The 56903-nt window shown below is 66.2% G+C and carries 51 protein-coding genes (2 of these 51 only partly in view); 34 read left to right on the forward strand and 17 right to left on the reverse strand.

All coding sequences use genetic code 11. The annotated features are described in order from the left end of the window. Window positions 1-513 carry the 5' portion of a glycosyl transferase gene (locus BMY53_RS09220; protein ID WP_092945760.1) on the reverse strand. The gene continues 300 nt to the left of window position 1, outside the view, so 513 of the gene's 813 nt are visible here — the first part of the coding sequence; it begins with the start codon at window positions 511-513; the stop codon falls past the left edge of the window. 200 nt (window positions 514-713) lie between these two features. On the opposite strand from BMY53_RS09220, the gene BMY53_RS09225 reads away from it, so the two are divergent. The 6 genes from BMY53_RS09225 (at window position 714) to BMY53_RS09250 (ending at window position 7918) form a co-directional block, all read left to right on the forward strand. Continuing rightward, complete coding sequence (locus tag BMY53_RS09225; protein WP_092945762.1) at window positions 714-1643, forward strand: TauD/TfdA dioxygenase family protein; 930 nt, start codon at window positions 714-716, stop codon at window positions 1641-1643. A 156-nt stretch (window positions 1644-1799) separates the two neighbouring features. Next, the gene (locus tag BMY53_RS09230) at window positions 1800-2798 is read left to right on the forward strand and encodes an ABC transporter substrate-binding protein (RefSeq protein WP_092945764.1); all 999 of its coding nucleotides are present in this window, start codon (window positions 1800-1802) and stop codon (window positions 2796-2798) included. Between the two features lie 12 nt (window positions 2799-2810). Beyond that, window positions 2811-3575 (forward strand): ABC transporter ATP-binding protein, encoded by a 765-nt coding sequence (locus BMY53_RS09235; RefSeq protein WP_092945766.1) that lies wholly within the window; start codon window positions 2811-2813, stop codon window positions 3573-3575. Further along, window positions 3572-4642: an ABC transporter permease gene (locus BMY53_RS09240; RefSeq protein WP_255370103.1), complete on the forward strand. Its 1071-nt coding sequence runs from the start codon at window positions 3572-3574 to the stop codon at window positions 4640-4642. The genes BMY53_RS09235 and BMY53_RS09240 overlap by 4 nt, the downstream gene beginning before the upstream one ends. 727 nt (window positions 4643-5369) lie before the next feature. Continuing rightward, window positions 5370-6719, forward strand: coding sequence for a pyridoxal-phosphate dependent enzyme (locus tag BMY53_RS09245; RefSeq protein WP_255370116.1), 1350 nt, complete (start codon window positions 5370-5372; stop codon window positions 6717-6719). Then, entirely contained in the window at window positions 6716-7918 is a 1203-nt protein-coding gene (locus BMY53_RS09250; protein ID WP_092945770.1) for a trans-sulfuration enzyme family protein, read from the forward strand. Before BMY53_RS09245 ends, BMY53_RS09250 begins: the two co-directional genes overlap by 4 nt. A gap of 52 nt (window positions 7919-7970) precedes the next feature. On the opposite strand, the gene BMY53_RS09255 is transcribed toward BMY53_RS09250, so the two are convergent. Beyond that, window positions 7971-8177 carry a hypothetical protein gene (locus BMY53_RS09255; protein WP_092945772.1) on the reverse strand — a complete coding sequence of 69 codons (207 nt, stop codon included), beginning with the start codon at window positions 8175-8177 and terminating at the stop codon, window positions 7971-7973. 289 nt (window positions 8178-8466) lie between these two features. Between BMY53_RS09255 and BMY53_RS09260 the strand changes: the two genes are divergently transcribed. Continuing rightward, window positions 8467-9411 (forward strand): LysR family transcriptional regulator, encoded by a 945-nt coding sequence (locus tag BMY53_RS09260; protein WP_092945774.1) that lies wholly within the window; start codon window positions 8467-8469, stop codon window positions 9409-9411. 108 nt (window positions 9412-9519) lie between these two features. After that, window positions 9520-10227 carry a Bax inhibitor-1/YccA family protein gene (locus BMY53_RS09265; RefSeq protein WP_092945776.1) on the forward strand — a complete coding sequence of 236 codons (708 nt, stop codon included), beginning with the start codon at window positions 9520-9522 and terminating at the stop codon, window positions 10225-10227. Between the two features lie 110 nt (window positions 10228-10337). Here BMY53_RS09265 and BMY53_RS09270 read toward each other — a convergent pair whose 3' ends face one another. Both BMY53_RS09270 and BMY53_RS09275 read right to left on the reverse strand, forming a co-directional pair. After that, the gene (locus BMY53_RS09270; protein WP_092945778.1) at window positions 10338-10979 is read right to left on the reverse strand and encodes a glutathione S-transferase family protein; all 642 of its coding nucleotides are present in this window, start codon (window positions 10977-10979) and stop codon (window positions 10338-10340) included. Window positions 10980-10995: 16 nt separating this feature from the next. Next, window positions 10996-12021: a Gfo/Idh/MocA family protein gene (locus BMY53_RS09275; RefSeq protein ID WP_092945780.1), complete on the reverse strand. Its 1026-nt coding sequence runs from the start codon at window positions 12019-12021 to the stop codon at window positions 10996-10998. 243 nt (window positions 12022-12264) lie between these two features. Between BMY53_RS09275 and BMY53_RS09280 the strand changes: the two genes are divergently transcribed. Beyond that, the gene (locus BMY53_RS09280) at window positions 12265-14445 is read left to right on the forward strand and encodes a M3 family metallopeptidase (RefSeq protein ID WP_092945782.1); all 2181 of its coding nucleotides are present in this window, start codon (window positions 12265-12267) and stop codon (window positions 14443-14445) included. A gap of 88 nt (window positions 14446-14533) precedes the next feature. Here the strand turns inward: BMY53_RS09280 and BMY53_RS09285 are convergent, their stop codons facing one another. Together BMY53_RS09285 and BMY53_RS09290 are read right to left on the reverse strand one after the other, a co-directional pair. Further along, window positions 14534-15085 carry a DUF2242 domain-containing protein gene (locus BMY53_RS09285; RefSeq protein ID WP_255370104.1) on the reverse strand — a complete coding sequence of 184 codons (552 nt, stop codon included), beginning with the start codon at window positions 15083-15085 and terminating at the stop codon, window positions 14534-14536. A gap of 228 nt (window positions 15086-15313) precedes the next feature. After that, window positions 15314-15721 (reverse strand): hypothetical protein, encoded by a 408-nt coding sequence (locus BMY53_RS09290; protein ID WP_143074006.1) that lies wholly within the window; start codon window positions 15719-15721, stop codon window positions 15314-15316. A 282-nt stretch (window positions 15722-16003) separates the two neighbouring features. On the opposite strand from BMY53_RS09290, the gene BMY53_RS09295 reads away from it, so the two are divergent. The 3 genes from BMY53_RS09295 (at window position 16004) to BMY53_RS09305 (ending at window position 17116) form a co-directional block, all read left to right on the forward strand. Beyond that, entirely contained in the window at window positions 16004-16201 is a 198-nt protein-coding gene (locus BMY53_RS09295) for a hypothetical protein (protein WP_143074007.1), read from the forward strand. 31 nt (window positions 16202-16232) lie between these two features. Further along, complete coding sequence (locus BMY53_RS09300; protein WP_092945974.1) at window positions 16233-16550, forward strand: BON domain-containing protein; 318 nt, start codon at window positions 16233-16235, stop codon at window positions 16548-16550. 131 nt (window positions 16551-16681) lie between these two features. Continuing rightward, complete coding sequence (locus tag BMY53_RS09305; RefSeq protein WP_092945787.1) at window positions 16682-17116, forward strand: response regulator; 435 nt, start codon at window positions 16682-16684, stop codon at window positions 17114-17116. Window positions 17117-17177: 61 nt separating this feature from the next. Here BMY53_RS09305 and BMY53_RS09310 read toward each other — a convergent pair whose 3' ends face one another. Then, window positions 17178-17810: a response regulator gene (locus BMY53_RS09310; RefSeq protein ID WP_092945789.1), complete on the reverse strand. Its 633-nt coding sequence runs from the start codon at window positions 17808-17810 to the stop codon at window positions 17178-17180. A 45-nt stretch (window positions 17811-17855) separates the two neighbouring features. On the opposite strand from BMY53_RS09310, the gene BMY53_RS09315 reads away from it, so the two are divergent. The 3 genes from BMY53_RS09315 to BMY53_RS09325 all read left to right on the forward strand — a co-directional run bounded on the left by BMY53_RS09315 (window position 17856) and on the right by BMY53_RS09325 (window position 22225). Next, the gene (locus BMY53_RS09315) at window positions 17856-19319 is read left to right on the forward strand and encodes a CHASE3 domain-containing protein (protein WP_092945791.1); all 1464 of its coding nucleotides are present in this window, start codon (window positions 17856-17858) and stop codon (window positions 19317-19319) included. A gap of 160 nt (window positions 19320-19479) precedes the next feature. After that, window positions 19480-19926: a BON domain-containing protein gene (locus tag BMY53_RS09320; RefSeq protein WP_092945793.1), complete on the forward strand. Its 447-nt coding sequence runs from the start codon at window positions 19480-19482 to the stop codon at window positions 19924-19926. Between the two features lie 145 nt (window positions 19927-20071). Beyond that, window positions 20072-22225, forward strand: a complete 2154-nt coding sequence (locus BMY53_RS09325) for a hypothetical protein (protein WP_092945795.1) — start codon at window positions 20072-20074, stop codon at window positions 22223-22225. Between the two features lie 102 nt (window positions 22226-22327). On the opposite strand, the gene BMY53_RS09330 is transcribed toward BMY53_RS09325, so the two are convergent. Continuing rightward, a complete protein-coding gene (locus BMY53_RS09330) occupies window positions 22328-22612 on the reverse strand; it encodes an H-NS histone family protein (protein ID WP_404947862.1) in 285 nt (94 codons plus the stop codon). A 319-nt stretch (window positions 22613-22931) separates the two neighbouring features. On the opposite strand from BMY53_RS09330, the gene BMY53_RS09335 reads away from it, so the two are divergent. Both BMY53_RS09335 and BMY53_RS09340 read left to right on the forward strand, forming a co-directional pair. Further along, on the forward strand, window positions 22932-23414 hold the full coding sequence (locus tag BMY53_RS09335; RefSeq protein ID WP_177200801.1) for an FCD domain-containing protein: 483 nt from the start codon (window positions 22932-22934) through the stop codon (window positions 23412-23414). Between the two features lie 130 nt (window positions 23415-23544). Next, window positions 23545-24249: a GntR family transcriptional regulator gene (locus BMY53_RS09340; RefSeq protein ID WP_143074008.1), complete on the forward strand. Its 705-nt coding sequence runs from the start codon at window positions 23545-23547 to the stop codon at window positions 24247-24249. Between the two features lie 8 nt (window positions 24250-24257). On the opposite strand, the gene BMY53_RS09345 is transcribed toward BMY53_RS09340, so the two are convergent. The 3 genes from BMY53_RS09345 to BMY53_RS09355 are packed head-to-tail and all read right to left on the reverse strand — an operon-like array spanning window position 24258 to window position 26746. Beyond that, on the reverse strand, window positions 24258-24443 hold the full coding sequence (locus BMY53_RS09345) for an oxidoreductase-like domain-containing protein (protein WP_092945803.1): 186 nt from the start codon (window positions 24441-24443) through the stop codon (window positions 24258-24260). A gap of 30 nt (window positions 24444-24473) precedes the next feature. Continuing rightward, window positions 24474-25511: an RNA 3'-terminal phosphate cyclase gene (rtcA, locus tag BMY53_RS09350; protein WP_092945805.1), complete on the reverse strand. Its 1038-nt coding sequence runs from the start codon at window positions 25509-25511 to the stop codon at window positions 24474-24476. Window positions 25512-25528: 17 nt separating this feature from the next. Further along, on the reverse strand, window positions 25529-26746 hold the full coding sequence (locus BMY53_RS09355; protein ID WP_092945807.1) for an RtcB family protein: 1218 nt from the start codon (window positions 26744-26746) through the stop codon (window positions 25529-25531). Window positions 26747-26947: 201 nt separating this feature from the next. On the opposite strand from BMY53_RS09355, the gene rtcR reads away from it, so the two are divergent. Both rtcR and BMY53_RS09365 read left to right on the forward strand, forming a co-directional pair. Continuing rightward, on the forward strand, window positions 26948-28549 hold the full coding sequence (gene rtcR / locus BMY53_RS09360) for an RNA repair transcriptional activator RtcR (RefSeq protein ID WP_092945809.1): 1602 nt from the start codon (window positions 26948-26950) through the stop codon (window positions 28547-28549). 192 nt (window positions 28550-28741) lie between these two features. Beyond that, window positions 28742-30010: a glycosyltransferase gene (locus tag BMY53_RS09365; protein WP_092945811.1), complete on the forward strand. Its 1269-nt coding sequence runs from the start codon at window positions 28742-28744 to the stop codon at window positions 30008-30010. A gap of 4 nt (window positions 30011-30014) precedes the next feature. On the opposite strand, the gene BMY53_RS09370 is transcribed toward BMY53_RS09365, so the two are convergent. Then, window positions 30015-30953 (reverse strand): DUF2145 domain-containing protein, encoded by a 939-nt coding sequence (locus BMY53_RS09370; RefSeq protein ID WP_255370105.1) that lies wholly within the window; start codon window positions 30951-30953, stop codon window positions 30015-30017. After that, window positions 30943-31413 carry a hypothetical protein gene (locus BMY53_RS09375; protein ID WP_092945815.1) on the reverse strand — a complete coding sequence of 157 codons (471 nt, stop codon included), beginning with the start codon at window positions 31411-31413 and terminating at the stop codon, window positions 30943-30945. The genes BMY53_RS09370 and BMY53_RS09375 overlap by 11 nt, the downstream gene beginning before the upstream one ends. Window positions 31414-31839: 426 nt before the next feature. On the opposite strand from BMY53_RS09375, the gene BMY53_RS09380 reads away from it, so the two are divergent. From BMY53_RS09380 to BMY53_RS09425, 10 genes are all read left to right on the forward strand, one after another. Next, complete coding sequence (locus BMY53_RS09380) at window positions 31840-33585, forward strand: M61 family metallopeptidase (RefSeq protein ID WP_143074009.1); 1746 nt, start codon at window positions 31840-31842, stop codon at window positions 33583-33585. Between the two features lie 10 nt (window positions 33586-33595). Continuing rightward, window positions 33596-34924, forward strand: coding sequence for an aminotransferase class V-fold PLP-dependent enzyme (locus BMY53_RS09385; RefSeq protein ID WP_092945819.1), 1329 nt, complete (start codon window positions 33596-33598; stop codon window positions 34922-34924). 239 nt (window positions 34925-35163) lie between these two features. Next, window positions 35164-37485, forward strand: coding sequence for a TonB-dependent receptor (locus BMY53_RS09390; RefSeq protein WP_092945821.1), 2322 nt, complete (start codon window positions 35164-35166; stop codon window positions 37483-37485). Window positions 37486-37613: 128 nt separating this feature from the next. Then, window positions 37614-38414, forward strand: coding sequence for a helix-turn-helix transcriptional regulator (locus BMY53_RS09395; protein ID WP_092945823.1), 801 nt, complete (start codon window positions 37614-37616; stop codon window positions 38412-38414). A gap of 155 nt (window positions 38415-38569) precedes the next feature. After that, window positions 38570-39055 (forward strand): RidA family protein, encoded by a 486-nt coding sequence (locus BMY53_RS09400; RefSeq protein ID WP_092945825.1) that lies wholly within the window; start codon window positions 38570-38572, stop codon window positions 39053-39055. Further along, entirely contained in the window at window positions 39048-40634 is a 1587-nt protein-coding gene (locus tag BMY53_RS09405) for a S10 family peptidase (protein ID WP_218151210.1), read from the forward strand. The genes BMY53_RS09400 and BMY53_RS09405 overlap by 8 nt, the downstream gene beginning before the upstream one ends. Before the next feature lie 9 nt (window positions 40635-40643). Further along, on the forward strand, window positions 40644-41885 hold the full coding sequence (locus tag BMY53_RS09410; RefSeq protein ID WP_092945827.1) for an aminotransferase class V-fold PLP-dependent enzyme: 1242 nt from the start codon (window positions 40644-40646) through the stop codon (window positions 41883-41885). A gap of 79 nt (window positions 41886-41964) precedes the next feature. Next, a complete protein-coding gene (locus tag BMY53_RS09415) occupies window positions 41965-43524 on the forward strand; it encodes a S10 family serine carboxypeptidase-like protein (RefSeq protein WP_177200802.1) in 1560 nt (519 codons plus the stop codon). Then, window positions 43524-45764, forward strand: a complete 2241-nt coding sequence (locus tag BMY53_RS09420) for an amidohydrolase family protein (protein ID WP_218151211.1) — start codon at window positions 43524-43526, stop codon at window positions 45762-45764. The genes BMY53_RS09415 and BMY53_RS09420 overlap by 1 nt, the downstream gene beginning before the upstream one ends. Continuing rightward, window positions 45748-47091 (forward strand): APC family permease, encoded by a 1344-nt coding sequence (locus BMY53_RS09425; protein ID WP_218151212.1) that lies wholly within the window; start codon window positions 45748-45750, stop codon window positions 47089-47091. Before BMY53_RS09420 ends, BMY53_RS09425 begins: the two co-directional genes overlap by 17 nt. Here BMY53_RS09425 and BMY53_RS09430 read toward each other — a convergent pair. Continuing rightward, window positions 47074-48000 carry a LysR family transcriptional regulator gene (locus BMY53_RS09430; RefSeq protein WP_092945833.1) on the reverse strand — a complete coding sequence of 309 codons (927 nt, stop codon included), beginning with the start codon at window positions 47998-48000 and terminating at the stop codon, window positions 47074-47076. The genes BMY53_RS09425 and BMY53_RS09430 overlap by 18 nt on opposite strands. A gap of 151 nt (window positions 48001-48151) precedes the next feature. On the opposite strand from BMY53_RS09430, the gene BMY53_RS09435 reads away from it, so the two are divergent. The 4 genes from BMY53_RS09435 to BMY53_RS09450 are packed head-to-tail and all read left to right on the forward strand — an operon-like array spanning window position 48152 to window position 53194. Beyond that, window positions 48152-49051 (forward strand): alpha/beta fold hydrolase, encoded by a 900-nt coding sequence (locus BMY53_RS09435; RefSeq protein ID WP_092945980.1) that lies wholly within the window; start codon window positions 48152-48154, stop codon window positions 49049-49051. Further along, window positions 49048-50472, forward strand: coding sequence for a 3-isopropylmalate dehydratase large subunit (gene leuC, locus BMY53_RS09440; RefSeq protein WP_092945835.1), 1425 nt, complete (start codon window positions 49048-49050; stop codon window positions 50470-50472). The genes BMY53_RS09435 and leuC overlap by 4 nt, the downstream gene beginning before the upstream one ends. Continuing rightward, complete coding sequence (gene leuD / locus BMY53_RS09445) at window positions 50465-51142, forward strand: 3-isopropylmalate dehydratase small subunit (RefSeq protein WP_092945837.1); 678 nt, start codon at window positions 50465-50467, stop codon at window positions 51140-51142. The genes leuC and leuD overlap by 8 nt, the downstream gene beginning before the upstream one ends. Window positions 51143-51202: 60 nt before the next feature. Then, window positions 51203-53194: an amidohydrolase family protein gene (locus tag BMY53_RS09450; RefSeq protein ID WP_092945839.1), complete on the forward strand. Its 1992-nt coding sequence runs from the start codon at window positions 51203-51205 to the stop codon at window positions 53192-53194. 2 nt (window positions 53195-53196) lie between these two features. Here the strand turns inward: BMY53_RS09450 and BMY53_RS09455 are convergent, their stop codons facing one another. Further along, window positions 53197-54069, reverse strand: a complete 873-nt coding sequence (locus tag BMY53_RS09455) for a LysR family transcriptional regulator (protein ID WP_092945841.1) — start codon at window positions 54067-54069, stop codon at window positions 53197-53199. 275 nt (window positions 54070-54344) lie between these two features. Here BMY53_RS09455 and BMY53_RS09460 point away from each other — a divergent pair, with 275 nt between their 5' ends. After that, window positions 54345-55196, forward strand: coding sequence for a DMT family transporter (locus BMY53_RS09460; protein WP_255370118.1), 852 nt, complete (start codon window positions 54345-54347; stop codon window positions 55194-55196). Window positions 55197-55241: 45 nt separating this feature from the next. On the opposite strand, the gene BMY53_RS09465 is transcribed toward BMY53_RS09460, so the two are convergent. Next, window positions 55242-56198, reverse strand: a complete 957-nt coding sequence (locus BMY53_RS09465) for a XamI family restriction endonuclease (protein WP_177200803.1) — start codon at window positions 56196-56198, stop codon at window positions 55242-55244. A gap of 16 nt (window positions 56199-56214) precedes the next feature. Next, window positions 56215-56903 carry the 3' portion of a class I SAM-dependent methyltransferase gene (locus tag BMY53_RS09470; RefSeq protein ID WP_255370106.1) on the reverse strand. 961 nt of this gene lie beyond the right edge of the window, so the window shows 689 of its 1650 coding nt (coding positions 962-1650); the start codon falls outside the window, past its right edge; its stop codon occupies window positions 56215-56217.

A 56903-nucleotide genomic window follows, 5' to 3' on the forward strand; every position in this document is an offset into this window, starting at 1 on the left:
GCCAGGCACCGAGGCCGTCACGAAATGCTGCTCAAAGCCATGGCGGTCAGCCACGCCCTGCGGGTCGGCACGGAACTGGGCAATGATGTGCGGGTACTTGCCCACCGGGAACCGGAAGACCGAAGTCTGGCCCAGCTTGCGCATCGGCTTGGCCCAGTTGCGAGCCAGCACCACATCATCCGGATCACCATGCGTGAAATAACCGTCGATGTTGTCCACCAGCACCGAGTCCAGGTCGATGAACAGCACCGGGCCCGACAGGCCGGTCGTGGGGCCCAGGTCCGAACCCCACATCACCAGCTTGCGCCACTTGCCCATGGACTTCTTGGGCCATTCACAACCCAGCTCCGGCAGGTCAAAGGCATCCACCTCCGGGCGGATGCCTTCCTTGTTGTCGGTGAGGCACACCAGGCGGAAGTCACCCGTGACGTGACGGCGCAGCATGCCGTAGAGCCGGTTCACATAGTCCGCCCCGTAGGCCGTGCCCCACTTCACACAGATGACTTGTTTCATTCCCCACCACTCCAGGACGGCTCGCCGTCTCGTCAAAACTTGCAGACTGTATAGAGATCCGAGGTCAGTCAGATCGTCTCTTCCCACCGCTTCATGCGAGGGCGACACCATATCAGAGTCAGCCTATAGACGATAAACATGCTTATTCATGCTGGCTTATTCGTTTGCGTTGGGAGGCGGGATTTCTAGAGTCGGCAGGCATGACTGCCATTGCCCTCCCCCCTTCCGCCCGGGCGTCCTCCCACAGCCCAGCCGCCCCGGCCGGCCCGAGTGACGCTTTCGAGATTCGCCCCTTCGACGCCGCGCTAGGCGCCGAGGTGCTGGGGCTGGATCTGAACCAACCGCTGGCGGACGATGATTTCGCCCGGCTGCACCGCGCCCATCTGGACCATCACGTGCTGGTGTTTCGTGACCAGCGCATCTCGCCAGTCGCCCATGTGAGCTTCAGCCGCCGCTGGGGGCCGCTGGAGGTGCATGTGCTGCGCAACTTCCAGCTGCCGGGCCATCCGGAGATCCTGCAGGTGTCCAACCTGCGCGATGAGGCTGGCCAGCCGCTGGGCCTGGGAGACGCGGGCGTCTTCTGGCATTCGGACCTCTCCTACAAGGAAAAACCCAGCCTCGGCTCCCTGCTGCATGCGCAGGAGCTGCCTGCCGAGGGTGGAGACACCCTGTTTGCCAACCAGCATCTGGCCTACGAGCAATTGCCCCAGGCGCTGAAGATCGCGATTGAGGGCCGCAAGGCCGAGCACAGCTACCTGGCCCGCTATGAAGAGCTGCGCCTGCGCAACCCCTGGCGGCCCCGGCTGAGCGACGCGCAGATCGCCGAGGTGAAACCCGCCGTGCACCCGGTGGTGCGCATCCATCCCGAGACCGGCCGCCGCGCCCTGTTCGTGAGCGAGCACTTCACGACCCGTATCGTGGGCCTGCCGGACGACGAGAGCCGGGATCTGCTGGCCCAGCTCTTCGACCACAGCACACGGCCGCGTCTGGTCTACCGCCACCGTTGGCAGCCGCATGACCTGGTGTTCTGGGACAACCGCTCGCTGCTGCATCTGGCCAGCGGCTGCCCGCCGACCCTGCGCCGCCACCTCCATCGCACCACGGTGGAAGGTGACGCCACGCTGGGCTGAGGCCCGGTCCATCTGGAGCGGTTCCTCCAGCCCATTCATCTGTCCATTCGTGCGGCCATTGATCCGGCGATTCGTGGTGCCGACTCGTCCAGTCCGTCTCTGCAGCACGCTTCCCCAGTTCGTCGTCCGTTTCCTTTCTCTCCAGAGAGCAACACCATGAAACGCATGATCGCCACGGCGCTGGCCGCCGCCTTGGGCCTGACGGCCCTGTCCGCCCGGGCCGAGGGCCAGCTTCGCATTGCCGAGCAGTTCGGCATCGTCTATTTGCTGCTCAACGTGGCGCAGGACCAGAAGCTGATCGAGAAGCATGGCAAGGCGGAAGGGGTGGATATCCGTGTGCAGACCGTGCAGCTCTCCGGCGGCCCTGCCATCAACGAGGCACTGTTGTCCGGCAGCATCGACGTGGCCGGTGCCGGCGTAGGCCCGCTGCTGACGCTGTGGGACCGCACCTATGGCAAGCAGAACGTGCGCGGCATCGCCTCGCTGGGCAACTTCCCCTACTACCTGACCAGCAGCAATCCGGCGGTCAAGACGATCGCGGACTTCGGCGACAAGGACCGCATCGCGCTGCCAGCGGTGGGGGTGTCGGTGCAGTCCCGCATCCTGCAACTGGCGGCGGCCCGACAGTGGGGCGACGCGCAGTTCAACCGGCTGGACCGCCTGCAGGTGGCCCTGCCCCATCCGGAGGCCACCGCCGCGCTGATCAAGGGCGGTACCGAGATCAACGCCCACTTCGGCAATCCGCCTTTCCAGGAGCAGGGCCTCGCCGGCAACCCGGCGGTGCATGTGGTGCTCAACAGCTACCAGGTGCTGGGCGGGCCGGCCTCGGCCACGGTGCTCTACACCACCGAGAAGTTCCGCAAGGAGAACCCGAAGACCTACAAGGCGTTTGTCGCCGCGCTGGCCGAGGCGGCCGCCTTCATCACCAAGAACCCGGAGCAGGCGGCAGACATCTATCAGCGCAATGAAGGGTCCAAGGTGCCGCGGGAGCTGTTGCTCAAGGTGATCAAGAACCCGGAAGTCCAGTTCAAGATCACGCCGGAGAACACCTTCGCGCTGGCGGCGTTCATGCACCGTGTGGGCGCGATCAAGAACAAGCCGTCGTCAGCGAAGGACTATTTCTTCGACGATCCGCACAATGCCTCGGGCAGCTGATCGGGACCCACGATGAGCGCCGCAGCGGAGTTCGTGTTGCAGGCACGCCTGCGTGTGGAAGGGCTCAGCCTGGAATACCGCAGCGAGGACCGGGTGGTCCGGGCCACGCACAGGGTGGATTTCGAGGTCTATCCGTCCGAGCGGTTTGTGCTGCTGGGCGCATCCGGTTGCGGCAAGTCCTCCCTGCTGAAGGCCGTGGGCGGCTTTCTGGCGCCGACCGAAGGACGCATCTTGCTGGAGGGCGAAGCCGTGCGTGGTCCGGGGCCGGACCGGGTCGCGGTGTTCCAGGAATTCGACCAGCTGCCGCCCTGGAAGACGGTGCTGGACAACGTGGCCTTCCCCTTGATCGCGTCCCGCAAGAAGAGCCGGTCCCAGGCGCGTGACCACGCGCGCGATTGGCTGGGCCGCGTCGGCCTGGCCGACTTCGCCCAGGCCTTTCCGCACCAGCTCTCGGGCGGCATGAAGCAGCGTGTGGCCATTGCCCGCGCGTTGGCCATGGCGCCCCGCATGCTGTTGATGGACGAGCCGTTCGCGGCACTGGACGCGCTCACCCGCCGCCGCATGCAGGATGAACTGCTGGCGCTGTGGGAGCAGGAGCGCTTCACGCTGCTGTTCGTCACGCATTCCATCGAGGAGGCCTTGAACCTGGGCCATCGCATCCTCGTGCTGTCGCCGCACCCGGGCCGTGTGCGGGCGGAATTCAATGCGCAGGGGCTCAGCGCCACCCAGCGCCAGGCGCTGGGCCAGCGCATCGAACAATTGCTGTTTGAGCGATGAACGCCACGACCCTGCCCACGGTCCGTGCCCTTGCGGGGACGCAGAGCCCGTACGCGCCGGATCCCATGGGTCCCGTTGACCTGATGGATCCGCTTGATTCGCTTGATTCGCCTGCTGTCCAGAAGACACGGGACGTTGCAGGCGGCACCGCTGCTGACGACGCTGCCGAAACCCACAAGCCCTGCAGCGTCGACGGATGCTCGCGGCAGGTCCACCCCGACATCCGGCCCGACCGGTTGCTGGCGCCACAGGCCTACGTAGCGCCAGCCTCGCCACCCGTGTCGCTCTGGCGTCGTGCGCTGGATTCCAACAGCTGGCGCCAGGCGACGCTGCTGGTGTTGTTGGCGGCGCTCTGGGAGGTGGCCGCACGTACGGCGGGCAACGACTTGCTGTTGCCTACCTTCAGCGCGGCCGCGCTGGCGCTGTGGCAAGGCCTCGCCAGCGGCGAGCTGCTGTTGCGCGCCGGGATTTCGCTCCAGCTGCTGCTGCAAGGTTATGCGCTCGGCGTGGTGCTGGCCCTGGGCCTGACCGCGCTGGCCACGGCCTCGCGCTGGGGCCGCGACTTGCTGGCCAGCCTGACGGCCATGTTCAACCCCTTGCCTGCCATCGCGCTGCTGCCCTTGGCGCTGCTGTGGTTCGGGTTGGGGGCACGCAGCCTGATCTTTGTGCTGGTCCACGCGGTGTTGTGGCCGCTGGCACTCGCCGCGTCAGCCGGTTTTGCCGCCGTGCCCGAGACCTTGCGCATGGCCGGCCGCAACTACGGGCTCACCGGTCCGCGCTACGTGCTGCAGATCCTGATGCCGGCGGCCTTGCCGTCGGTGCTGGCCGGCCTGCGAGTGAGCTGGGCCTTTGCCTGGCGCACCCTCATTGCCGCCGAGCTGTTCTTCGGGGCGTCCTCGGGCCAGGGCGGCCTGGGCTGGTACATCTTTCAGAACCGCAACGAGCTGATGACGGACCACGTGTTCGCCGGCCTGGCCCTGGTCATCCTCATCGGGTGGCTGGCCGAGCGGCTGGTGTTCAGCACGGTGGAGCGCTGGACGGTGCGGCGCTGGGGCATGCAGCGGTAACGCTGGCGCAGAACGCAGGCGCAGGAAGCGGGCACCGTCAGCAGGGAACGACAACGGATACCGGATACGGCGAGTAGGCAGCATGAGCAAGCACCAAAAGGAAACGCCCCGGCCGAGGCCGGGGCGCTTGCTCGCATCGGATGACAAGGTGATCAGTTCATCTGGGTCGTCTCCATCCTCCATCGTTGGGCATTGGCGGAAGAAACCCCGTGTCGCGTCGGTGGCGTGCCCGCCTTGGCACGAGACCGCTCGGGCAGACCCAGCATGGCGGCAGTCGTGGCAATGATGAGCTGTGCGCGGTCTGACAGTGCGTGGCGGGCCGGCGCTAAACGGTGAATCGACATGGATCACAGCTTAGAAAAGCCCACGCGCCTTGCGAAGGAAGGCTTGTTCATATGGATGTGAGCATTTCGTAGGGACAGGCGCCGATCCTGCCGGGAGACCGGCATGACGTTCCGGGTTATGCGGTGTCGGTATAAGCTCCTGCGGAAACCGTGTTTGGCCGCCACAGCGAAGGCTCGCTACCCTGCCCGGTTTTGCCCGCGCGCCGTGCTACCCGCCTGGTCGCGTAGAGGCTTGTTCCGAGATCCCACCAGGATCCACAAGGATTCAAGGAGACAGCATGAATGCATTAGCGACTGCCGTGTACGACCGCGCGGCAGACTCTTCCACCACCGGCCCTTCATCCGCGGACACCACCCGTGGCGACCACCTGCCGCGTCCCGCCGTGCTGGACCTCATCGGCAACACGCCGCTGGTGCCCGTGCGTCGCCTGGACACGGGGCCCTGCGAGCTCTTCCTGAAGCTGGAATCCCAGAATCCGGGCGGGTCCATCAAGGACCGCATCGGCCTGTCGATGATCGAGGCGGCCGAGCGTGACGGCTTGCTCGGGCCTGGCGGTACCGTGGTGGAAGCCACCGCCGGCAACACCGGCCTGGGCCTGGCGCTGGTGGCCCGTGCCAAGGGCTACCGCGTGGTGCTGGTCGTCCCGGACAAAATGTCCTCTGAAAAAGTGCTGCAGCTGCGCGCCCTGGGCGCCGAGGTGCACATGACCCGCTCCGATGTCGGCAAGGGCCACCCGGATTACTACCAGGACCGCGCCGCACGCCTGGTGATGGACATCCCCGGCGCCTGGTACGCCGACCAGTTCAACAACCCGGCCAACCCGCTGGCCCACGAAACCACCACCGGCCCCGAAATCTGGCAGCAGACCGGGCACCGGGTGGATGCGCTGGTGTGCGGTGTCGGCTCTGGCGGCACGCTGACCGGCCTGTCGCGCTTCTTCGCCAAGGTCCGCCCGGGCCTGGACCTGGTGCTGGCCGACCCGGTGGGCTCGGTGCTGAAGGACTATGTGGAAACCGGCACCTATGGGGACGCCGGCTCCTGGGCCGTGGAAGGCATCGGTGAAGACTTCATCCCCCCGATTGCCGACCTCAGCGGTGTGCGGCACGCCTACGCCGTGAGCGATACCGAGAGCTTTGCCACCGCGCGCGAGCTCTACCGCGCCGAAGGCATCCTGGCGGGCTCCTCCAGCGGCACGCTGCTGGCGGCCGCGCTGCGGTATTGCCGGGCCCAGACCACGCCCCGTCGCGTCGTGACCTTTGTGTGCGACACCGGCACGCGTTATCTCTCCAAGGTCTACAACGACCATTGGATGTTCGACCAGGGCCTGCTCAAGCGCGCCCACCAGGGCGACCTGCGTGACCTCATCTCCCGCCGTGCCGAGGATGGCGCGGTGGTCAGTGTGTCGCCGGAAGACACCCTGGCAACCGCCTTCTCCCGCATGCGCCAGGCCGATGTCTCCCAGCTGCCGGTGCTGCGGCAGGGCCAGCTGGTCGGCCTGCTGGATGAGTCGGACCTGCTGGCCCAGATGCACATGGATGCCCGCCACTTCCAGGACCCGGTGGAGAGCGCCATGAGCCATGATGTGCACACGCTGCCGCCCGGGGCGCCGCTGTCCGCGCTGATCGAGCAGCTGCGTGGTGGCCTCGTGGCGGTGATTGCCGACGACCAGCGCTTCTATGGCCTGGTCACCCGATTCGATTTGCTGAACCATTTGCGAAAGGGCTTGTCATGAGCCAGGACTCCCCTCACAAGCAGGACGGCCATGGGGCCGACCTGCGCTTCGACACACTGGCCATCCACGGCGGCCAACAGCCCGACCCGCTGACCGGCGCGGTGATGCCGCCCATCTACGCCACCTCCACCTACCGCCAGCAGAGCCCGGGGGTGCACCAGGGCTACGAATACGGCCGTACGCACAACCCCACCCGCCAGGCTTACGAGCGGGCCATCACCAGTCTTGAAGGCGGTGTGCAGGGCTATGCGTTCTCCTCTGGCCTGGCCGCCATGGCCACGGTGCTGGACACGCTGGACGCGGGGGCCCATATCGTGGCGGGTGACGACCTCTATGGCGGCAGCTACCGTCTGTTCGAGCGGGTACGCAAGAAGAGCGCCGGCCTGCAGGTCACCTATGTGGACAGCACCGATCCCGAGCAGGTCCGGGCCGCGCTGCGGCCCGAGACGCGATTGATCTGGATCGAGACGCCGAGCAATCCCATCCTGAAGCTGACCGACCTGGCGGCGGTGGCGGCCATCGCCCGCGCGCACGGTTCGCTCTCGATTGCGGACAACACCTTTGCCAGCCCGTGGGGCCAGCGTCCGTTGTCCCTGGGCTTCGATGCGGTGCTGCATTCAGCCACCAAATACCTGAACGGCCACAGTGATGTGATTTCCGGCGTGGTGGTGGTGGGGGGAGAGCCGCGTCAGGCCGCCTTGCGCGAGCAGCTGGAGTTCCTGCACAACGCCATCGGGTCGGTGGCCGGGCCTTTCGACAGCTTCCTGGCTCTGCGAGGCCTCAAGACGCTGGCCTTGCGCATGGCTCGTCATAACGAAAGTGCGCTGGAACTGGCCCGCTGGCTGGAAGGCCAGCCCAAGGTCCGCAAGGTGCATTACCCGGGCCTGGAAAGCCATCCGCAGCATGCATTGGCCAAGCGCCAGATGCGGGGCGGTGGCGGCATGATCAGCGTGCAGCTGGACACCGACCTGGCCGGCGCCCGCCGATTCCTGGAACGGGTGCGGATCTTCTCCCTGGCAGAAAGCCTGGGCGGGGTGGAAAGCCTGATCTCCCTGCCGGCGTTGATGACCCATGCCTCCATCCCGGCGGACAAGCGGGCTGCGTTGGGCATCACGGATTCATTGATCCGCATCTCGGCTGGTATTGAGGATGTGGAAGACCTGCGCGCCGACCTGCAGGCAGGCCTGGACGCCGTCTGACCCCCGCCCCTTCCAAAAAGAAAAGGCCAGTGCCCGGCGGCGCTGGCTTTTTTTATGGGTGCGGGCCTTGGCGGAGGCCCAAAACCCTGGCCGGCAGGAAGAGGATCTCCTTGAACAAGGCGAAGACGGCTTCCACACTGATACCAATCAGGCGAAACGGCAGCAGCACCAGCCAGACCACCGGCCACAGCAGCAGCGCCAGCAGGGCCAACGGCCAGCACAGCACGAACAGGATCAACCACAGCAGCAGACTCAACATGTTTTCTCCGGGCATCGGCGCGGCGAAGTTGGCCGTGCCTGGACAGCACTCTAGGCACGGGACGACGACGGTTCTCGTCACGTGCGACGGACGGCCATTCGCCGCAGCCAGACTGCTGGCGATGCGGATCAGCGAAACCTTCCATCGTCATCCCAAAAGCGGATCGGTCGGCACGAAGTGCGCTACACGCCCGGCCATCTTGACGTCGGCGGTGTCATGACCTTGTCCGGATCGTGTTCCGTTAAACCGAAGTTATGTATGATCCAACTTCGTTTTTTCGGAGATTTGTATGAGCGCGCTGAACTACCGTCACCTGCACTACTTCTGGGTGGTCGCCAAGGAAGGTGGCTTCGCCCGCGCGGCCGACCGTCTGGGCATGGCGGTGCAGACCATCAGTGCCCAGGTGCGGGAGCTGGAACGTACGCTGGGGCATCAGATGCTCAAACCGGAAGGGCGGGGACTGGTCCTCACCGAGGCCGGCCAGGCGGCATTTGCCCGCGCGGAAGAGATCTTCCAGATCGGCCAGCTGGTCCCGCACGAGGTGCACGAGGCCGCCACGCAACGGGTGCAGCGTCTCTCGGTCGGGCTGTCGGACGGCCTGTCCAAGCTGGCCGCCCATGCCCTGCTGGCGCCGGTACTGGACACGCCCCACCTGCGCCTGGTCTGCCATGAAGGCGAGGTCGACCAGCTGCTGGGCGAGCTGGCCCTTCATCATCTGGATTTAGTACTCACTGACCAGCCAGCCCCCGTGAATCCTACACTTCGCATCACCAGCCAGCTGTTGGCCAGTACCCCGGTGGACTGGTGGGGCCCGGCCGATCTGATCGCCCGCGCCAACCGGACACCCGGCCGCCCATTCCCACAAGTCCTGGAGGATCTGCCGGTGTTGCTGCCCACCCGCCATGCCTCGTTGCGAGCCGGCCTGGAGCGCTGGTTTGAGCAGCATCACATCCGTCCGCAGGTGGTGGGCGAGTTCGAAGACAGCGCCCTCATGAGTGTCTTCGCCGCCCGTGGCCTGGGGGTGTTTCCGGTCAGCCGTCTGGGTGCGGATGACCTGGCGCTGATGAGCGGCCTGCACTTGCTGGGCACAACAGAGGTGATGGAAGACGTGCACGGCATCTATTCCCGCCGTGGCCAGAACCACCCGCTGGTCGCCAAGCTGCTGGCCTCTCGCCGTCAGGGCCGCGCCGAGCCTGTGACCGAATTTGATTCGGAATTTGCTGCACAAGAATGAGGTAATAGCTGGTTTTTTGGAATCTGAGCCAGCCGTAAGGTGCGACTACGCGCGCGCGCTGCCGGGTCAGGCAGTTCGCGCCTCATTTCACCCACGAGGAGTTCAGTCATGAGTGACTTCCAAAGACCTTCGGCGTCCCCCACGACCTGGACGCCTGGCACCGCCGGCGGTGCCGTATTCAGCCAACGTGGTGATGTGGCCCGTGTGCTGCGCAACACCTATGCCCTGCTGGCCATGACGCTGCTGTTCAGCGGTGCCATTGCCACGGCGGCGGTGAGCTTCCAGTGGCCCGCGCCCGGCATGATCCTCACGCTGATCGGCTACTTTGGCCTGCTGTTCGGCATCCACCGCACCCGCAATAGCGCCATGGCGGTGCCATTGGTGTTTGCGCTGACCGGCTTCATGGGCTGGTCGCTGGGGCCCTTGCTCAGCGCCGTGCTGCACCTGCCCGGTGGTGCCAACACCATCGCACTGGCCTTGGGCACCACGGGTGCCACCTTCCTGGCGCTGTCAGCCTACGTGCTGGCCACCAAGAAGGACTTCAGCTTCATGGGCGGTTTCCTGTTCGCCGGCATGATCGTGGCGCTGCTCGCTGCGGTGGCCAATATCTGGCTGCAGATGCCGGTGCTGGGGCTGGTGATCTCGGGTGTGGTGGCCTTGGCCTCCATTGGCCTGATCCTGTTCGAGACCAGCAACATCGTGAATGGCGGTGAGCGCAACTACGTGATGGCCACGGTCAGCTTGTTTGTCTCGCTGTTCAACCTGTTCACCAGCCTGCTGCACATCTTCGGCTTCGGCGGCGGTAGCGACGAGTAAGCGCGTGCCGCCACGGCGGTGAGACCCGCGTAACGGCCGCTGCTTGACGGCCACTGCTTAACGGCACTGCTAAACGGCCGCCCCTTACCGGGCGGCCGTTTCTTTTTCGTTCAAGCCGCGACAGCCTGCACCACGCCGTCGCCGTGCGGCGCCGCGCGGAACTCGGGCAGTTGCTCCACCTCGCTGGCATAGGCCATCAGTGTCTGCAACCGCTCGGCCGGCGGCAGCAGCTCGGGCGTCATCTGACGCGCAAATTCCCAGGCCACGCCGATACTGATGCCCGCCAGGCCGATGGTGTCGCGCTCGGTGGAGAGCGGCGCCTGGCGCAGCGCCTCGTCCAGCGCCAGGAGGGCCGCCTGCAGCTGGCCGGCGACGCGCTCCAGCCACGGGCCGTGCTGCTTGTCCTCGGGGCGGGTCACCTGCTCATAAACCGCCTGCACACTCTTGTCGCAGACCGACAGCGCCAGCCCCGTCAGCCGCAAGGCGCGTCGCAGGTTCGGATCGCTCGGCGGCAACAGGTGCCGGCCCGGCGACAGCGACTGCGCATATTGCAGGATCAGCGTTGAATCCATCAGCACCGTGCCGTCATCACAGACCAGCGTCGGGGCCTTGACCACCGGATTGATGGTGCTGAATTCGTCAAAGGTGCGAAACACCGACAGTGAGCGGTGGTCGAATCGCAGGCCCAACAGCAGCATTCCGATGGCGGTGCGGCGGACATAGGGCGAGTCCAGCATGCCGATGAGTTGCATGGTGCCTCCGGCTTCCTTAATGGTCGTCAAAGGGGTAGCGCACCCCGATCTTTGCGCGGATCTGGTCGATCCAGCCCAGCACGGCCAAGGTCTCCGCATGGGGCATGACCGGGCTTTCGATGTCGCCGGCACGGGCGCGTTGCATGGCTTCCACGATCTGGTTTTCGAAGCCGTTGATCCTGAACGGCCGTTCCACCGTCTGCCCCGGCTCGCGCGGCAGCAGGAGCTGCGCCCGGGTGGCCTGCCAGAAGGTCTCCGGCAGCACGATGGCGCCCGCCTCGCCCATCACCTGCAAGGTGTTGGGAGCGCTGGTGTCCAGGCCACAGACAAATTGCGCCACCAGTCCATCGCCAAAATCCAGGCTGGCGGACACCCGGGCATCCACCCCGGTCGGGGCCAGGACACCACTCACCTCCAGCCGCTGCAGCGGCGGCACCTCACCCAGTGCATGCAGCAGCACAAAACGCGTGGCGTTGAGGTTGTAGACCCCGACGTCCAGCAATGCGCCGCCCGCCAGCGCCGGGTTGAAGAGGCGGCTGTCCGGGTCGTACGGGGCGGGGAAGCAGAAGCTGCTCTGCAGCGCATGCACCTGGCCGATGCGGCCTTCACGCAACCACGTGGCCATCTCCTGGTAGACGGGCAGGAAGCGTGTCCACACCGCCTCCATCAGGAAGACCTGGTGTTCACGCGCGGCCGCCACCAGGCGTTGTGCCTGGGCCTGCGTCGGCACCAGGGATTTCTCGCACAGCACCGCCTTGCCCGCACGCAACGCGGCCAACGCGTAGTCGTAGTGCTGGCCATGGGGTGTGGCGATGTAGACCCCCTCCACCGCGGGATCCGCCAGCAAGCGCGCCAGATCGGTATGGGCCTGGACCGGCGCGTCGCCGGCCACGGACCAGCGCTGGGCGAACTGTTCGCTCCGGTGCGCGTCGCGGCCGCAGATGGCATGCAGGCGGCAGCCGTCCAGCTGGCTCACCGCTTCGGCAAAGCGATTGGCAATCGAACCGGGCCCGATGAGGGCCCATTGGAAGGTGGAACTCATGAGCGGAGAAGGTCCTGGAAAGACGGGGGGACACTGATGCTAGGCCAATCGGTGAGCGGGGCGGCGCACCCGCCTCGCCGACAGCCTCAGGGTTGTCCCTAGTTCGACAAGCCGCCAGACGGCCAGGTCGCCACCCCGGGCGGAAGCCGCCCGCCCGACCGCCATGCCCTTCGGCTGAACGGGCCCCATGGGCTAGGCTCCCGGCTTTGCCTGATTGCACTCGCCGACAGCGAGCCACCGCCCATGAGGATTCCCTTTGTCCTGGCCGCCTCCCTGGCCATCACTGCGCCCGTGCTGGCACAGACCACCCCCACCCAGGCGGCTTCGTCGGCTGTGACGGCCAACGCGCTGATCGCCCCCAGCCCGCTGCCGCTGCAATACCCGCCCTTCGACAAGATCCGTGACGAGGACATCGGCCCCGCGCTGGAGCAGGGCATGGCCGAGCAGCTGAAGGAAGTGCAGGCCATCGCCGGCAATCCCCAGCCCGCCACCTTCGACAACACCATCGTGGCGCTGGAACGTTCCGGCCGCACGCTGGCCCGGGCCAACTCGCTGCTGGGCAACCTGCTGGGCGCCGATGCCAACCCGGCCCGCCTCAAGCTGCAGGGCGACTTTGCCGCCCGCATGGCCGCGCACCGCGATGCCGTGGCGCTGAACCCGCAGCTCTTTGCCCGTGTGGAGTCCCTGTGGCAGCGCCGTACCTCGCTGGGCCTCGGGGCCCAGGAGCAGCGCCTGATCGAGCGCCACTACAACAGCCTCGTGCGCGCCGGTGCCAAGCTGGACGACGCCGGCAAGGCCCGCATGAAGGCCATCAATGCCGAGATGGCCACCCTGGGTGCACGTTTCAACCAGAACGTGCTGGCCGAGGTGAATGACTCCGCCGTGGTGGTGGACAAGGTCGAGGACCTGGCCGGCCTGAGCGACGAGCAGATCGCCACCGCCGCAACGGCCGCCAAGACACGCGGCCTGGAAGGCAAGTACGTCATCGCCCTGCTGAACACCACCGGCCAGCCGGTGCTGTCCGAGCTGGAGAACCGCGCCCTGCGCGAGCGCATCTACAAGACCTCGATCGCCCGCGGCAGCCGCGGCAACGAGTTCGACAACACCGCCCTGGTCTCCCGCGTGGTGACGCTACGCGCCGAACGTGCGCGCCTGCTGGGCTTTGCCACCCATGCGGACTTCGTGCTGAGTGACGAGACCGCCCGCAACCAGCAGGCCGTCAACGGCATGTTGCGCCAACTGGCACCGGCCGCCGTGGCCGCTGCCCGTCGCGAAGGGGACGACCTGCAGGCCATGATCGATCGCGAGCAGGCCGCCAAGCATCAGCCCAGCTTCAAGCTGGCGGCGTGGGACTGGAGCTTCTACAGCGAGAAGGTGCGCGCCGCCAAGTACGGCTTTGACGAGTCGCAGCTCAAGCCATACCTGGAAATGAAGAACGTGCTGGAGAACGGCGTGTTCTATGCCGCTGGCCAGCTCTATGGCGTGACCTTCAAGGAACGCAAGGACCTGCCCGTCTATCACAAGGACGTGCTGGTCTACGACGTGTTCAACGCCGACGGCTCGCAACTGGCCATCTTCATTGCCGACATGTATGCACGTCCGTCCAAGCGCGGTGGTGCCTGGATGAATGCGTATGTGGACCAGAGCGGCCTGTTCAACCAGAAGCCGGTGGTGGCCAACCATCTCAACATTCCCAAGCCGGCCGACGGCAAGCCCACGCTGCTGACCTGGGACGAAGTCAACACCATGTTCCACGAGTTCGGCCATGCCCTGCACGGCATGTTCTCGAACGTGAAGTACCCCAGCATGGCCGGCACCCGGGTGCCGCGTGACTTCGTCGAGTACCCCTCGCAGGTCAACGAGATGTGGTCCACCTGGCCCAGCGTGCTGGCTAACTATGCCAAGCACTACAAGACCGGCCAGCCGATGCCACGTGAGCTGCTGGACAAAGTGCTGGCTGCGCGCCAGTTCAACCAGGGTTTTGCCACCACGGAATACCTGAGCGCCGCCATGCTGGACCAGCGCTGGCACCAACTGCCGCTGGAGCAGGTGCCGGCCGCCAAGGGCGTGATGGATTTCGAGGCCAAGGTGCTGCGTGAGGAGGGCTTCGACTACGCCGCCGTGCCCCCGCGTTACCGCACCCCCTACTTCAGCCACATCATGGGTGGTTATGCGGCGGGCTACTACGCCTATATCTGGTCGGAAGTGCTGGATGCCAACACGGTCGAGTGGTTCAAGGCCAACGGTGGGCTGAAGCGTGACCTGGGCGACATGTTCCGTGCCCGCCTGCTGTCGCAAGGCGGCAGCCAGGACGCACTGACCCTGTTCCGCAGCGTCGTGGGCCATGAGCCGGAAATCGAGCCGCTGCTGCAGCGCCGCGGCCTGGTGATCGAGAAGCCGAAGTCGGCCGGCACCGCGAAGTAACCCGTTGCGGACAGAAGAAAGGGCGCCTTCGGGCGCCCTTTGTCATTCAGGGGTTCCTGCCAGGGCGGCCCAGGCTGGACCGGCCCTTTCAGGGCGCCGCTTCCCCATTGGCCACGGGGGCTGATTGTTCCCGCAGCATCTTCTGCATCAACGCAAAGAACCGGTCATAAAACTGGCCGGCGGGGATGGTCTCGGAGGCCACCTTCACCAGGGATTCGGAGTTGGACGACAGCGGCACCGAAATGGAGCCGATGGCGCTCACGCCCAGGCTGGTGGAGTTGGTGCTGCGTTTGACCGTGTAGCGGTCCTGCAGTGCGGAGACGTAGGCAGTGGCCAGCTTGCCGGCACCGCCCTCGGGCACGCAGACGATGTTGAAGCTGATCTCCACATGCACCTCGCCCTCTGGCTGGAAGCGCTTGCTGCCATTGATGGAGCCACTCTGGGCCAGGTTGATGACATAACCCTGGCTGAGCAGCGCGCGACGGGCGGCCTCGCAGGTGTCCTCGACGCTGGCATCGAACAGGCGCGAGAAGGTCTCGTCGGCCTGGAACCGCTCGTTCAGATAGACCGAGTTCTTGCGGCTGTTGCCCGAATTGTCGCTGCCGAAGGCCGTGCAGCCAGCCAGGGCTGCCAGCGCCACCGTGAGGCAGACCGTTCGAAACGGTGAACCTGTGAAGGGGCGCCGGGGAATATGCCGGGGCCAAGCTGGGATGCGGAAAAGGCGGGAGGTACGCTGGGTCATCGTCATCGGGCCAGGATGGCCCCCGACGACATTATCGCCACTGGCGCGTCAAGCGCCCTTCAGCGGGCTGACGCCAGTGCTGCGGGTGTGTAAAGCGTCATGTCAAGGCCGACGTCCGCGCAGACCTCAGTGCCGGATCTGGGACGCCAGCAGCGTCTGCCATTCACCTTCCACGCAGGCGGACAGGCGCCGGGCGCGGCCCGGGCAGCGGTGCCAATGTTCCTGCGCGGCGGAGAGCAGCGCAGGCCAGTAGGGATGGTCACCCTCGCAACGGTTGCGGGAGATGACCAGCGCGACCTCCTGGGTCTGTTCCAGACCGGCCGCATCAAAAAATTCCAACTGGGCCCGCACCACCACCGTCAGCGGGGTGGAGAGCAGCAGCTCCGCGTTCACGCAATGTGAAGGCTTGAAATCCGGGCTGGCCGGGGGCGCGGCAAAGCTCATACCAGCCGCCGCGTCCACGAACGGCGTGGGAACCGGCGCAGTCATCATCGCGCTTGCCGTCGAGGCGCTCATTGTTGAGTTCTTGTCCATGGCCTGAATCGTAGAGAGACCCCCTTGCGCCCCCTGTCGGGTGCCGGCGCAACCCTCTGTAGGACAGTGCCGCATCGGTCGGTATGGTGTCTCCCGACCCTGCGCCGATGGGCTGGTCAGGAGCGTTCACGGTACGACCTCCTTCTTATAGGACCCGCCGTCCGGCGCCATGTCACGGCCGTTTGTCCTACAACGAGTCGCGGACGCGGACGACAGGTGCCCATGTTCGGCATACGTAGAGTTCATACCAGCACGCCACGGGGCGCACCAAGGAGCCAGATGATGGGACAGGCCGATCACTTCCAGACTTTCCACCTGCACGCCGACGACGGCCGGGCGCACGTTCATTGGACGTCCGTGTCCGACATGGAATCGGTGCTGGGACTGGAAGCGGCCCTGCCCTATCTGATGGACCACGCCCCCGCGACGTTCGCCGAGCCGGCCCCTGCCGTCGTGTCGAATCCCCGCCACGCCGCGTGAGCCTGTGTCTGTCATCGACAAGGAGATCTACATGATGATTCGAGCCACCGTTCTCGCCCTGGCCACTGCTGTGGGCGCCATCACGATGCTTCCGGGCTGTGCCGTCACCCGCGGCCAGTCTTCCGTTGGCGAATATGTGGACGACGCCTCCATCACCACCGCGGTGAAGGCGAAGTTTGTTGAAGCCAAGACCGTGGACGCTTCTTCCATCAGCGTGGAAACGCTGCAGGGTGAAGTGATGCTGTCGGGCTTTGCCAAGAGCGCCACCGAAAAGAGCAGTGCAGAACGCATTGCTCGTGACGTCAAGGGCGTGAAGCGGGTAAAGAACGAAATCGCCATCCGCAACTGACGGCGGGAACATGCGTGGGGACGGCCGTCCCCGCACAGTCCCCCTCGCGCGAACGGTCCGCATGCGTTGGCATGTTGGCCGTTCGCGCGCAGTCATTTCCACCTGTGTAGTCCCGTTCCGGGCCGTTCGCCATGAACCCCCATGTCTCCAGTTCCACGCTGACTTGCTTCCTGGTGGAGGACAACGCCGTCATCCGGGAGAACCTGGTCGCGACCCTGGAGGAGATGGTCGATTTACGCGTGCTCGGGCATGCCATCGACGAAAACGGTGCCCTGGATTGGATGACGCAAGAAAGCCGGCCCTGTGACCTGCTGATCATCGACATCTTTCTCAACCAGGGGACGGGCCTGAACGTGCTGCAGGCGGCCAGCACCCGGATGCCATCCGCACACCGAGTGATCCTCAGCAACTACGCCACGCCGGACATGCGCCAGCGCTGCCTTGCGCTGGGCGCGCACCGGGTGTTCGACAAATCGGCGGAGTTGGAAGACTTGCTGGCGTATTGCCACAGCCTGGCCGAGCGGCAGGACCCCGATGCGGCGGCACCCCATGCAGACCGGTCCTGAACCCGCTGAGCCCCGTGACCCCGGCTGCTGGCCGCACGATGGCCCAGTCGCCGGGGTGGGCTCACTCGATCAGGCCGTTCTTGAGCGCGTAGTAGGTCAGCTCGCTGTTGGTGTTGAGCGAAAGCTTTTCCAGCACGCGGGAGCGGTAGGTACTGACCGTCTTGACGCTCAGCGACATGCCGTCCGCGATGTGCCCGACAGTCTCCCCCCGAGCCAGGCGCAGGAAGACCTGCAGCTCCCGCTCCGACAAGGTGTCGTGTGGCGCTTGGTCGGGCGATGCCCCCAGGCCTTCAGCCAGCAGTTCTGCGACGGCCGGGGTGATGTATTTACGTCCCCGGAACACGGTTCGAACCGCAGTGGCGATCTCTTCAGGGTCGCATTCCTTGTTGAGATAGCCACTGGCGCCTTGCCGCAGCAAGGTGGTGGCGTAGTGGGTCTCCGGGAAGCCGCTGAGGATGAGGACGGGCAACTCCGGTTTGCGGGCCTTGATGGCCGCAAGGGTTTCCACGCCGCTCTGGTCGGGCAGCGAGAGGTCCATCAGCATGACGTCCAGCTCGCCAGCGCGCACGAGGTCAAGGGCCTCGCGGCCCGAGCTGGCTTCACCGGTGACCCGCAGGTCGACCTGTTCAGAGAGAAATTGCCGCAATCCAGCGCGGACAATCGCGTGGTCATCAACGATGGCGATTCGGATCATGGTGGCCCTGGTCAGTTGGGCTAGTTGCCCAAGGGAGTGTAGAGGATGAGTTTCAAAGACACCGTGGCGAATCTGGGCAGCAAGACATGGGCCTTGCCGCTCGGGCTCTTTGTCGCCTTGCTGATGGTACTGATCAGCGAACTGGCCTACTTCGGAGCCGTCTCCCAGATGGACCGCCTGGTCACCTTGGGCCGGGCCCGGTTGGAACTGGTCAGACTGCTCGCGCGGGTGACGGACGCGGAGTCAGGGCAACGGGGATACCTGATCACCGGCCGGCCCGAATATCTGGACCCCTACCGCTTTGCCGCCGAGGATGCTTCCAAGGGCCTGAACTCCCTCGAACGCATGTATTCGCAGGTGGGGGCGGAGGATGCCGAGCGCCGCAGCCGCGAGATTGCCACCGCCGTGGCCGCCAAGCTCAGCGAGCTGCAGGAAGTCCTCAAGCTCTATCAGGACGGCCGCACGCAGGCCGCCCAGACCTTGATGATGACCGACATTGGTCGGGACCAGATGGAGCAGATCCGCCGCCGTTCAGCCGAATTGCTGGCCGATGAGAACAACCGCATCGCCCTGGGCACTGCCCAGGTCTACGACACCCTGATGCTCAACCGCATCGGTGTGGCCGCCATGACCCTGATCAGCCTGGTGGTGTTTGTGCTGTTTCTGCGCAAAAGCCGGGCCATGGACAACCAGCGGGAGCAGCAGCAACAGGACATCCGGGCGGAGCGTGACCGGCTGGAGATCGAGGTGGGCCGGCGCACGGCCGAGCTGACGCAGCTGGCGCGGCATCTGCAGACCGCCCGCGAGGACGAACGCGCCCGCCTGGCGCGTGATCTCCACGATGAACTGGGCGCCCTGCTGACGGCCGCCAAGCTGGATGTGGCGCGCCTGCGGCCCAAGTTGCAGGCCGAGGCGCCTGACCTGATGCAGCGGCTCAACCACCTCACCGAGACGCTCAACAGCGGCATTGCACTCAAGCGCCGCATCATCGAAGACCTGCGGCCTTCGACCCTGGACCAGCTGGGCCTGGTGCCCGCGCTGGAAATCCTCTGCCGGGAGACGTCCGAGCGCCTGGGCGTGCCGATCGAGGTGGATCTGGACACCGACGTGCAATTGCCACGCAGCGCTCAGCTCACCGCCTTCCGCCTGGTGCAGGAAGGGCTGAACAACATGTCCAAGTATGCGCAGGCCACCCATGCCAAGGTCAGTCTCAAGCAGGAATACGCCCAGGCGCTGGTGAGTGTGCTGGACAACGGCTGTGGCTTTGATCCTTCGCGCATGACGCTGGGCTCCCACGGGCTGCTGGGCATGCGTTTCCGGGTGGAAGCAGAGCGTGGACAACTGCAATTGCGCAGTGCGCCGGGCCAGGGCTGCGAGATCCGTGCCTGGCTCCCCTTGTCGGCGCAACCGGTAGCCGAGCTCGACACCCCTGACGTAGGCCTGCTCCTACAGCCGACCGGCACGGCGGGCGACCCGGCATCGTGGCAGCCACCGACCCCGCGCGGTTGAGCGCCTGTCTACAGTGAAGCCATGGTCCGGGAGAAATCCCGGCGCCATCGCTTACCAACACAGGACCGCAAGGCAGGACCCTCACATCACCCAAAGGTACGGCTTCGGCGCCGCCCCTGAGCCCCCTCGCGGATCCTCCTCCCAACCGAAAGGAGCCCATATGAAGCACGCTCAAGAACACCGCCCGATGCTGATGGTGTTGCCTGCCCTGGTGGCGGCCGTGGCCCTGGCAGCCTGTGGCCGCGAGGACGATGACCGCACGGCGGGCCAACGGCTGGACGACGGTATCTCCAAGATGGAGCAGAAGTCGGATCAGGCTCGCCAGGACACTCGCGAAGCCATGGACAACATGGGGCAGAAGATGGACCGCGCCACCGATAAGGTCAGCGCTCAAGCCCATGACGCCTCCATCACCACCTCGATCAAGACAGCGCTGGCGGGGGACCCCAAGCTCAGCGCATTGGATGTGAAGGTAGAAACCAGCAACGGTCATGTGACCCTGGATGGCACCGCGCCTGATTTGGCCGCGCGGGACCGCGCCGGTTCCATGGCGCTGGCAACCAAGGGTGTTCAGTCGGTCAACAACCGAATCAAGGTCAATGGCTGATTTCAGCGTCTGATCTGGACAGCGCCTGAGCGGCGCACTGCCTGCGGGGCCCCGGCCTCTCGCTCCACTCCAGGGCGAGGGGCCGGGGCCCTTTTTGCGATTAAGCAGCGTGGGTCTCAAGGGCGGGATGAACCGATCCGGGCGCATGACAACTCATGACCAGAGCGACGTGCCCTTCCGGCGCGGCTCGCTTTTGCAACAGCAGGAGTCAGCGATGTTCCCAATCCATTCGGCTGCGAGTCGTTCTCAAGGAACGGCCGGCCAGTTCTGCGTCGAAGCGGACGCGACCGACACTCAGTCCTACGCACAAGTCATCAAGAAGACTCTCGTCGGTGAGAAACAACTCAAAGACAGGAAGTTGGTGGCCTTCGAGCACCCGTCCATGCCCGTCGTGGTCGATCGGTTGATGAAGCTGAATGACCGCTTTGGCATGCCCCCGGAGGAGGAACTTCAAGAGTACTTGCCGGCTTGCGGCAGTCGTGTTAACGCCACAAGTCTCCCTTCCGCCGGGTTGGAAGAGCGTCTAGCGGTGTTCGCCAGCCCCGGTGAGGTGGCAAAGCCTGCTGGCCAGGTGCGCAGTACGAAGCTGGCGTGTGCACTGCTGCAATGGGAGGCGGACCAGGTTGTGCTCGTGACCTCAGCGGATTCGCGAAATCCTGTGCTGTCCGACTCCGAGCAACGCATCCCGGCGGCTGGCGGGCCCTTGGAGAGCCGCATGAAGTCGGGCCCAAGCGCCAATGGTGCCCCCTACTCCCTGGAGTTGGCCGCCACACTGCCCTCCGGCACGAGGGAAACGTCGACGGCAGGTCAATGGCACGTGGTACTGGACCAACTGGATGCGCCAACAGCAGGCAACATCCTCAAGGATCTGCACACAGCAGCGGCAGGCGGTAAAGTGGCCTTTGGTTGCCAAAGCGGCAATACGCGTTCGGGAGCGATAGCACTTCTCTTTTTCCAGCGGTGCCTGGCGGAGAAGCTGAGCAAGCAAGGGACGACGCCCACCTATTCCGAGTTGATGGCGCAAAGCCAGCAGTGGCAGAAGCTTTGCAAGGAGGAAAGAAGCTCGCACTTCGCCGAGCGGCTGCCCGCAGATCTGCTGGAGCAACACGCCCGGCTCCTGGAGAAGGAATTCGCGCCAACTGCTCAAGAGCGCAACGTATCGCCCCGCTTCGCTCCTCATGCCGGTGCCAGCTTGAATTACACGGAAGTCGAGCTAGTCGCGCCCGCGCAGTCGCAAGCCACCGCAAGGCATGAGCCCGCCATGGCGGAAGTGACATATACCGAGATCCTGCCCCAATTCAGGACTCCACCTGCGAACGCTAAAAAGCCACCGTTGCCGCACAGGCCCGGGGCGCTGTCGCCGCAACCAACACCCCCTTTATCCCCAACCCCATCCTCATCCTCATCCTCATCCTCATCCTCATCCTCATCCTCTCCACGGCGCACGGGCCCACCTCCCGTGGCACCCAAGCCCGTTCGGCCAGCGGTGGAAAGCGTTTATGCGCATTTGCATGGTGTCCAGGACGCTGGGTCTGGAAACATCTATGGCGAGGCATCAGCCTCGGAGATCGGCCGCCAGGTTCCGAGCTATGAGACTGTCATCCTGAGCGACTCACAGGCCTCAGGCAGTGCATGGAATTTGGACCGTCTGAAGCGTGGGTCCATGATCGTGAAACAAAGGGTGAAGCTCGATAGCGCCTCGCCTGCCGCTCGCAATGTCGAGGCTGAACGCGTGTGGGCGCCCTGGAGTGATCGCACGCATTCCTCCAGCGAGTCGCTGAACAGTTACCTCCACGCGGTCGCTGAAGACTTCTCCAAGGATGCTCCTCGAGGTTTCAACCCGTTCGCCGCCAAGAACAGCTTCGGGGTGCGTAAGGGCCTGGTAAACGTCAAGCAACAGGCGCTCAATGGCACCTGGGACACGCTGCGCAACGCGCTTCACGTCAGCGTTGACGGAGCCGCCGAACACGGCGATCTCACGGCCGATCAGATGCACAAGCTTTTCACAAGCAGGCTGCAGGAGCAATTCGAAGCGATGCCGAAGGATAAGCAGAACAAGTGGGTGAGCCGCAGTAGCTCACGACTGGCCCTTGCGGACGCCAAAGCGGAAGCGCGCCAGCGGCTGGAGGCACTGGATGATGAGCTCGAGCAGGCCGTCAAGGCGGCGGCCAATAAAGGGGCCAAGGAGCCGCACGACGATCTTTATCTCCTCAAGGAAAAGCTCATGGACGCCAACATGCTCTACATGTCTTACAGTGCCCTGCATGAAGTCGGGCAAGCGAATCAACGACGCAAGTGAGGCCGGGGCCCTCTGACCCTGTCCAGCGATGCCGGCTCACCCCCTCACATGGGTGGTGAAGCCGGCTCATCAACGCGGCAGCTTCAGGCTGCCGTTCTTGTTTCAGCGGATCGCCAAGTCTTCGGCCTTCTTGCCAGAGGCCAATGCGTCCTTGAACCAATTGGGCCGCTTGCCCACGCCTGTCCATGTGCGGCCGGCACCGTCGTGGTACTTCGGTGCGCCCATGGATTGACGGCCTGCAACGGCCTGCTTGCCAGCGGCCTTGCGGCCGGGCTTTGCGCCACTGCCGACAGGGCGGCCACGACGAGCCGTCTTCTTCGCGCCAGCGCCAAACAGTTCTTCCTGGGTCAGGCTGTAATGTTCGATGGCTTCGCGGATGCGGGCCACAACGCCAGAAATCTCCTTGGTACGAAGCGCTTCGGCTTCTTTTTGGAGTTTTTCGATTTGACTGAGAACTTGCTTCAACGATTTGGGCATTGATCTGCTCCGCGGATCGCGCGACGGGCCTCAGCCTCTATGTCGCATTTGCCTCCCAGGCGCGACTGTAGCGCTTTTGAGATTGCAAGTGGAATCGTCTTGTCGCTTGTGGAAAGTCAATGGATGAATATATCTGGCTAGCCATCGAGTGAAATCAGTCTGAAATGTCCCCGGTATGCTTGTTATTAAATCGAGAATCTCGCCCGAACAGCCGCGTAGGAAGTACTGCATGAACGACGATTGCTCAGCCACCGCCGCCGGGCCACGAAACCAGGCAGTTGATGGATATGAACTGGCTACCCAAATTCTTGAAGTCAGGGCCGTACTGGTGTCGCAGCTGTTTCGAAGTAAACATCTGCCGATCAACGACTGCTGGACACCGGCGCTCGAACAGGACTGGGGCTTGTTTCAGCAGTCGGTCGCCCACGGGGACGCCCATCTCATCGCCAGCAGGGAATGGGCATTGCGGGCGGCAATATTCGAGTCTGTCGGCAACGGGTTGGTGCTGTCACTCCTGCTGCACGGGGATGAACGATTGCGCAGGGGCTGTGGGGGAATACCCCCCACAACGAATGCCGCCGAACGGATGGCCACCATGCATCAGCTCGTCGCAGCCTTGAAGGCGGGCTCAGCGAAGGATGCGATGGCGGCAGCCATCACTCAGGTTGCACTGGATCAATGCGATTTGAAGTCGGTAGCGATTCAGCATTAGCTAAATGTTGTTGGGTCGAAATCCATCGGCCTTGACGAACGACAAGGCCGATGGATTCGATAGGGGCGGACCACCCAGGTTGCATGGGCGCTGTTTACAGTAGCCGCCCCGAGTGAATATCGATCCCGCCATGGTTCATCCTCCTCCACCCATCAACACACCGACCTACCTGCGACTGAGGATCCAGATCCGTGACGACATCATGAACGGTCAATGGCCGCTCGCCAGCCATCTGACCCTGCGCGGCCTGGGCGCGCACTACCGTGTGAGCAACGTGCCGGTGCGTGAGGCCCTGCTGCAACTGCAGGGGGACGGTTTGGTGGACATGAAGATGAACCAGGGCGCGGTGGTGACGCCCGTGGACGAGTCCTGGTTGCGCGATTTCATTGCGATCCGGGATGCGTTGGATGACATGTTGACCCGCAATGCCTGCACGCGCCGGCGGGTGGAGCAACTGGCGTTGCTGCTGCGTCACCAGCGTGCCCTGGCGGCGGCCGTCGAAGACCGTGACTGGGAAGCGATGTTCGCCATGGAACGACGATTCACCGCCTGCCTGTACGACACCGGCGGCAATGCGCATGCGGCGTCGCTGCTCGAACCCCGCAATTGCCTGCTGGAAGCCTTCCGGCGATCGCGCCAATCAGTCCCGCCCGTGGACCCGGTGCGCTGGGCTGAACGATTGCATCACCTCTGCGATGCCCTCACACAGGGTGATGCCGACACGGCATGCGCATTGGTCGCGCAACACCTGGCGGCACTGCGCCATCACATGCTGCGACTGCTGAATGCGCCCGCACGTCTGGCGTCGGGGTTGCGTTCGCCGGCGGGCGTTTGACCCTTGGATCAGGCACCTGGCGTATCGGGATGCCGCTCGCGCCACGCTCTGAGGGCCTGGCGATAACGATCCATTTCCAGATCGTGCAGATCGAAGATGCAGGGGTCGCAGCCATTGCCGCAGCAGGCCTCGAAATCGGGCTGCGGCGGCGCGGTGGGCATGGGATCGTCGTCAGGGACTTCCGGCGTTGTCATGGGCGTCATTGTGCCCGCGGGTCTGGGGCCTCACGGGTGTACGGTGACCTGCCAGCCTGCATCGGTGGATGCCGTGGTGGTGATGCGCACCGGCAGGAAACGCTGAATGGTGTCGAAGTTGGTCGTGGCATGGGGCGTCAACGCGGTGGCCGTGTAAGACGCTGCAAGGCCGCGTTGCCAGACCGCCAGAGCCAGTGGCAGCACCCATTGATCGGCCAGATGGGGGCCCAATGCACCGGGAAGCCGCAGATAGTCCCGCAGCTCCTGGACCAGGCGCGTCGCCACGGTTTCCGCACTGACGCCCTTCTCGCCAATCTGGGTGAAGACCTCGGTGACGCCTTCGTGGGTCAGAGTCGCCATGAGGGCATTACCGGGGCCTTCGTTCTGGCGCAGGGGCACGACCTGGCGTGGGTCGTAAATCCATCCCATGGCCTGCGCCAGCACCTCCAGTTCCCGATGGGCGACGTTGCGCGGCAGGCCCGGCGCCAGGCACTCGGCCTGACTCGAGAGACGCTCGCCCCGCGCCAGCAGGTCAAACGGCTGCAACTGGCCTCCCGCGGGTTCCAGGCTCACGTCCACCTCACCGCCGCCGGCCGGATAAAAGCCGGCGCGGCGCAGGGTCATGGACGATGCCGCACCCAGGCGGCGCAGCAAGGGCGCATAGCTGCGTTCGAGGAAGTGGAAGGGGGGCGCCATGGGATTGTGGGTGCCCCCGGACAGCGACAGGGACGATGGCCCGTCCGCCAGCATCAGGGCCGGCCACACGGTCTGCAGCACCAGCATGCAACTGCCGGCGCTGCCCACCTGGAAGCGATAGCGGCCCGCGCGCACCGGCCCGGGCGTGAAGCGAAGCGTCTGGGAATGTAGTTCAGCCCCCGTCACTTCCGCCCCGCTGATGGCGGCGGCGGCCTTTACGCAAGTCAGGTGCTGTCGCATCAGGCCAGGCTTGGCCCGGCCGGCACGGATGCGTTGGAGTTCAAACGCCTGCCCGGTGCACATGGCCAGCGCCAGCGAGGTGCGCAGGATCTGGCCGCCACCCTCCCCGGCGGCTCCATCAATATCGATCATTTGGCTTGTTCTCTTTTTTAGCCCTTCACACACACCACCTGCTTGAGGGTGTGCACCACTTCCACCAGGTCGCTTTGCGCCGCCATCACCGCGTCAATGTCCTTGTAGGCCATCGGAATCTCGTCGATCACCTCGGCATCCTTGCGGCATTCCACGCCAGCGGTGGCCTGGATCTGGTCGTCCACGGTGAACAGCTTCTTCGCCTTGGTACGGCTCATCACACGGCCGGCGCCGTGGCTGCAGCTGTCAAAACTCTCCGGGTTGCCCAGGCCGCGAACGATGAAGCTGCGCGCTCCCATGCTCCCAGGGATGATCCCCAGCTGGCCACGCTTGGCGCTCACTGCGCCCTTGCGGGTCACGAACACGTCTTCACCGAAGTGGTGTTCCTTCTGCACATAGTTGTGGTGGCAGTTCACCGCCTCCACATGCGATTCGAAGGGCTTGGAGATGACCGTGCGCACGGTGGCGATCAGGTTGGCCATCATCACTTCGCGGTTGCGCAGCGCAAACTTCTGGGCCCACGACACCCCTCGCACGTAATCTCCGAAGTACTGGGCGCCTTCCTCGAAGTAGGCCAGATCCTTGTCTGGCAGATTGCGCTGGTTGCGCTCCGCATCCTTCTTGGCCAGTTCGATGAAGTGATTGCCGATGGCATTGCCCACGCCACGCGATCCGGAGTGCAGCATGAACCAGACAAAACCGGTCTCATCCAGGCAGACCTCGATGAAGTGGTTGCCAGTGCCCAGTGTTCCCAGGTGCTTGCGGTTGTTGGTGTTCTTCAGGCGCGGATGCAGCTCGCATAGCGCGTCGAATTCATCCACCAGCGTGGCCCAGATCTGGTCGACCGATTCGGGCGGATTTTCCCAGGCGCCCTGGTCGCGACCACGGTGACGCGGGGACGATCCGTGCGGCACGGCGCGCTCGATCGCGCTGCGTAGCGGCCCCAGGTTGTCCGGCAGGTCTTCCGCCCGCAGCGTGGTCTTGGCGGCCATCATTCCGCAGCCGATATCCACACCCACGGCGGCCGGAATGATCGCCTTGATGGTGGGGATGACCGACCCGATGGTGGCGCCGATCCCCAGGTGCACGTCGGGCATGGCCGCGATGTGCTTGAAGACCACCGGCAGACGGGCCGCATTGGTCAACTGCTGCTTCGCTTCGGGTTCCACGGGAACACCTTGGGTCCACATCTTCACGGGGACGCCACCCGGCACTTCTTCGATGTTGTAGTTCATGCTTTTCCTCGTTTGATCTTGTACCTGTTCCAGCGCAAGGCCTGTGCCAGCAAATCGGCAGCGTGCGAGGAGAGCCGATAAGTTGTTGATTAAAAAGGATTGTCTTCGATTCTTGGCGCTGAACGGCCTCATCGATCGCAGAGGAATGGCCTAAAAAACTAGAATTGGAGCTAGCCAAGTTAGATAAGTGAATCGTTGGATATGACCCGCAACGTTGTCATCGGATTTCTCGGCACCCAGCTCGATGGCGGCCTGAGCCCGGCCCGGTGGGAGAAATGGCGACCCACCGTGTCGCTGGTCCAGCATGACGACATGGTGGTGGACCGGGTCGAGCTGATCCATTCCAGCCAGCACACCGCTTTGGCCGAGCTGCTGGCCCGGGACATGGCCTCGGTATCTCCCGAGACCGAGGTGCGGCTGCACGTCATGGATGTGGCGAACCCGTGGGACTTCGGCGAGGTCTATGCTGCGCTGTATGACTGGGCTCGCGCCTACGCCTTTGATACTGGCGGGGAGCGCTACTGGGCCCACATCACCACCGGCACGCATGTGGGCCAGATCTGCATGTTCCTGATGGTGGAGTCCCGGTTCATCCCCGGCGTGCTGCTGCAGACCTCGCCGCCGCGCCGACAGCGCCAGGGCGACCCCGGCTCCTACACCTTGATCGACCTGGACCTGTCCCGGTATGACGCGCTGGCGCAGCGCTTCAACCAGGCGCACACGGAAGCGCAGGACTTTCTCAAGAGCGGCATCGCGACCCGCAATGCCAGCTTCAATGCCTTGATCGACGAGATTGAGCGGGTGGCGGTGCGCTCCCGAGCGCCCATCTTGCTCACCGGGCCCACCGGGGCGGGCAAGTCCCATCTGGCACGCCGCATGTTCGAGCTGAAGCAGAGCCGGCACCAGGTCAGCGGTGCGTTTGTGGAGGTCAACTGCGCCACGCTGCGAGGCGACGGGGCCGCCTCCACCCTGTTCGGCCATCGCAAGGGGGCGTTTACCGGGGCGGTGGCCGACCGGCCCGGCCTGCTGCGCAATGCCGATGGCGGGGTGCTGTTCCTGGACGAGATCGGGGAACTGGGGCTCGATGAACAGGCCATGCTGCTCAAGGCGGTGGAAGACAAGCGCTTCCGCCCGATGGGCGGGGACAAGGAGGTCAGCAGTGATTTCCAGCTGATCGCCGGCACCCACCGGGATCTGCGGCAGGACGTGCAGGCGGGCCGTTTCCGGGAAGACCTGTTTGCGCGGATCAACCTGTGGTCCTACACCCTGCCGGGTCTGGCCCGGCGCCCGGAGGACATCGAGCCCACGCTGGACTATCTGCTGGCGCTGGCCGTCGCCGAAGGCGGGCGCTCGGTGCGCTTCCATGCCGAGGCGCGGCAGCGTTACCTGCAGTTCGCCAAGTCCACCCAGGCGCCATGGAGCGGCAACTTCCGGGACCTGACGGCCAGTGTCACCCGGCTGGTCACCCTGGCCGAGGGCGGGCGTATCTCGCTGGCGCTGGTGGAGGCGGAGATCCAGCGCCTGCAATGGTTCTGGGCACGTGAACCCGTTGCGCAGGATGAGCAGGCGGTTGATCTCGACGCCCTGCTGCCGGACCCCCTGCGGGCCGGCCTGGACCTGTTCGACCGGCTCCAACTGGAGGCGGTGGTGCGCCTGTGCCGGCAGAGCAGCAGCCTCTCGGACGCCGGGCGGCGGCTCTTCGACCAGTCCCGCACCCAGCGCACCGTGGTCAACGATGCTGACCGCCTGCGCAAGTACCTGCTGAAGCACGGATTGAGCTGGGACCGTGTGACAGGCCGGTGACGTGCCCCTCGTTTCACGGGCTTGTGCCATCTTTTGGGGATTGCGACTTCTTGGCCTCGCGCGCATGGTGCACACTGCACCACCGTGGGGCAAAAGTGACCAGAGTGTTCACCTTCGCCTCGACCAGACGAAACAAAACGGACAAACAGGCGCTGCGCCAATGCGGGGCACCTGTCTCTGAGAGGCGGCAGGATGAAGATCGCATACCTAATCAATCACTATCCGAAGGTGAGCCACACCTTCATTCGCCGCGAGATCATTGCGTTGGAGCGGCAGGGTGTGGAGGTGTTGCGCGTGGCGGTGCGGGGCTGGGACGACGCCGCACCAGACCCGCAGGACCAGCAGGAAAAAAACCGCACCCACTACCTGCTGCGCCATGGCCTCATGCCCTTGCTGCAGTCCACGCTCGCCGAAGCCGTGGCCGCGCCCGTCCGGTTCTTCAAGGCGCTTGGCCTGGCGCTGCGGCTGGGTCATCGGGCCGACCGGCCGATGCCGCTGCACCTGATCTATCTGGCGGAAGCCTGCATGGCCGTGCGCCTGCTGCGTGCGCAGGGCATCAGCCACGTCCACGCCCACTTCGGCACCAACTCCACGGAAGTGGCGCTGCTGATCGAGGCGCTGGGCGGCCCGGGCTACAGCTTCACCTGCCATGGCTCGGAGGAGTTCGACAAACCCGAGTCCCTGCACCTGGGCGAAAAGATCCGACGCGCCCGGTTTGTGGTGGCCATCACGTCCTTCTGCCGCAGCCAGGTCTACCGCTGGGTGGACCACACCCATTGGCCCAAGATTCAGGTGGTGCGCTGTGGCGTGGACCCGGCCTTCCACACCTTCAAGCCGGTGCCGGCCACCGGCAAGCGGCTGGTGGCGGTGGGCCGCCTGTGCGAGCAGAAGGGCCACCTGTTGCTGCTGGAAGCGGCGGCGCGCCTGGCCGCGGAGGGGGTGGACTTTGAACTGGTGCTGGCCGGCGATGGTGAATTGCGCGAGCCCATCGAGGCCCGCATTGCCGAGCTGAAGCTGGAGCGCAAGGTCCGCATCACCGGATGGATTGGCAGCGACCAGGTGCGCGAAGAGATGCTGGCAGCGCGTGCGCTGGTGGTGTCCAGCTTTGCCGAGGGGCTGCCCGTGGTGGCCATGGAGGCCATGGCGCTGCGCCGCCCCGTGATCAGCACGGCCATTGCCGGCATCCCGGAACTGGTGGTGCCGCAGGAAAACGGCTGGCTGGTGCCCGCGGGCGACCCCAAGGCACTGGCGCGGGCCATGGCCGCCTGCCTGGCCTGCGACGACGCCACGCTGCAAGGCATGGGTGAGGCCGCCCGCGTGCGGGTGCTCGGCAGCCATGATGTGGATCTGGAAGCGAGTCGCCTCGCGGCGCTGTTCCGGGATCAGTTGGGCGAGGAGCCCGCGATGTCGGACCTGCACGCGTCCGCCCATGGCGTGGTGGTGGGCGGCCACGGGGACTGAGCGGTCAGTCCAGCCGCTGTACCTCGTCGCCTGGCGAGCCCGGCTCGCATTCGTCCCCCAGCGGTGTCCAGCCCCGGTGGACCACGATTCGTCGGTCCTTCAGGCACAGTTCCACCCGTTGCGCCGACGGGACCTGCTGGCGCATGAAACCCTGCAGTGAATCCGGCAGGCTGACGCGCATGCGCAGGGCATACAGATCATCCAGGGGATGGTCATCCACATGCAGCAGCGGCACCCACTGGCCGATGAACATCAGCCCATGGGAGCCGACCTGCACCTGCGCAGGCTCATAGGACTGGGTCTGCAGCCAGCGTTGCGCCTGGGCGCGCTCATAACGGCGGCTATCGGCGGCCTGGGCCCGCGCATCAGTGTCGTCCCAGGCCGCTGCCAGCATCTCGGCCACCCACTGGTTGCAGTTCTGGTAGCGCAAGCCATAGGCGTAGGCATTGGCGCTGTAATGCGCACCGAGCAGGTTCAGGGCCGTCGGCTTGTCCAGCGCCCGATCACGCAACTGCGTGTCCTTGAAGCCCGGCATCGTGACGATGGAGACGTAAGCGGTGCCAGTGGCCTGGCCCGCCAGCAGGAAGGCGGCCAGGCCCTGGTCAAACAGCCGCGGCCGCGATTCGTCGCAGACGTAATACAGCTGCCGCACCGCCCAGGCGCCTTCTGGGTTGTCCTTGAGCGCGAGGCCGGCGTGGGAATAACGGATACCGAAGCGACGCAGGTCGGTGCCTGCGCGGGACACCAGCGCGGTGCTGCTGCCGGACCGGTCCAGTTCCCGCATGACCGTGGCGGTGAAGCGCAGGATCAGGTCCTGGTCGCCGGCGGAGACCGCCTGGTGGCGTTCACACAGGCCGAACGACTGGGCCTGGGCGAGCGGGGAGAGCCCCAGCCCCAGCCCCATGCCGAGCACCCACCCGACGAACGCCAGATCAGATCGCAACGACCTTGCTGCTCAGCTGCTGGCGCCAGCCATCGTCCAGCACCAGGTAGAACGGTTTTTGTGACTGCTCATCCGAGAACTCCAGACCATAGGCACGTTCCTTGACCTGCACCAGCTGGCCCTTGGCCAGGGGTTGCTGGTCCAGCGTCTTGATGGGTACATACAGGTTGAAGGATTGCATCGCCTGCGGCGACACGCCGTCTTCCGCCTGCAGGGCGACCTGCATGATCCCGGCGCGGTCCTTGGCGGCGGCCACGTCCACCACCCGGTAACGGCCCTGGCCGACCTTGCGGTCGTCCTTCTTCGAACTGTTGCTCGAAGCGCCGAGGGAGTCGGACACGCTGCCCGACGACTCGGAGCCGGCGCTGGAGGCCGAGGAGACAAAGCTCTCCGCCTGCACGGCGAAAGCCGCCATGGCCAGCACGGCGGCAGCGGAGATGGGAAGGAGGCTCGGACGCATGGGGAGGAGGGCGCAGTTGCTGACCGGGCTGATTACAACAGATGCCGGTGTACGGCAGGTTGACGCCGTGTTGCAGGTGTGACCAGTTTTCTCGCCGGCTGGCGCGGCGCAGTGCAGCGCCCTGATGCAGGCCCTGATGCAGCCCCTGATGCAGCGGTTCCCTGATGCACCGGCTCGGGGCTGCTGCGCCCCGCGAGCGGGAATCTGTTCCTATCACCGCACACGCCCATCGTCGCCGGGCGCCAGCGTCATTTGATTGCGGGTCGACCCCAGTACCGCCCATGGCCCGCTGCCATAAAGTTCAACAGACCGTTGAAGCTTAAACAACGGTTGCAAAGACAAGTCTGTTGAACGGACGTTGGTTGGGACAGTTGAAGACGCTCCTGGACACGTCGACCGGGAGCCCGTGCACTGAAGGACTGGGTCATGGCGATCTTTGGAGAGCGTGGCGCTGCGGCGCATAGGGTGGACATGGCGCGCAGGGCGCTGGTGTCAGCGGTGCTGGCCACAGCCGCCACCGGGGTGATGGCGGCGGAGCCGCCCGCGCTGGACGTGGTGCTCACCCCGCAGGTGCAGGAGGGGCGCATCGTGCGGCTGGACGTAGACATGCGCCTGTCCGCACCGGCCATCGATGCAGGCAAGACCATCGTGCGTGCACCGGTGGTGCTGGTCGGTACGCCGATGGCTGCCTACCCCGCCGAAGCCATCCGCGCCAATGATGAAAAGGGCGAACTGACGCTGACCGCCTCCGAGGAACCGGCCACCCCCACGGGCACCTACCGCCGCTGGACGGCCGACCGCGCCACGGTGGGAGATGTGCGCCTTCGCTACGGCACGGCGCCCCGTGTGGTCAATGCCGAGACCCGCAACGGCCCGCTGTTTGACCTGCGCAGTGAGGCGGGCGGCATCATCGGCTCGGGCAACTATTTCTATGCGCTGCCGGAAAGCCGTGCGCCGCATCGGGTGTCTCTGCACTGGGATCTCTCCAAAGCGCCGGCCGGCTGGCGCGGTGTATGGAGCCTGGGCGAGGGGGACCAGACCGCTGTCATTCCCCCGGACACGCTGGCCTTCAGCTTCTATGCCGCCGGCCCGGTGCAGAGCAAGCCGCAAGCGCAGCTGAGCCCCACCAGTCCGTTCGCTTTCTACTGGCTCTCTCCGCCGCCGTTTGACCCGATCCAACTGGCGACGGACACGGAGAAGCTCTACAAGTTCATGTCGAAGTTCTTCGAGGATGCCGGCGGCTCCTACCGTGTCTTCGTGCGTGGCAACCCCTACAAGGCGGGCGGCGGAACGGCGCTGGCCAAGTCCTTCATGTTCAGCTACGGCGTGACCGGCGAGACCGCCAGCGGCGGTGATGAACAGATGTTGCTGGCCCATGAGATGGCTCACAACTGGCCGCGCCTGGATGGCGACGAACATGCACTCACCGCCTGGTACACCGAGGGCACGGCGGAGTACTACTCCACCCTGCTGGCGCTGCGCGCAGGGGCGATCTCGCTGGACAAGTTCCTGAAGCTCGCCAATGAGAAGGCGGACGACTACTACACCAACCCCTACCGCACGCTCTCCAATGCCGAAGCCGGCAAGAAGTTCTGGCAGGACGCGCGTGCCCAGCGGGTGCCTTACGGCCGGGGCTTCATGTATTTCGCGCGCCTGGATGCGCTGCTGAGGGCCAGTTCCAAGGGGAAGAAGCGCCTGGATGACCTGGTGCTGGCGGTGCAGCGGGCACAACGGCGTGGCGGCAAGGTCGGCCTGGAGGAATGGGACCGGATGGTCACGAAGGCCCTGGGGGCCGCCGGCCGCAAGGACTTCGATGCCATGGTCGCCGGTGAACGGATCGAGATGCCGCCCACCACCTTCGGTCCGTGCTTCAAGCCTGTGGCGTCCACGGCCGCGCCGTTCGAGCTCGGGTTCGACGACATGCGCCTGGGCGCGGTGTCCAAGCTGGTGGAAGGCAGTGCCGCCGCGAAGGCCGGCCTGAAAGAGGGGGACCGCATCGTGGACCTCACGCCACTGCGCGAGGTGCGCGAGAACGCCACGGCGCACATGGCGTTGACGGTGGAGCGGGACGGACAGCTGTTGAAGGTGGACTACCTGCCACGCGGTACCGCTGTGCCGTCGGTCCAATGGGCCCGGGTGACGACGGTGCCGGACACCGCCTGCAAGCTCTGAGGAGAAACGCATGAAACGGCGCGATGTGCTGCGATGGGCTGGAAGTGCGTCGGTGGCCGGTGGGGCCGCCGCTGCGGCTGGCGGGGCTTTTGCATCAAGCGCGGCCTCTGCCGCTGCCAGCGCCGCCGCCCCCGCACAAGGGCCGATGCCGGCGCCACCCGCCACTGCAGCCGTCACGCTGCCCGACCGCGCATCGTTCCACTATCCCGCCGATGTCTGCTACCTGGACGCCGGCACCATGCACCCCATCAGCCGGGGCGCACAGGCGGCGCTGGACGCCTACGTGTCGTACCGGACCGTGGGCCAGGGACGCCCGCCGTCGATGGGTTTCGATGACGACGAGGTGCGAGGCAAGTTTGCCCGGCTGATCAACGCGCAGCCGTCGGAGATCGCCTATGTGCAGAGCACCACGGCCGGCGAAAACCTGATCCTCCAGGCACTGGGCCTGCCTGAACGGGGCGCCCATGTGGTCGTGGATACGCTGCATTTTTTCGGTTCGCTCCCCACCTATGGCGAGCTGGCGCGGCAAGGGGTGGACGTGACCTGGCTGCGGCCCAGGGACGGTCGCATCCCCATCGAGGACATCGAACGTGCAGTGCGCAAGGGCACGCGTCTGGTCGCGCTGTCTCAGGTGTCGACCATCAATGGATTCGAGCACGACCTGCGTCGCGTCTGCGAAATAGCCCATGCCAAGGGGGCACTGGTGTACGCCGACATCGTGCATGCGGCAGGCTGCGTGCCGGTGGACGTGCGCGCCACCGGGGTCGATTTCGCCTCCTGCGCCAGCTACAAATGGCTGATGGGGGACTTCGGGCTCGGCTTCCTGTACGTCCGCAAGGACCGGCAGGCGCTGCTGCGCCCCCGCCAGCTGGGCTACTACGCGCTCTCCGCCTTTGCGATGCACAGCCTGCCGTTTGATCCGCCTGAGCCGCCCGCCCGTGGCAAGGCCGCCCCGCCGGTGGACTATGCCCGGCGCGACGACGCCCAGGGACTCTTTGGCATCGGCACCTACGCGCACACTGGCCTGGCCTTGCTGAACCATTCGCTGGACTACCTGCACCGCGTGGGTGTGGCGGCCATCCAGTCGCATGCCTTGACGCTCACCGCCCGCCTGAAGGAGGAGTTGCCGCGCAGGGGCTACGCCCTCTTCACGCCGCCCGAGTCGCGTTCGCCGCTGGTGACCTGTGTGCTGCAGGACGCCCGCAAGAAACTTTCCGCTCCGTTGAATGAAGCCAGGGTGCGCATCACCTTGAGCGCCAATCGCTTCCGTGTGTCGGTGTCCGTGTTCAACACCCTGGACGACATCGACCAACTGCTCGCCGCGCTACCGCGCCTCTGAGCGAGCCTTGCGAGCCCCGTGACGCGGCAAGCCGTGGCGCGGACGCAGCACACGACACCGGATTTTCCCGAGGTCGGCAGCGGGCAAGGGGGAACCCCAGTACACCGCCTGGCCTCACCCACCTAAATTCAACAAACGGTTGAGTATTAAACAAAAAGTCATACGGCAAGCGAAGCGCTGATTTCGGCGCTGGATGTACCGACGGAGCACGTCTTCCCCAGATCCCGAAAGGCCTCCCCATGAGCACCCGCTATCCCATCGCCACCCCTTCCGCTTCCTCTTCCACCTCGGCTTCCACCTCGGCTTCCAGCTTCAGGCTTTCGTGCGTTGCCGACGCGTCCCGTTGCCTGGTGCTCTGCGCCGTCCTGGGTGCTGCGATGAGCGGCCAGGCCTTGGCCGCCGACGAAAAGAAGGACGGCGAAGCGCAGCAGCTGGACACCGTGGTGGTCACCGCGCAGAAGCGTTCGGAAAGCATCAAGGACGTACCCATGTCCGTCGAGGTGGTGGACACCGAGAAGCTGGCCAGCCAGGGCATGGTCAAGCTGGCGGACTTCTACACCCAGGTGCCGGGCCTGACCCTTGTGCAAAGTGCCACCAGTGGCGCCATCATGATGCGGGGCATCGGCACCACGGCCGGTATCGGCATCCGGCCGACCGCTGGCGTGGTGGTGGACGACGTGGCTTATGGCTCCGCCGCCAACACCAGTGTCATCCCCGACCTGGACCCCTCGGACCTGCGCCAAATCGAAGTTCTGCGCGGCCCGCAGGGCACGCTCTACGGTGCCAGCAGCATGGGGGGCCTGATCAAGTATGTGCTGAACGATGCGGACACGCGCCGCGCCACGCGCCGTGTGGAAATTGGCGCCTCCGACACCCGGCACGGCACCGACGGCTATGTGGCGCGCTTCTCGCTGAACCAGCCCATCACCGACGACATCGCCGTGCGCCTGAGCGGGTTCAAGCGCCGTGATGCCGGGTTCGTGCACAACGTCAACGACCCTGACGAGGACGGTGAGACGCGGGTCTCGGGCGCCCGTTTCGCCGCCCTGTGGCGTGTGAACGACCGCCTCAGCCTGCGCTTGTCCACCATCACCCAAAGCACCCGCACCACCTCCAGCAATGTGGAGGACGTGAACTATTCGCTGCAGCCGGTGGACGAGGCCTACAGCCACTCGCGCGCCGTCGGCAATGACAACTTCCACGGCCGCAGCAGCGTCAGCACCTTGAAGCTCACGGCCGACCTGGGCTTCGCCACGCTGGACGCCATCACCGGCTACAACGACCATCTGCAGGGCGCCAACCAGGATGTGTCCTACACCGCCATCGGCTCCGTGGCCCCCTTCATCGCGGCCGCGATGGGCATCGACCTGGAGAACCCGGGTGCGGCCATCGTCAACCGCTACAACAGCAACACCACCACGCAGGAAGTGCGCCTCTCGTCGAAGGACGGCGCGCCTGTCGAGTGGCTGGTGGGCGGCTACTACAGCAAGGAGAACGTGCACAGCGTGCAGGACTTCTACCTGGCCGAGACGCTGGAGCACTATGTGGTGCCCAATCCGCCCCTGCTGACCTCCGAGGGCGGCAGCCACTACACGACCAAGGCGGTGTTCGGTGATGTGACCTACAAGTTCACCCCCAAGTTCGATGTGCAGCTCGGTCTGCGCCGGGCCCAGGGCAAGAACAGCTCCGCTGGCGAGGCCGGCGGCGCGCTGGCCGATGCGCAGACCTACAGCGAGGCCAACAAGGACAACAACACCACCTACCTCTTCTCGCCGCGCTACAAGTTCTCCAAGGACCTGATGGCTTATTTCCGGGCGGCGTCGGGCTATCGGCCCGGCGGCAGCAACGGGGAGATTCCGGGCTCCACCATTCCGACCAGCTTCAAGTCCGACAAGCTCAACAGCTACGAGCTGGGTGCCAAGGCAACACTGCGCGAGTACGGCCTCAGCCTGGATGCGGCGCTGTTTCGCATCGACTGGTCGGACCTGCAGCTCAGCCAGTACGACCTGACCTACGGCTCCAGCTACACCATCAACGGGGGCAAGGCGCGCAGCGACGGCGTGGAACTCAGCGGCGTGTGGACGCCCAACATGGACTGGAAGCTGACTGCCAGCTATGCCTACAACAATGCCAGGCTGGCGCAAGACATTCCGGGCTTCATCGAGGGCTCCAGCGCCTACGGCAAGAACGGGGACCGCCTGCCCTATTCCGCCAAGAACACGCTGGCCTTGTCGGCCACGCGCACCTTCACTGTGGCGGGCAGCTATGACTGCTTCGCAGGCGTCAACTACAACTACGTCGGCTCCCGCCAGATGGAGTTCGAGCAGTCCAGCACCCTGCCTCGCATCTCGCTGCCGAGCTACTCGACGGTGGGCCTGAACCTGGGCGTGAGCACCGACCGCTGGACGCTGACCCTGTACGGCCGCAACCTGACGGACGAGAAGGCCTATACCAATGCCTCGCGCCGGGCTGCCTCGCTCGCCAGCGGCACGTCGGCAACCATTGGCGCCACGCTGGTGCAGCCGGCCACCGTGGGGTTCACACTGGCCTGGAACATCTGAACCCGTGGCCTGGACCGGGTGTGAGCGCGCGGGGGTGAATCGTTACCTCACCACCGGTCCCGATGGGCGATTCTTGCGTCATAGTTGAGCCCCACTACAAATTGTTGAATAGCGGGCCAGGGAACAACATGAGCAAGCGTAGCGAGGTCGAAACCGTCAAACCCAAGCTGCCGCGGGTGCGCAAGGCCGCGTTGCCTGCAGCGGTTGCGGCCGAACGTGCGGCGCTGTTCACTGCCCTCCGGCCGGTGGTGCAGATGCTGGGGTCCATGGTGGGCCCCAACACCGAGGTGCTGCTGCACGACCTGACCCGGCCGGAGCATTCCATCCAGGCCATTGCCAACGGCCACATCTCCAACCGCAGTGTGGGAGATTCCATCATCTCGGGTCCCCGGGACGATGTGGGCTTTCACGAGGCGCAGCGGCAGTTGTCCGTCAAGGGCAAGGGCGAGCACTCGGTGATCATGGACTACCCGACGGTGACCGACGGCGGCCTGCGTCTGCGCTCATCCACCGTGCTGTTCCGCGACTCGCTGGGCGAACCCTTCGCCGCGCTCTGCCTCAATGCCGACATGACCATGTTCGAGGCCACTCACGCCTGGCTGGAGGGCTTCCTGAAAATGCAGGCCCGTCCCTCCCGGGAGGCGAGCCCGCAGCCGGCCATGGACACGCTGATGCAGGACATCATCGACGATGCGGTGCGCCGGTTGGGCAAGCCCGTCTCGCTGATGAACAAGGATGAGAAGACGCAGGCGGTGCAGGCGATGCTGCAGCGAGGCCTGTTCATCGTGAAGGGTGGTGTGGAACTGGCGGCGCAGGCTCTGGGGGTCTCGCGCTTCACCATCTACAACTACATGGAAGCGCTGCGCCTGCGTGGTGATGCGGACGAAAGCCATCTGCCCAAGGGCATGACGCGCGGCACCAGGCGCTGAATCTGCGCGGCGGCGCATAGCGGACAACACGGCGGATTCCGAGGGTTTACCTGATGCACGGGGCTGGCCCTCGCTTCTATCCTTTGATTCAACAATCTGTTGAACGCACGACGAGGTGTTGAGTCTGTCGGCGGCTCGCAGGGAACTTCCGAACCATGGCATTGATTGAACAACGTCTCGAACAACTCGGATTGAGCCTGCCGGCCCAGATCCAGCCGCCTCCGGGCGTGCACCTGCCCTTTGCGTTTGTGCAGCAGCACGGGGCGCGGGTCTTGATCTCCGGCCATGGTCCGCTGAACCCGGATGGCACGCTGGCGCAGCCGCTGGGCAAAGTGGGGCGAGACCTCACCGTGGCGCAGGGTTATGAAGCGGCCCAGCGCACCGGCCTGGCCATCCTCGCCAGCCTTCAGCGCGCATTGGGTGACCTGGACCGCATCAAGTCATGGACCCGCATCTTCGGCATGGTGAATTCCGCCCCCGGTTTTCATGAACATCCTGCGGTGATCAACGGGTTCTCGCAGCTGATCCTGGATCTGTATGGCCGGGACCAGGGTCAACACACCCGCAGTGCCGTGGGCATGGCGGAGCTGCCGTTCAACATCCCCGTGGAAATCGAGGGAGAGGTGCTGCTGTATGCCTGAGATCTCCCCACGCCTGCTGAAGATCTGGCTGCGCGCGCTGCCGGTGATGTTCGCGGGGATTGCGGCCGGCTCGAGTGGGGCGTTTGCACAAATATCAGGGGCCCCGATCGAGCGGGCCGCACGGACCGCTGGGGCCGAGGCTGCGGACGCTGCCTCCCCGGCAGATTCGAGCGTCTTCCGGGTGGAGCACGAGAGCCGCCATCAGGGCGTCTTTCACGGCCAGACGGTCGCGTACCGTGCCGTGGTCGAGCGCTTCTCACTGCAGCTGGATCGCGGCCCGGCCGGTGACGTGGTCGCCACCAGCTACATCGCGAGCCCGACCGGTTCCGGACGCCACGGGCGCCCGGAACCCAGCGATCGGCCAGTGATCTTCCTGTTCAACGGCGGGCCCATTTCGCCGTCGGTCTACCTGCACATGCTGGCCTTCGGTCCCAAGCGCCTGGCGGTAGCGGCCGATCTGACGGCCGACCCGAAAACCTTCCCGGTGGTGGACAACACCGAGACCGTGCTGGACCAGGCGGACCTGGTGTTCTACGACCCGGTGGGCACCGGCTTCAGCCGGCCCGCCAGCGGCAACCGGGTGGAGGCGTTCTTCTCGGTGGAGCGCGACGCGCGCGAGCTGACCCAGTTCGTGCTGGCCTGGTCCCGGGCCCATGGCCGCTTGAACGCCCCCAAGTTCCTGTTTGGCGAAAGCTACGGCACCATTCGCGCCGCCGTCGCGGCGCGCCAGCTGGCGGAGCTGCCCACCCCGGTGCGCCTGGACGGTGTCTTCCTGATGGGTCAGGCGCTCAACATCATCGAAACGGTGGGGCGGCCCGCCAATGTGATGAGCTACGTGGTGTCCCTGCCCACGTTGGCGGCGCTGGGCTGGTATCACGGCAAGGTGGCGCCCCAGGGGCGCAGTTTCGAAGCTTTCCTGGACGAGGTGCGCCAGTTCTCCACGCGTGAATATCTGCCTGCCTTGCTGCAGGGCAGCCTCATCGAGCCGGCCGACCTTCACCGGGTGGCCAGCCGGCTGGAGGCCCTGACCGGCTTGCCGGCGGCGCGTTTCGAGCAACTGGGCCTGCGGGTGTCCAAACCCCGCTACCGGCAGGAGTTGCTGGCCGATCGTGGCCTGGTGCTCGGTGCCAATGACGGCCGTTACGCTGCAGCGGCCAAGCCAGGCCAGGACCCTTCCGGTGTTTATCTGCCCCGGATCTCGGAAGCTTTCGACCAATACCGCCGCCGGACGCTGGGCGTGCCTGAACGGCTGGGCACCTATGTGGTGGACTCGCCAGTGGACAGCCTGGACGCCTGGAATTGGGGCAACACGCAGCCCTTCGGTGACTGGGCCTATATGGAAGACCTGCGGGTGGCGATGCAGAAGCTGCCCGGTCTGCGCCTGGTCATCGGCACCGGTTACCACGACACCCTCACCACCGTGGGTGCGGCCGAGCAGGCGCTGGCGCAGAGCGGGTGGCCCCGCGACCGTGTCAGCATGCGCTACTACCAGGGGGGGCATATGGCCTACACCATCGATGCCAGCCTGGCCGCATTGATGAACGATGTGCGCGCCCTGGTGGCCCCCCCATCCCGCTGAGGCCGCATCATGAACGCCACGTCACCCCCGCTGCGCCCCCGTCCTGCCACGAGCGCAGACGCGGTTTCGGTGCCGGTGGCTGCGCCGGCCCAGGCCCCGGGCAGCACCCAGCCGCTGGCCTTGCCGCGCCCGGATGACTTTGCGCTGAGCGGCACCTTCCTCAACGCCGCGTTCAGCCATCCGGTGCCCAAGATCGTGGCGCAGCAGATGCGCCGCCATGTGGAAACCCGGACGGCCGGCGTGGCCAACACCCAGGCCGCGCGGGAGCAGGCCATCCGGCACTTCGCCCGCCTGGTGGGCGCGGACACGGACGAACTGGCCTGGGTGCCCAGCACGACGGTGGGCGAGAACCTGGTGGTCCAGGCACTGGGGGTCGCCCAGGGCGGGCGTGTGATCACGGACGCGCTGCATTTCGAAGGTTCGCTGTATCTCTATCAGGCGCTGGCGTCCCGCGGCGTGCAGCTACAGGTCTTGCCTCAGCAGGATGGGCAGGTGAGCCTTGAGCAATACGAAGCCGCATTGGCGGTGCCGCATGCCGGTGGCCCCACGCTGGTGGCCATTTCCTTGGTCTCCGCGCACAACGGTTTCCAGCATGACCTCCAGCGCCTGTGCGCGCTGGCGCACGCGCAGGGTGCGCGGGTGTATGCCGACATCATTCAAGCAGCCGGCAACACGCCCATCGACCTGTCTTTGAGTGGTGTCGACTTCGCTGCCTGCGCCACCTACAAGTGGCTGATGGGCGACTTTGGTGCCGGCTTTCTGTATGTTCGCCGTGCCGTGCAGCCGCAACTGCGGCCGCCCCAATACGGTTACCGCCAGCTGCAGGCCTTCCAGACCCATCTGTTCCCGTACGACCCACCGGCTCAGGAGCTGTTCAGCTACGAGAAACGGGGGGGGGCCGCCGCGCTTTTTGAGGTGGGCACCGTGGCCAATGCCGCCGTGGTGGCCTTGAGTGTGTCGCTGGGATATTTGCTGGACATCGGGGTCGAACGCATTGAAGCGCACCGCCAGCCGATGCTGCAGCTGCTGCGGGCGGAATTGCCGCGTCACGGCTACCTGCCGCTCACCCCGGCGGATTCCCGTTCGGCCATCGTTGCCTTCGCACGGCAGGACGCGGCCGCCACGCTGGGTCCGCGATTGGCGGCGGCGGGTGTGCAGGTCCAGCTGCATGCCCATCGCCTGCGGATCTCCCCGTCCTTCTACAACGAGCTGGCGGACATCGAGCGTCTGCTGGACCTTCTTGCCTCCTGAGCTTCCTGGCTTTCCGATGAGTCCTGATGCATTGCTTCCTTCGCCGGTATCCGTCGTGCAGCCCAACGCTCGCGCACGCATGAGCCGCTCGCCTACTCGAGCATGGCGCAGCGTCGGCGCGGCCTTGATGCTCGCCACCGCCCTGCCGCTGCTGCAGGCGAGAACCCAGCCGCCGACCGTGCCGGCCTCTTCCGGGCCGCCCGGCCTCGCCGCGGCAGGCGCCTCATCCACATCATCCTCGCCAGCGGCGGCGCCACGCGCCTGGCTGACGGAGCCGGTCGAAGCAAGGCATGAGGGCTATCGCTCGATCTTCATCGAGTTGCCGGTGCCGGAAGGCGCCGCCACGCCACTCGGCACAATCAGCGGGACCGCCTATTTGAAGGACCCGCCCAGGAATGGCGGCAAGGCAGCACCACGCCCGCTGCTGTTTCTCTTCAACGGCGGGCCGGGCGCGTCTTCCACGCCCTTGCATCTGAACGCCATCGGCCCGCGGCGTTTCATCGAGCGGCCGGGCCGCACGCCCGAACGCCAGCTGGAGCCCAACACACAGACGGTGCTGGATGCGATGGACCTGGTGTTCATCGACCCACCCGGCACCGGCTTCAGCCAGGTTTTCGAAACTGGCCGCAGTGCCCTGTGGACGACGGAGACCGATGCCCGTGTGGCCGCAGGGTTTGTCCGTTGCTGGCTGAAGAAGTTGGGCCGCGAGAACTCGCCCGTGTACATCGGCGGTCAGAGCTATGGGGGCTTCCGGCTCGCGTCGATGATGCGTTACGCGAGTGACCTGCCGCCGCTCAGTGGCCTGGTGTTCATCTCACCGCTGCTGGATGCCTCCGCCACATCGGCCTCCGTGGGCAATGAGCTGGCCTATGCGCTGCAGTTCCCCTCCATGGTGGTGGCCGCCTGGCAGCATGGCAAGGGCCAGCGCGGCGAGCAAGGGCGTAGCGTGGAAGAGGTCTTCTCCCGCGCCGAGGACTTCGCGCGGGGCGTCTACCTGCCGGCGTTGCTGGAGGGCTCGCGGCTCTCCGCCAAACGTGCGGGGCTGGTGGCCGCTCGCATGTCCGGCTTGCTGGGCATGAGTCCTGGCGAATTGCTCGCGCAGCGCCTGCGCCCCGACAGCGAGCAGTTCCTCACCACGGTGCTGGGCCGCCCGGAGGCTCGGTTGGGGCGGCTGGATACCCGGGTCATCGGCTCTACCGCGCCGCCGCCGCCGGGCCGCCCGACCAATGACCCCTCGCTGGTGGTCTCGTCCGCGCCGGCGGGCCGGTCACTCACACCGACCGAGGCCTACTTCCGTGAAGAACTCAATGTGCCGATCACGCGCAAGTACGTGCCGCTGTCCTTCACCGTCAATGGCGGCTGGAACTACTTCGACCGCAGCATTGCGGATGGCTTCTACATCAACCCCACCCGTTACGTGGCCGAAGTGATGCGGCAGCAACCCGCCTTGCGGCTGCTGTACGTGGGCGGCTACTACGACATGGCCGTGCCGGTGGCTGCCGCGCAATATGCACTGGAGCATGCGGACCTGCCGATGGCGCGTGTGCAGATGCAGCTCCTGCCCGGTTCCCACAACCCGTATGACGACGAGGCCAACCTGCAGCGCTTTACCCAACGCCTGCGGGAGTTCGTCCGCTGATGACCATGCACCTCACCCCCCACCTCCCCACCGGTCTCGCCCGCCATGACGGCGAGCTCGCTCCCCGTCGCGCTTTCATGCGCTTGCGGCTCGCGGCAGCGATGGTGACCGTGACGGCCGCCGTCATGACGACGGTCAGTCCGGTTCATGCCGCCGAGATTGAGCGCCTGGTCCTGGTGCAGAACGGCGAAAAGGTCGGCACCCTCACCGGGACTGTGGTCGGCAAGACCACCCAGGTCGACTACGCCGTGAACGACAACGGCCGTGGCCCTCGCCACCAGGAGACCATCGTCCTGGGCGCCAAGGGTCGGCCTGTGAGCTGGACCATCCAGGGCAAGTCGCTCATGGGCGGTGATGTGAACGAGCGCTTTGCGTGGGTGGGCGGCAAGGCCACGTGGAAGAGCCAGGCGGATGACGGCGAGGTGACCACGCGCGAGCTGCCGCTGTATGCGGTCAACGACGGCAGCCCGTGGTCGGTGGGCGTGTATGCCCGTGCGCTGCTGCAAAGCCCCGGCCTGACGCTGTCGCTGTTGCCGTCCGGGAGGCTGCGGCTGTTTGACCTGGGCGAGCGGGTACTGGAGAACGGACCGGGCAGCGGTCGCGGCACAGGCACAGGAAGGGGCAAGGGCAGCAGCAGCGGGGCCATCAAGCTCCGGCTCTACCGCCTGGAGGGCATTCAGCTGGCGCCGTCCTACGTGCTGCTGGACAGCCAACGCAAGCTCTTCGCCACCTCCGGTGGCTTCGGTGTGACGGTGCGGGAGGGCTTCGAGGCCCAGGCCACCGCCATCCGCAAGCTGGTGGGCGAGGCGGATGAACAGCGCGCTTCCCAGCTGCAGCAGACCCTGGCCCACCGCTACGACGCACCGGTGCGGCTGCGCAATGTGCGGGTCTTTGATCCGGCCTCCGGCACCGTGGGCGCGCTGTCCACCGTGATCGTCATGCGGGACCGCATTACCGCTGTGTTGCCGGCCGGGCAGGACCAGCAGCCGGCGCCGGACCAGGTCGTCATCGATGGCGAGGGCGGCGTGGTGGTGCCCGGGTTGCACGACATGCATTCCCACACCAGCCTGTCTTCCGGCCTGTTCTACCTGGCCGCCGGTGTGACGGCCACGCGAGACATGGGCAATGACAACGACTTCCTGCAATGGCTGCTGCCGCAGGTGGACGCCGGCAAGATCGCCGGGCCGCGCATCACGCCCAATGGGTTGATGGAAGGCCGCAGCCCGTATTCGTTGCGCATCGGCCGCATCCCTGACTCGCTGGCGCAGGCCCAGCGGGACGTGGACTGGTATGCGGACCGGGGCTACTTCCAGATCAAGATCTACAACTCCATGAACCCGGACTGGGTGCGGCCCATTGTGGAGATGGCCAAACGCCGGGGCATGGGCGTCACCGGGCACGTGCCGGCGTTTGACACGCCGGACCGTGTCATCAACGACGGTTATGAAGAAATCACCCACCTCAACCAGCTGATGCTGGGTTGGCTGATCAAGCCGGACGAGGACACCCGCACGCCGCTGCGCCTCACCGCGCTGGCCCGTGCCGCCACGCTGGACCTGAATTCCGCACCCGTGCAGAAGACGGTCCAGCTGATGGTGGATCACCACATTCCGCTGGACCCCACGCTGGTGGTCATCGAGCGGCTGATGCTGAGCCGCGCCGGCACCGTGCCGCCCGGCGATGTGGACGTGCTGGACCATCTGCCGGTGGGCCTGCAGCGTTATCGCAAGCGCACCTTTGTGCCGCTCAAGTCGGCGGAGGAGGACCGCAGCTACTTCCAGGCCTTCGACAAAATGCTGGACACCCTGCGCCTGCTGCACAGCCGTGGCATCCAGCTGCTCCCCGGCACGGACGACGAAACCGGTTTCACCGTGCACCGCGAGCTGGAGCTCTACACGATGGCGGGCTTCACGCCGGCGCAGGCCTTGCGTGCCGCCACGTTGGATGCGGCACGCCACCTGCGCCAGGACGCTCAGCTGGGCAGCATCGAACGCGGCAAGTTTGCCGACTTCTTCCTGGTGGCGGGAGACCCCACTCAGGACATCAAGGCCATCAAGAAGGCCCGCCTGGTGTTCAAGGGGGGCGCGATCTATGCGCCCAGCGAGATCTACGAGGCCCTGAACATCCGTCCGTTCGCCACCACGCCGTCGATGACGGTGCCGGCCGGTGTGAAGGCCGGTGGGCGCGAAGGTGGTCACTCCTTCTTCTCGCATGAGCATGATGGTGAACAACTCGAGTGAGGCCACCAGCGGGTCGGCCGACGGCCCGGCGCTGAAACCGCGTGTCGGGCTGCTGGGCGTGGTGATGTTTGGCGCCGGCACGGCGATTGGGGTGTCGATCTTTTCGGTTCTGGGCCCGGCTGCGGCGGTGGCCGGCTCCGGCCTGCTGATCGCGATGCTGCTGGCGGCGCTGCCCATGCTGCCCTTTGCCTTGGTCTATGCCTTCCTGGGCTCGGCCCTGCCGCGTTCGGGCGCGTCCTATGAATGGCCTGCGCGGTTTGTGCATCCGCTGTTCGGTTTCCTGATCGCCTGGCTGCGGATCCTGGGCAGCGTGGGCGTCATCATCACGCTGGCCACGGTGCTGGTGAACTATCTGGGCATGGTGTGGATGCTGCCCGCGCTGGTCACCAAGGCAGTGGTCATCACCGTGATCTTCGGCGTGCATCTGGTGGGGATCCGGCTGGCGGCCGGTGTGCAGACCCTGATGATGCTGGTGCTGCTGGCCAGCATGGCGCTGCTGGTGGGCACCGGCTTGCCGAAGGTGGATGTGACGCTGCTGGCCCAGCCGCTGGCTGCCGGCTGGCCGGCCGTGCTGGCGGCGGTGCCCTTGATGATCACCTTGTTCCTGGGGATCGAATCCGCCACCGAGATCGGTGAGGAGGTGCGGGACGCACGCCGCAACATTCCGCGCGGCATCGCACTGGCCGTGGCACTGACCGTGGTGGTGTATGCCGCCGTGGCATCGGTGGCGCTGGGCCTGGTGGGGCCGGCCAGGCTGGGCGCCAGTGCGGCGCCGCTGCTCGAAGCCGCCCGCGTGCCGCTGGGCGCATGGGCGGTGCCCGTGATCGTGGGGGCGGCGGTGTTTGCGGTGCTCAAGACGCTGAACGCCACGGTGATGATCTTCTCCCGCTATCTCTTTGCCATGGGCCGAGCCGGTGTGCTGCCAGCGGCCCTGGGCCGACTGGCGCCATCTCGTGGCACGCCGGTGATGGCGCTGGGCCTGGCGTGGGTGGGTGCCATGCTGGGATTGCTGCTGCCGTCCAACCTCGTGTTTCTGCTGCTGGCCGTGAACATCCCCACCATGCTGAAGTACATGGGCTCCTGCCTGGCGGCCATCAGCGTGGTGACGCGGCATCCGGCCATCCATCAACAGGCCTCGCTCGCGCTGTCCCGGGGGACCGTGCTGGTGGCGGCCGTGCTGGGGGTGGTGGCTTCGCTGGCCATCATCCTGGCAGGCCTCAAGGCGGACGTCTGGCCTTACCTGCTCATCACGGGCTGGGGGCTGGTGGGCGGCGGGGTGTGGTGGGTGAGAAGCGTCTGGCCCGCGGCCTCACCAGGGCCCCAGTAGCGGGTCGGCCGGCTGCCGCCGCCCGCTCATGGCCTCCACCAGGAAGTCCACCAGCGCTCGGGTCTTGGCAGACAGGTGGTGGCGGGTGGGGAACACCAGCCAGATATCGGCTTCCGGCAGGGACCAGCCCGGGAGCACTGGCACCAGCAGCCCCTGGCGCAGCGGTTCTGCCGCATCCCACTGCGAGCGCAGCACGATGCCCCGGCCATCCAAGGCCCAGGCCAGGGCGCAAGCGCCATCGTTGGTGCTGAGGGGGCCGCGCACCTTGACGGTCTCCTGCTGCCCGGCGGGGCTGGACAGGTGCCAGGTGCCGAAGGCTTCGTCGCCCTCGCGCAGGAACAGGCAGGCGTGCGACGCCAGCTCACGCGGTGTGCGGGGCGTCCCCGACCGTGCCAGGTAGGCCGGTGAGGCACACAGCAGGCGGCGGTTCAAGGCCAACTTGCGTGCGGTGAGCCGGGCGTCCGGCAGTGCACCGATCCGCACCTGCACATCAAAGGCCTCGTCGACCGGATGGGCCGGCCGGTCGCTCAGGTGGAGCTGCACCTCGACCTCGGGGAACTGCGCCGAGAAGCTGCCCAAGAGCGGCGCCACATGCGCGCGGCCGAAACCCAGCGTGGCGCTGACCCGCAGCAGGCCCTGGGGTTTGGCGCCCCGGCCCGCCACACTTTCCTCCAGTGCGGCCAGGTCCTCCAGCACCCGGGTGCCTTCCACCAGGTAGGTTTCCCCTTCCGGGGTGAGGCTGATGCGGCGGGTGGTGCGATGCAGTAGCCGCACCCCCAGCCGTTGCTCCAGGGCGGCCAGGCGCTTGCTGGCCGCCGAGGGCGTAAGACCCAGCTCCTGTGCGGCGCCGGCCAGGCTGCCCCGCCGAACCAGCATCACGAAGAAGCTCAGGTCGGAAAACCCGCCCATTCGTGAATCCGGGGCACTAAAGATGTTCATGGGACGACATTGTGTCCCGGGTCGCACGGATTAGGATCACTTCCACAGACCCATCCGTCCAACCCCCGCTGCGAGCCGCTGCCATCCGCCGGTGAACGCTGCCCACGAGAAACGCCGCACCATGTCCGAGCTCTTTCCCGGTTTCGTTGCCCAGGCGCTCATCACCGATGACGGCGTCGCCATCCAGACCCGCGTGGGCGGCAGCGGCCCGCCCCTGTTGCTGCTGCATGGCCACCCGCAGACCCACGCCATCTGGCACAAGGTCACCCCCACATTGGCGCAACATTTCAGCGTGGTGCTGGCCGACCTGCGTGGGTATGGCGATTCCTCCAAACCGGTGGGCCAGCCCGAGCACGAGAACTACAGCAAGCGCGTGATGGCGCGCGACATGCTGCGGGTGATGCAGACCCTGGGCCATTCGCGCTTCAGCGTGATGGCGCATGACCGGGGCGCCCGCGTGGCACACCGCCTCGCCGCCGATCATGGGGAGGCCGTACGCCGCCTGGTGTTGCTGGACATCGCGCCCACGCTGGCCATGTATGAACAGACGAGCGAGGCCTTTGCCCGCGCCTACTGGCACTGGTTTTTCCTCATCCAGCCGGCGCCGTTGCCCGAGCGCTTCATCCAGGCGGACGGGGAGGCCTACATCCGCGAGGTGATGGGTCGGCGCAATGCGGGCCTGGCGCCGTTCGACCCCCGCGCACTGGCGGAATACATCCGCTGCGCGCAACTTCCCGGCACCGCGCACGGTGTCTGCGAGGACTACCGCGCCGCCGCCGGCATCGACCTGGTGCATGACCGCAAGGACCGTGCGCAGGGGCGGCAGTTGACCATGCCGCTGCAGGCCCTGTGGGGTGAGCAGGGCGTGGTGCACCGGTGCTTTGATCCGCTGGCCGAATGGCGCAAAGTGGCACGGGATGTGCGGGGTGAGGCGCTTCCCTGCGGCCACTACATCCCCGAGGAAGCGCCGGATGCACTGCTGGCCCAGGCCCTGCCCTTCCTGCTGGAGGCCGGCCAATGACATCGCCCTCACGGACGCTCTACCGCAAGCTCGTCGACAGCCACACCGTGGCGGTGCTGGATGAGCAGCATGTGCTGCTGTTCTGCGACCTGCACCTCATGAACGAATACACCAGCCCCCAGGCCTTTGCCGGCCTGCACGAGAAGGGCCGGGGTGTACCGATGCCGGGCCGCAACGTGGCCGTGGTCAGCCACATCATCCCGACCCATCCCGGCTTGCTGCGGGTGATCACCGACCCCCCATCCGCCCTGCAGGCCTCCAACCTGGCCCGCAACTGCGAGCGGCATCACATCCCCTTGTTCGACACTAACGACCGGCTGCAGGGCATCGAACACGTGGTGGCCCCGGAGCACGGCATGATCCGCCCCGGCATGGTGGTGATCTGCGGCGACAGCCACACCACCACCTACGGCGCCTTGGGGGCACTGGGGTTTGGCATCGGTACGTCCGAGGTTGAACATGTGCTGGCCACGCAGACGCTGGTCTATCGCCTGGCCCAGGACATGCGCGTGCGGGTGGATGGCGAGCTGCCAGCGGGCACCACGGCCAAGGACCTCATCCTGTCCATCATCGGCCAGATCGGGGCCCAGGGCGCACGAGGGTTCGTGGTGGAGTTCTGCGGCAGTGCCATCAACGCGTTGTCGGTGGAGGCGCGCTTCACGCTGTGCAACATGGCCGTGGAAGCCGGCGCGCGTGGCGCGTTGATCGCGCCGGATGCCCGTGCCATCGACTATGTGCTGAAGCGCGCCACTGACATCGATGCTGAGCTTCGCCCTGCCGCACTGGAACAGTGGGCTGCGCTGCACAGTGATGCGGACGCTGTGTTTGCGGTTGAGTACCGGTTCGACGCCACCCAGGTGGCGCCGCAGGTGACCTGGGGCACCAGCCCGGACCAGGTCATTGCCATCAACGGCCAGGTGCCTCACCCGGAGCGCCAGGCGGACGGCCCGCAACGGCGCAGTACCGAGCAAGCATTGCGCTACACGGGGCTGTCGGCAGGCGCGCCACTCGAGGGCGTGCCGGTTCAGCATGTGTTCATCGGCTCCTGTACCAACGGGCGCATCGAAGACCTGCGGGCCGTGGCCGCCGTGGTGAGGGGGCGGCAGGTGGCGCAGGGCGTTCGTGCGATGGTGGTTCCCGGCTCCGGGGCGGTCAAACGTCAGGCCGAGGCGGAAGGCATCGCGGCACTGCTGACGGCTGCCGGCTTCGAGTGGCGCAACCCGGGCTGCTCCATGTGCCTGGCGATGAATGACGATGTACTCGCGCCCGGGCAGCGCTGTGCCTCCACCACCAACCGGAATTTCGAAGGGCGGCAGGGGCGCGGTGCCATCACCCACCTGATGAGCCCCGCCATGGCGGCCGCTGCAGCGGTGACCGGCACCATCACTGACGTCCGACGACTGGAGGTTCTGCATGGCTGAGTTGACGGTTCTGCAAGGCCCGGCGGCGGCGCTGCGCATCGATAACCTGGACACCGACCAGATCATGCCCAAGCAGTTCCTGCGCGGCATCGACAAGGCAGGCCTGGCACAGGGCCTGTTGTACGACCTGCGTTTTGACGCCCAGGGTCGCGCCCGGCCGGACTTCGTCCTCAACCAGCCGGCGCATGCGGACTCCAGCATCCTGATCGCTGGCGCGAACTTCGGCTGCGGCTCCAGCCGCGAGCATGCGGTGTGGGGTCTGCAGCAGTACGGCATCCGTGCGGTGCTGGCGCCGAGCTTTGGCGAGATCTTCTATTCCAATGCAATGAACAACGGGCTGCTGGCGCTGATGCTGCCGGTGGACGCCATCACGGCGTTGATGGCATGGGCGGAGGGCGCACCAGATGGTGGGCCGGCTGCCGAGGTCAGCATCGCGCTGAATGACTCGGTGGTGCGGGCGGGCGGCCTGGAGGTGCCCTTTGACATGTCCGCCCGGCATCGGCGCATGGTCATGGAGGGCTTGGATGTGATCGGCCTGTCGATGACGTACCAGCCGCAGATCGAGGCCTTTGCGGCGGCCCATGCAGCCCGGTCCCCCTGGCTGGTCGATGTGGCGGCGCGCGTCAGGGCCCGGATCGGTGAGGGCCCCGCCACGCCGTCTTGGGGGTGACCCCGGTTCGCAGGCCTGCAGAAGTGCGCACAATCGCCCCCGATTCCACAGGGAGCTTCAATGGCAAAGAGTGCAGGCGTCTGGGCGCTGGCCGTGGTGCTGGCGCTGTCAGCGCTGCCCGCGCTGGCGCGTGATGACCAGGTGCAGATCCACGGCCTGGTGGTGGGCACGCAGCATCTGAAGGATGCAGGCGCGGGCGCCTTCGAGGCGGACTATGCGTTCAGCGAGCGAGGCCGGGGGGATCAGCTCCAGGCGCGCTGGCGCCTGGACGCGCGTGGCCTGCCGGTGGCCTACGAGGTCTCGGGCAACGACTATTGGAAGGTGCCGCTCACCGAACGTTTCTCCGTGGAGGGCGCCCAAGCGACCTGGCACAGCCGGGTGGAGCAAGGCAGCGCGGCCTGGCCGACGCAAGGCGCGTTCTACCTCCCGGCCAACGCACCGCCTGAATTCATGGGCGTGCTGGTGCGTGCCTTGCGTCGGGCACCGGGGCAACGCCTGGCCCTGCTGCCCGCAGGTGAAGCCTGGCTGGACACCGGCGCCCAGGTACAGGCGGGTGCGCGACGCCTGACGCTCTACCGCGTGGGTGGCATCGAGTTCACGCCTGTGCCGGTGTGGCTGGACGACAAGGGCGAGACGGCCGCTGTGGTGGACGATTGGTTTGAAGTGCTGACGCCCACGGCAAAGCCTGTCCTGGCCCAGCTTCAGGCGGCGCAGCGTGCGGCCAACGACACCTGGCATGCCGCCCTTGCGGCGCGGCTGACCCATCAGCCCAAGGGCGCGCTGCTGATCCGCAACGCGCGGGTGTTTGATCCACGTGACCTGGTGGTGCGCAGCCCCATGCGGGTGCTGGTCCGAGGCGAACATATCGTGCGGGTCGATCCGGAGGACAACGCCCCGGTCCCGGAGGACGCCGAAGTGATGGACGCGGCGGGCCGGTTCCTGATGCCGGGCCTGTGGGATGTGCATCAGCACTTCAGCGGGGTGGATGGTGTCTTCGACCTGATTGCCGGCGTGACCAGCGGCCGTGACATGGCCAATGACAATGTGCCGCTGATGGCCCGGGTCCAGCGCTTCGACGCCGGCACCGAGCTGGGCCCGCGTGTGGTGCTCGCCGGCATCGTGGAAGGCACAGGGGCGTTGGCGGGGCCGACCGATGTGCGCATCGAGACGCTGGACCAGGCTCGCAAGGCGGTGGATTGGTATGCCGACCACGGGTATGAGCAGATCAAGATCTACTCTTCCTTCAAGCCCGAGCTGGTGAGGCCGATCGCCGACATGGCGCATGCCCGGGGCCTGCGAGTGAGCGGCCACGTGCCCGCGTTCATGCGTGCGCAGGGCTTCATTGAAGCGGGGGCCGACGAAATCCAGCACCTGAGCTTTCTGGTGCTGAACTTCTTCCCGGAGGTGCAGGAGACCCGCAGCAAAGACCGCTACACGGTGGCCGCCGAGAAGTTGTCCGAGTTCCGCCTGGACGACCCGCGCTGGACGGCTTTCCTGGAGCTGCTGCGCAGCCGGCACACGGTGCTGGACCCGACGCTGGTGACGCTGGAGGGCCTCTTCTCGGGCGACCCTGGCCAGGCGGCCCCGGGCCTGCGCTCCCAGGTGCAGCGCTTTCCGCTGGTGGTGCGGCGGCGGCTGCTGTCAGGCGCGGTGGTGGTGCCGGCGGGCAAGGAGGCCGTCTACCGTGAGGCACTGCCCGCGCTCAAGCGCATGCTCAAGAGCCTGCACGACGCGGGCGTGCCCCTGATGCCGGGCTCCGACGCGTTTGCAGGCTACAGCCTGCAACGGGAGCTGGAGCTGTATGTGCAGGCCGGCATTCCCGCCGCCGAGGTGTTGCGCCTGGCCACGCTCACGCCGGCCGAGGTGCTGGGCGTGGCCGGGCAACGCGGGGTGGTGGCGCCCGGCAAGCAGGCGGACCTGGTGCTGATCGATGGCGACCCGACCACGGACATCACGGATGTTCGCCGTGTCTGGCGCACCATTCGCGGCGGTCGTGTGCATGACCCGGCCGCGCTGGAGCAAGCCATGGGGATGGCGCCCCGCGCGCGTTGAGATCAGGCCTTGGCCGCGCTGGCGGCTTGCCGCAAGGTCTGCACCAGCATGCGATGCAGGTGGTCCACGGCCTTGGAGCTCTTGGAGGCGGTACTGCGATAGACAGCGACTTCCATCGGGGCCAACGGGCCCAGCCCATGTTCGGGGCCCAGGATCTGCAGGTGCGGCGGTGTGCTGCATTGCGTGAGTGCCGCCACGGCCAGGCCGCTTTCCACGGCAGCGATCTGGCCGGCCAGGCTGGAGCTGTTGTAGACCACCTTGTAGGGGCGGCCCTGCACCGCCAGGGACTGGATGGCACTGCGGCGGCCGAGGCTTTCCGCCTCATAGACGGCGATGGGCAAAGGCGTGCGGTTCCAGACGTCGAACTGGGGCGAGCCCACCCAGACCATGGGCTCGTGGAACAGCAAGGTGCCGCGCCGAGCGTGGTCCCTGGAGACCAGCGCGAGGTCCAGGTCGCCACTGGCCACGCGTGGGATGAGGGAGGTCGACTGCTCGCAGTCCAGCTGGATTTCGACACCGCCGTGCCGGGGCGCAAAGCGTTTGAGCACCGGTGTCATGTAGCGGCTGGCGTAGTCGTCGGGCACGCCCAGCCGGACCAGCCCGGAGAGTGTCTCCCCCTGCAGTGCTGCCTGCGCCTCTGCTTGCAGGTCCAGCATTCGCCGGGCGTAGCCGAGCAGGGTCCGGCCCTCATGGGTCAGCTGGAGCTGGCGGGCTCCACGTTCCAGCAGCTGGCAACCCACGGCGGCCTCCAGCTTCTTCAGCTGCATGCTCACCGCCGACTGAGATCGGTTCACTTCCGGCGCCGCCGCTGTCAGCGACCCGGCGTCCACCACGGCGACAAAGCATTTCAGCCAGTCGGTCTGCAAGTCGTTCATGCATTCGAGAATCGAATGGAAGAGCAGCGAATTATGCGCTTGTCAGCAAAGCCGGCCGGAGCGACAGTGCAGGCATCATGACCGCCACCCTCTCCGAGTCCGCCCAGTCTCTGGCTTCGCCGCTCGCTTCATCGCCAATGGATACCACCCCTGCCGCTGCCGTCCCGGCGATAGCCAACGCATCGAGCCCGGTGGCGGCTGCGGCAGCCAATGGGGCGGACCGTCCTGCGGCCGGCCAACTGCCTGGCGCATTGGATGCACGCGCCGTCGGCGTGATGACGCTGCTGTGCTTCACCTGGGCGCTGCAGCAGATCTCGCTCAAGGCGGTGTCGGACCAGATCAGCCCGATGCTGATGGTGGCCTTGCGCTCGCTGGTGGCGGTAGTGCTGCTGGGGGGGTTGATGGCCTGGCGTGGTGAGCGGCTGGACTCGCGCCGCTGGGGCGCCGGGGCCGCCGTGGGGGTCTTGTTTGCGCTGGAGTTCCTGCTGGTGGCGGAGGCCTTGCGGCTCACCGCCGCCGCGCATGTGGTGGTGTTTCTCTACACCGCGCCCTTGTTTGCAGTGCTGGGCCTGCATGTGCTGCGGCCCGAGGAGCGGTTGGTATTTCGGCAGTGGGTGGGCGTGGCGCTGGCGTTTGGTGGCACGGCAGTGGCCTTCCTTGGCGGGCATGCATCGCTGGCCACCGGCAGCCAAGTGCTGCTGGGGGACACGCTGGCGCTGCTGGCCGGCGCGGCGTGGGGGGCCACTACCGTCACCATCCGCAGCACCAGCCTGACCCGCGCCCCAGCGTCCGAGACGCTGTTCTACCAACTCGTGGGCGCCGTGGTCTGGCTGCTGCCGGCAGTATGGCTCACCGGCCAGTGGCATTTCGAACCCACGGCCAGGGTCTGGGCCCATCTGGCCTTCCACAGTGTCGTCGTTTCATTCATCAGCTTTCTGACTTGGTTCTGGCTGATGCGGCGCTACCTGGCCTCCCGGCTGGGTGTGTTTTCCTTCCTCACGCCGCTGTTTGGTGTGTTGCTGGGGGCGTGGCTGCTGAACGAGGCCCTGGAGCCCACCTTCCTGGCGGGCAGCGCGCTGGTGCTGGCCGGCATCGGGCTGGCGGGGCGGGCCGCCAAGCCTCGCTGAGGACGGGCTAGTCGCGGGTTGCTGCAGTTCCTGCGATCACGGCGCTTACTGCGCCTTGTCCAGAAACTCCCCCAGCGCTGCGATGCGGTGCCACCAGAAGAGATACACCCCCTGGTCCTGCGCCTCCCACACCTTGCCGGCCTTGAAGACGCCACGCAGTGCGGCGGCCACGAGGTTGGAGCGGCCGAACTGCTCATACCAGTCGCCAGCGTCGGCCACCACTTCCTTGTTGAGCCGCTTCTCGCCATTGACGGTGCTGTTGGACGCCTTGCATTCGATGGCCAGCAAGCGGCCGTCAAACAGCATCACCACCAGATCGGCGTTGTGCTTGCCGAGCTTGCACTGGCGCATGAAGACACCCCGGGGCGGCAGCATGCCGACGTCGGCAATGCCGCCGCGCGGCGCTGGCTGGCGGGTGTAGCCCTTCTCGATCAGCAGTTGCTCCAGGCGCCCTTCGAGCTGGTCGCGCTCATCGCTGCGGCGGCGGGTGTAGACCGTGTTCATGCTGATCAGCACGGCGGTGGCCATGATGGCGGTCTGCCGCTCGGCGTCCGTGGGCGCACGTTCTTCCTGGACCCAAGGAAAGCGCTTCGGGTCGAGGGCGGCGTAGAGCAGCTTGCCGATCTCATCGGCCAATGGCTGATGCTTGCGCACGGCGGTCTTGTTCACGCTGGCATCCAGCAGCGTGTCCAGGTCGTCTTCGGAGATCGGCGGCGCTGCCAACGCCCGCAGGGCCTGAAACTGCAGCTTGTGGCCCACGATGCCGGCTAGCAGCTCGGCATCCGCGGCTGCGCGGGACGGGGTGACCAAGAGGCGACCCAGCGCATCAATCACCAGCGCGGCGGCCTCAGTGGCTTCGGGATAGACGCCGTTGTAGTCCTTGAGGGGGTCCAGCAGGCGCCGGCTGCGGAACTCCGCGCGGGCCTGGCGGCAGTCGTCCTGGATCTGGTCGGGGGTCTCCAGCGTGGGGAGTGCGCGCGGCAAAGGTCGTGGGGTGGCCATGCTTGGGGAGGGGCGGTTAGCGCAGCAGCTGTTCCGGCAGCAGGATACGCATGGCCTCGGAAGGCTCGAACTTGGTGAGGCCGCCGGCATAGACACGGCCCGCATCAATGCTCACATTGGCATTGAGCCATTGCACCAGGCGGCGCAGTTGGGCCTGCTGCAAGGGCTGGCGCGGGTAGAGGCCGTGGGCCACGTTGATGAGCCGGGCGCCGGCCGTGTTCAGGGCGAAGGCGGGCGGCCGGCGGCCCATGTAGGTCATGACGATGGGGGCCGGGTCGCGCAGATGGACATGCCACCAGGGCTTTCGATGCCGGGCGATGTAACCCTCGTGCGCACCCTGCTGGCGGGCCCAGTCGAGGAAGGTCTCGATGGTGCGCCGGTGAGCGGCCGGCAGCCCGGTGAGATCCCTGGGCAGGCTGACCACCCGGCGCAGCCGGTCCAGCGTAGCGATCTCCTGGCCGGCGGCCGTGGAGATGTCGGCGGCGTCGGTGATGGCCGGGATGAGGTAGGACGCCGGCAGGTCCGGCGCGTGGGTGGAATGCACCCACACGCGGTTGAGGCCGGTGACCTGGCCGCGCGAAACCTGGAACAGTTCCCCGAGTTCGATCTGCCCGGCCTGGCGGGCTGGCCGCCCGCCGCGGACCAGGATGGACCACTTGGTCTCAGTCCGGGCCGCCGCCATGGCCACCTCCCGGCCGGCGGGCA

It is taken from the genome of Roseateles sp. YR242 (assembly GCF_900109745.1).
GTDB lineage: Bacteria > Pseudomonadota > Gammaproteobacteria > Burkholderiales > Burkholderiaceae_C > Roseateles.

Excerpts from the sequence above, each read along its gene's own strand:
- BMY53_RS09230 (WP_092945764.1), top strand. The coding sequence starts at position 1,800 with ATGAAACGCATGATCGCCACGGCGCTGGCCGCCGCCTTGGGCCTGACG.
- BMY53_RS09235 (WP_092945766.1), top strand. The coding sequence starts at position 2,811 with ATGAGCGCCGCAGCGGAGTTCGTGTTGCAGGCACGCCTGCGTGTGGAA.
- BMY53_RS09225 (WP_092945762.1), top strand. The coding sequence starts at position 714 with ATGACTGCCATTGCCCTCCCCCCTTCCGCCCGGGCGTCCTCCCACAGC.
- BMY53_RS09390 (WP_092945821.1), top strand. The coding sequence starts at position 35,164 with ATGAGCACCCGCTATCCCATCGCCACCCCTTCCGCTTCCTCTTCCACC.
- rtcR (WP_092945809.1), top strand. The coding sequence starts at position 26,948 with ATGACCCGCAACGTTGTCATCGGATTTCTCGGCACCCAGCTCGATGGC.
- BMY53_RS09265 (WP_092945776.1), top strand. The coding sequence starts at position 9,520 with ATGAGTGACTTCCAAAGACCTTCGGCGTCCCCCACGACCTGGACGCCT.
- BMY53_RS09465 (WP_177200803.1), bottom strand. The coding sequence starts at position 56,198 with ATGGCCACCCCACGACCTTTGCCGCGCGCACTCCCCACGCTGGAGACC.
- BMY53_RS09405 (WP_218151210.1), top strand. The coding sequence starts at position 39,048 with ATGCCTGAGATCTCCCCACGCCTGCTGAAGATCTGGCTGCGCGCGCTG.
- BMY53_RS09400 (WP_092945825.1), top strand. The coding sequence starts at position 38,570 with ATGGCATTGATTGAACAACGTCTCGAACAACTCGGATTGAGCCTGCCG.
- BMY53_RS09385 (WP_092945819.1), top strand. The coding sequence starts at position 33,596 with ATGAAACGGCGCGATGTGCTGCGATGGGCTGGAAGTGCGTCGGTGGCC.
- BMY53_RS09300 (WP_092945974.1), top strand. The coding sequence starts at position 16,233 with ATGATGATTCGAGCCACCGTTCTCGCCCTGGCCACTGCTGTGGGCGCC.
- leuD (WP_092945837.1), top strand. The coding sequence starts at position 50,465 with ATGGCTGAGTTGACGGTTCTGCAAGGCCCGGCGGCGGCGCTGCGCATC.
- rtcA (WP_092945805.1), bottom strand. The coding sequence starts at position 25,511 with ATGATCGATATTGATGGAGCCGCCGGGGAGGGTGGCGGCCAGATCCTG.
- BMY53_RS09255 (WP_092945772.1), bottom strand. The coding sequence starts at position 8,177 with ATGTTGAGTCTGCTGCTGTGGTTGATCCTGTTCGTGCTGTGCTGGCCG.
- leuC (WP_092945835.1), top strand. The coding sequence starts at position 49,048 with ATGACATCGCCCTCACGGACGCTCTACCGCAAGCTCGTCGACAGCCAC.
- BMY53_RS09295 (WP_143074007.1), top strand. The coding sequence starts at position 16,004 with ATGGGACAGGCCGATCACTTCCAGACTTTCCACCTGCACGCCGACGAC.
- BMY53_RS09275 (WP_092945780.1), bottom strand. The coding sequence starts at position 12,021 with ATGAGTTCCACCTTCCAATGGGCCCTCATCGGGCCCGGTTCGATTGCC.
- BMY53_RS09335 (WP_177200801.1), top strand. The coding sequence starts at position 22,932 with ATGAACGACGATTGCTCAGCCACCGCCGCCGGGCCACGAAACCAGGCA.
- BMY53_RS09340 (WP_143074008.1), top strand. The coding sequence starts at position 23,545 with ATGGTTCATCCTCCTCCACCCATCAACACACCGACCTACCTGCGACTG.
- BMY53_RS09280 (WP_092945782.1), top strand. The coding sequence starts at position 12,265 with ATGAGGATTCCCTTTGTCCTGGCCGCCTCCCTGGCCATCACTGCGCCC.
- BMY53_RS09315 (WP_092945791.1), top strand. The coding sequence starts at position 17,856 with ATGAGTTTCAAAGACACCGTGGCGAATCTGGGCAGCAAGACATGGGCC.
- BMY53_RS09290 (WP_143074006.1), bottom strand. The coding sequence starts at position 15,721 with ATGGACAAGAACTCAACAATGAGCGCCTCGACGGCAAGCGCGATGATG.
- BMY53_RS09325 (WP_092945795.1), top strand. The coding sequence starts at position 20,072 with ATGACAACTCATGACCAGAGCGACGTGCCCTTCCGGCGCGGCTCGCTT.
- BMY53_RS09395 (WP_092945823.1), top strand. The coding sequence starts at position 37,614 with ATGAGCAAGCGTAGCGAGGTCGAAACCGTCAAACCCAAGCTGCCGCGG.
- BMY53_RS09355 (WP_092945807.1), bottom strand. The coding sequence starts at position 26,746 with ATGAACTACAACATCGAAGAAGTGCCGGGTGGCGTCCCCGTGAAGATG.
- BMY53_RS09310 (WP_092945789.1), bottom strand. The coding sequence starts at position 17,810 with ATGATCCGAATCGCCATCGTTGATGACCACGCGATTGTCCGCGCTGGA.
- BMY53_RS09380 (WP_143074009.1), top strand. The coding sequence starts at position 31,840 with ATGGCGATCTTTGGAGAGCGTGGCGCTGCGGCGCATAGGGTGGACATG.
- BMY53_RS09240 (WP_255370103.1), top strand. The coding sequence starts at position 3,572 with ATGAACGCCACGACCCTGCCCACGGTCCGTGCCCTTGCGGGGACGCAG.
- BMY53_RS09455 (WP_092945841.1), bottom strand. The coding sequence starts at position 54,069 with ATGAACGACTTGCAGACCGACTGGCTGAAATGCTTTGTCGCCGTGGTG.
- BMY53_RS09460 (WP_255370118.1), top strand. The coding sequence starts at position 54,345 with ATGACGCTGCTGTGCTTCACCTGGGCGCTGCAGCAGATCTCGCTCAAG.
- BMY53_RS09260 (WP_092945774.1), top strand. The coding sequence starts at position 8,467 with ATGAGCGCGCTGAACTACCGTCACCTGCACTACTTCTGGGTGGTCGCC.
- BMY53_RS09435 (WP_092945980.1), top strand. The coding sequence starts at position 48,152 with ATGTCCGAGCTCTTTCCCGGTTTCGTTGCCCAGGCGCTCATCACCGAT.
- BMY53_RS09365 (WP_092945811.1), top strand. The coding sequence starts at position 28,742 with ATGAAGATCGCATACCTAATCAATCACTATCCGAAGGTGAGCCACACC.
- BMY53_RS09420 (WP_218151211.1), top strand. The coding sequence starts at position 43,524 with ATGACCATGCACCTCACCCCCCACCTCCCCACCGGTCTCGCCCGCCAT.
- BMY53_RS09430 (WP_092945833.1), bottom strand. The coding sequence starts at position 48,000 with ATGGGCGGGTTTTCCGACCTGAGCTTCTTCGTGATGCTGGTTCGGCGG.
- BMY53_RS09450 (WP_092945839.1), top strand. The coding sequence starts at position 51,203 with ATGGCAAAGAGTGCAGGCGTCTGGGCGCTGGCCGTGGTGCTGGCGCTG.
- BMY53_RS09410 (WP_092945827.1), top strand. The coding sequence starts at position 40,644 with ATGAACGCCACGTCACCCCCGCTGCGCCCCCGTCCTGCCACGAGCGCA.
- BMY53_RS09305 (WP_092945787.1), top strand. The coding sequence starts at position 16,682 with ATGAACCCCCATGTCTCCAGTTCCACGCTGACTTGCTTCCTGGTGGAG.
- BMY53_RS09320 (WP_092945793.1), top strand. The coding sequence starts at position 19,480 with ATGAAGCACGCTCAAGAACACCGCCCGATGCTGATGGTGTTGCCTGCC.
- BMY53_RS09375 (WP_092945815.1), bottom strand. The coding sequence starts at position 31,413 with ATGCGTCCGAGCCTCCTTCCCATCTCCGCTGCCGCCGTGCTGGCCATG.
- BMY53_RS09250 (WP_092945770.1), top strand. The coding sequence starts at position 6,716 with ATGAGCCAGGACTCCCCTCACAAGCAGGACGGCCATGGGGCCGACCTG.
- BMY53_RS09345 (WP_092945803.1), bottom strand. The coding sequence starts at position 24,443 with ATGACAACGCCGGAAGTCCCTGACGACGATCCCATGCCCACCGCGCCG.
- BMY53_RS09270 (WP_092945778.1), bottom strand. The coding sequence starts at position 10,979 with ATGCAACTCATCGGCATGCTGGACTCGCCCTATGTCCGCCGCACCGCC.
- BMY53_RS09415 (WP_177200802.1), top strand. The coding sequence starts at position 41,965 with ATGAGCCGCTCGCCTACTCGAGCATGGCGCAGCGTCGGCGCGGCCTTG.